Raw genomic sequence first — 57,671 nt, 5'->3', positions numbered from 1 at the left:
CCCCGCCCGGCGCCTGCCTGCAGGACATGGTCGATGCCGTGCCGTCCTACATCGTCGAAGACATCCGACGGCAGATGGAACTGGCAGCGCAGCCCGGCCCGTTCGCGCGCCTGCGAAAGCTGGCCGCGCCGGAGCGGGTCTGCGGGCCGGTCTTCGAGGGCAGTCGGCACGTGGGCGGAGCCGACGCCGACTTCGTCCTGGCCGGAGCGCTGGTGGACTGCAAGGCCACCATCCGCCCCGAGCGCCTCGGCCGGGCCGAGCTCTACCAGCTGGCGGGCTACCTCCTGCTGGACTACAGCGACAGCTACGGCATCGACCGTGTGGGCCTGTACCTTTCCCGCCAGGGCGCCCTCATCGACTGGAGCGTCGCGGACTTCCTCGGCCTGCTAGGCGCGCAGATGCAGCTGCCGGACCTGCGGGCCGCCTGCCAGCACGCCCTGACCGACGGCGCCGCCGGCACCCCTCCCCCGCCTCCGCACAAGCGCAAGCGCCTCCCCCGCCCGCGCAATGCACCTCCGTCCCAGGGCTCCCTCTTCGACGACCTGGACTGACACCGCAGCGACCTCATGCGCGCCGCCGCACCTGTCCGGGTTGCGGCAACGTGTTCGCAACCGGCCGCTGCTTCTCCGCCTTGCCACTGCGCTCCACTGCGGCAGCCTCACGGACCCCGTGCGCCCCACCTGCGCGCGTGACGTGGCCATGGCCCAACGCCCGTCGCTCGTCCACGAACCCGCGGCGCCGCACCGGCCCGCGGCCGGGCGGGCCGCGGGCAGCCGGCGGGGCGGGGCGCGCCGATCAGGATCTTGCGCGGACCGGCTCCATGCGTGGGCAGCAGCGGTTGGGGAGGCGGGCGGTGACATAGGCGGCTGTCTTCCGGACGTGAGGGTGCGTGCAGGCGTGGCGGAATATTCAGAGCGCGGGTGAGCGGTGGTCAGTTGGACGGTGCTGAAGGTGGTGGCAGGCAGCCCGAACCGCGTCCCTTTCACCACCCATGGCCAGGGGTCGGTGGCCGGCGCGGAAGAAGCATGAGCCGCGCTTCTACCCCTCCAGCAGTGCCCGTTCCAGGTCACGCCAGGACGGGGCGGGCGAGGCGGCAGGGCGGACGACGGTGAGCAGGCGGCCGTCCAGGCAGGCGTCGAAGCGGCCCTCGGCGCGGGCCAGGCGCTCGCGCACCGCGGCCTGCCGTGGCGGCTGCTCGGCGAGGACCCCCAGCAGGACGGCGTGCCGGGCAGGGCCCGCAGCATCCGCCGCCGCCCAGGTTCCTCGGACGGGAATGCCGGCCAGCACGGCCCCGTCGCCTGCGGGAGCCGTCTCATACAGCCACTCCATCACGCCCGCGGCCTGCTGTTGCGGCGAGCCGGGAGGAATCGGGGCACCGCCCTCGTGCGTCTGGTAGACCTCGGAGAAGATGTTGGGTGCCGTCCGCAACTCGTGCGGACCGTCATCCGGTGCTTCCTCGACGTAAGCGATGCGCTCCTCGGCCGGCCCCGGATCCTGTGGTGCGCGCCGTCGTGCCACCCGTTGCTCACGCGGCTCGTGCAAAGGGAACCGCGTCGCCGGTCCGTCCTGTGCGTGTTCCCTCATCCACTGGGCATCCAGCGCGCCGTTCCACGGGCCGCCTTCGGGCAGGAAGATGTCGACCGCGATGCCGGAGGGGCCGATCCACACCCAGCTCATGAAGTAGGTGTGGTCATGGTGCGCGGCAGACCACGAGGCCAGTTCGCGCAGCCGCTGCCTCTGGCCGGCAAGCAGCCGTTCGGGCAGCAGCTGCGCGGCACGGCGGTGTCTGCCGCGAGCCTCACCGGCCACGGGACCCGCGGGCAGGTGGAACAGCAGGTCGGGGCGGACTCCGGTCGGCCGGTAGTGGCCGAGCAGGTGTTTGGGCAGCGCGTCGAAGTTGTGGAGGTCGTGCGCTCCGTCCTTCCACGCGAACAGGGACTCCCCCGCCGCCGTCAGCATTCCCAGCCCCGAGCCCTCGTTGACGAAGCTGCGGATGTGCCGGGAACTGGCCTCGAACGCTGGGTGGTCAACGCGAAGCGGACTACCGCCGCCTGGCGCGTGAAGGTAGCTGGCCATCAAGCGTACCTCGGACCGTCGGGTCCAGTAGCTGAGCGTGCGGCGCGGGTCGCACGCCATGGCGTTGATGTGGAGCAGGCGGGCCAGCGAGACCGGCAGGGCGCCCTCCCCGATCGACTGGGCCTTTACCGTCTGACTCCCCACCGAGAATCGCCACACCCGGGCCCGTACGGTGTTCACTGCTCCAACTCCCTTATCTCGCACGAGGCATGCTGCGCGTCAGCCGCCTGGCTCATCATGCTCGCAGGTCGCACTGACACCCGGCGGCGGCTGCCCGGCGAGGGGCGGCACGCATCGCCGGCCCCTTGCGTCCGGGTCTGTGCACCGCCAGCACCCACGCCGTGCCGTCTTTGCCGACGCGTTGCGAGAGCCGCCTTGGCGGGCAGCGACGCCCTGCGGAACGCAGAAGCGCAGGCGAGACCTTTGCACACCAGGTGCAGGTGCAGTGGCGGGCCCGCGGGCCGGCCGCCCTGACCGACACCCGCGCAAGGCTCAGGACTGCTGATCCTCACGACGGCCGCCGGTCGTCGGCGGCATTGTCAGTGGCGTCTTCTACGGTGACCGCCACGCTCTCCTCGCCGCTGCGGAGACAATCGAAAGGTCACGAAGTGACGGAGTACGGAACGATCTACGGGCTCGTCGATCCACGGACCGACGAGGTCAAGTACGTGGGGAAGACCACCAAACCGATCACGGCGCGGCTCGCCGACCATCTGGCCGCCCCCGCACCGGCGGTGCGCGTCTGGATAGAAGAGCTTGCCATCGACGGACGCCGGCCCGAGATCGTTCCCTTACGCGAGGACGTGCCTGCCCCCCAACTGGACGCAGCGGAACGGGAAGAGATCGCCACCCGTGCGGAACGCGGCGACCTCCTCAACATCGTCGGCAACAAACAGGGGAATGCCAGACGCCGCAAGGCCAGCCGGCAAGAAGCGCAGCGCCGCAAGTCCGAAGAGGAGGCAGTGCGGCAGGCGTGGCAGCAGGCATCTTGGCGGCAGGTGGCCGATCAAATTCGGGCGGCAACGGGCGGCCCCATGCCGCCCTCCGACATCCCGGCCCGGCCTGTCCCGGCCCCCGTGTGGGACCTGTACCTCGCATTCCACGAAGCAGATCAAGTCGCACGACAACATGAGGCGCTCCTGTATCCCTTCCTCACGCGCCCCGGGGTGAAGACCGAGAAAACGACGTCGAGCACTCTGGGAATCGAGGACGCCTACGCTCAACGAAGGTGCACCGATCCTGCACTTGAGAGGTACATGCGCGCGTACTGCGCCACATTCTCCTGGGTAGATGAAGGGGACCGCTGGGGGACGAAGCAAGGAGTCTTCGGACGGGGAGACAGCGCCTACAAGCAGGATTTCCGGGACTCGCCCCATCTCGCCCGCTACCTGTCGCTGATTGCCTGGGCCGGCCGCGCACTGGACCCATGGGTCGCCCTGGCCGATAAGGCGGGGATCGGCCCAGGGAGCGGGGGGTTCACAGAGTGGGTATCTGACGACAACGCCACCCGCGAGGCCATCAGATTGTTCCAGAAGACAGCTCCCGGCTGGCTCGGCATTCGCTACCAGGAGTGGGACACCACCGTCGCCGACTTCATGCTGGCACTCGGCACAGCCCACATCCCCGGATTCGCTGTACCTGACCTTCTCAAGGGCAACCTCCAGAAGCGTCTCAACGAGGTGGCCGGAGACCGGCAAGCAACACGTGCGATGTGCCGACTCCTGCAGAGCATCAACCCGCGGGCACTCGATGCCGTGTACGGACGCGACGAGCTCGCCGAATCCGACACGACTCTGGGCCTGCCGCCAGGCACCTCCGCCGAGGTCGTCCGCCACGTCTACGGATCCGGCCGCGGCGACCCCAACGACCGAACAGCAAAGCTACTCCAGCGGCACACAGGGCAATTCGACGCCATCGATATGCCGGACTACCTGAACTGGACAGGCATTCACGTCCCCGCGATGCGTGTGGCAGCCGCTTCCTTCTGCCTCGCCGGCTTGTTCCCCGATGCCGCGGGCGCGTCCCGCGAAGAATTGCTCCGCACAGTGACGCGAACCTGGATGCCCGATGAGAGAGCACTGCGGGACCTGGACGAGCTCGAGGAAGAGATGCGCCTGCGGGACACCGAACCCTCTTGACCCTGCCGCGCCGACATCAGCCCCTTGTCGGCGCACCGGAAGGCATCAAACCCTCGACGGCCAACGGTAGGCAGAATAAACGCAGTTGAGCGGCACCTCACTCAACCCTCCCATACGCCCACGAACCACCCCAAACCGGCACACTGAAGCACATAGGAAGTCGCAGAAGTTGTCCTGCCAAGATGCCAATTGACGCCACTGAGAATTCTCACTGCCCGCCACCAGCAGAACCAGCATCGTGCCAGCTCAGAGGACGATCGCACCCCCGTCAAAGGTGGCACGTAAATGACAGTTCTCTAGTGGCATTCCAGCGGCACTTCACAGGTGTCGTGCCGGCCAGAGGGCGGGTTTGTACAGGTCCGCCCAGGGGGCTTTGTCGCTCAGGTCGAGGTGGGCGATCAGGATGTCCCATGCCTGCAGGCCGTGCTCGCGATGAGCGGCCTGCAGAGCGGGCTTGTTCCGGTAGGTGGTGAACACGGTGAGCGGGCCCCGTGTGTCGGCTACCAGGGCGGCGAGCTCACGGGCGGTACTGATCTGCCGGATTCCGGTGTGAGATTCAAGGTGGCGTTGCCGGCCGCGGGTGAGGATGGCGGTCTCTCCGGTACGCGCGCAGCGGCGCCAGGCGTGCACGGTCGGCACGAGATGGTCCTCGTCAGGGATGAGGACCAGGGCGGTGCCGTCGGGGGCGATCTGGTGGGCGGTGTCGGCGGCGAGGATCGTCTTGCCGCTGCCCCATGCGGCTCGGACGCGGGCGGTGTGGTGGGTGCGCAGTACGTCGGCGACGGCGGCTGCAGGCGGGTCTTCGGGAAGGTCGAGCACAGTACGTCTTTCGGGCTCAGGGGCTGTTGGCGGCCGCGCCGCCGCAGGCCCGGGGGACGGTGCCGGGCGACGATCAGGTCAGGCCACGGTGACCGTGGCGTGGACCTGGAGCAGGTCGCGCCTGCTCCAGGCGTCGTCGAGGTCGCCGTCAGGTTCCAGCGGTCCGACCAGCACGAGACCGTCCAGGGCGCGCACGTGATCGACCTGATTTGGTGTCAGCTGCCCTCGGGGTGTGCGCAGGGTGAGGGTGAGCGGATAGATGTGGCTCTCCCCCGAGGAACGATCCGCGTCGTGACGGTCGTGGCTGACGGAGGTGATGGTGCGCTGCTCGGAGTCGACGGTGACAAGCCATCGCTTGTCGACCGGCGGTAGCGTGGCGACACGTTGCTGCCACAGGCACCGGTACTTCAGGTCAGCGGCGCCTGCGGCGCCGCTGATCGCGTGCAGCACGGCCACCGGTTGCGCTTGGTCCGCTACGTCGCACCTGGTGAGCGTGATGTCGTAGACCGCGTCGCTGATGAAGCGGGTCATATCGATGCAGGGGCCCAGTGCGGGGTCGTAGGCCGGTGTGATGTCGAGGTCAGGCAGTTCGGCAGGCGAGGGGTGCCGACGGCGGGGTCGGCGCGCCCCCGCCGCGGGGGTGGGGGCGGTGCGGGATCCGGAGGGCTGGCTGGTTGCGCGGTGGAGGCTGAAGTCGAAGACGACCCGGGCTCGTGCCGACAGCAGTTGCCCCTGTTCGGCGCGCGCAGCGGCGTCGGCGGCGTTGGCGGCCGGACCGATCATGCGGACTTCGCTAGTCGACCGCAGCAGGCCGAGGTAGTCGCTCGGGAGGGGGGTCATGATCGAGCCGGTCGACAGGTGCAGGTCGATGAGGTCGTCGCTCCATCCGGTGCGGCGCTGCCCGCAGGCGTCGGTGGCCAGGCGCGCGACCTCGCGCAGAGCGCCCAGGTCCTCGTTCACGTGGAGGAGCCAGAGCGGGTCGCCGCCTCCCTCATCGGTCACGGGGGTGAAGCCGCAGCGCCGGACCAGGTCGTCGTGCCCGGCGGCAGGGCCGTGAGGTTCCACCCAGAGCACCGGCATGGGCGGGGCGTCGCCCTCGCCGTCGGGAAGAGCCGGGTGGAGGCGGTAGTCGGCCCTTGGTGGTGCAAGCTGGGCGGTGTCCAGGAACAGGGCGTCCGGCAGACACTCGGCGGTCTCGGATACGGCTGGTCGGGCAGGTGATCCGGACGTGTGGGCTTCGGGAATGATGTTCATGGCGTGCATGCCGACCCACATGTCCATGGTGTCTTCGACGAGTTCGGCTCTCTCCGGGCGGCTCATGGCGCGGACGGTGGCCAGCAGCGGTTGCAGGTCCCCCGACGCCTTGGCAGTTGGGGCAGCGGCGGCAAACCGGTGGGTGGCCGCGGAGGCGAGAGAACCCGCGTCCGGGAGGCCGCCGTAGATGTAGAAGGCCATCAGCATCAGGGCCGCCGGGTCGGAGGTCACCACCGTGTTGGCGAGGGAGCGTTGGCACGAGGCGCATTCCTGCCAGCCGGCGCCGATCAGGCGCCGAACGTTCTCAAGAGCAGTGCGATCGATGGGCTCAATTCCGGCGTTCGGCAGCGTAAGGTCTGGTCCCGGGTGCCGGTGGGCTGCTCCGGATTTCGCGGACACGTAGGCGGCTCCGCTGGCCCGCTGGCGTGCGCGCGTCTTCTTCTTGCGGGAGTGGCTCTTGGGCATGACGGCTCCTGGTCTCCACGCTCGGCCCCATGATCCGATGCGCGGCAGGAAGCAGCACATGGACGGTCTGACAGCCTTCGAGTAAACGTGCACGCAGTTGGTGCAGGGCACGAGGTCGCGCCTGGGCACCTTGGCCGCTGGGCGGCACGGTCATGGGCCGTGCCGCGGGACTTGGGCCGATGCGCTCGACCCTGGTGACGACCTTACCGACGGCATCACGAGAGGCCAGACGGTTGATCGGTAATGCCTTTAATCGACCTGGGTTGACCGGAACGGCGCCGTTCGCGATTCGCCTTCGACGCTCCGGCCTCCGCGATGCCGAACTGCCCCCCTCGGGGGAGTCGTTGACCTCGATCAGCTCGCGGACCGACTCCGGCAGCGGCTCGTCCCGCCGGGGCTTCTCCTGCTTGAAGGAGTGCCTGGGCAGCGTGATACCGCGCGTGGCAGGGTCGGCTTCGGACTCCTTGGAGACAAGAGCCCCTTGCCGTGCTCACGCGCACAGGCAGACCAGATCGGCTCGCGGTCGAGCATCGCGGCCAGCACTTCGCGTTCGCTGTTCTCGGGCTGGCCAGAGACACGTGATGGGCATCCGCAGCCCAGGACATGACCGTGGGGTGGAAGGCTTGCACTACGCCTGGGGCCGGGGCAGTGCTCCACTCGTGTTGAAGCGGCAGGCCGTGTCTGCGGCAAACCGACAGAAACTCTCTTGATCAGCGGCAACTCAGCGCGCAGATGCTTGTTGTACCCGACCCGCCGTGACAGGTATGAGAAGGCGGCTGCGGGCGAAGCGCAGCCACCCGGGCACAGAAATATCAACTTTCGAACAATATTTGCTTCGCTGTGTTGCGACAAAGTCTTCGTCACGCTTTGCTGGAGGCATGCCGCGACGGTCCTTCTCCCCCCAGGCGCTGGCTCACTGGCGCTCCCTGAGGGGTTTTACGGTGCGTGAACTGGCGCGTGCCGTCAGAGTCACCGAGAGGGCCGTCCAGCACTGGGAGGCGGGTACGCACGTCCCGGCCGGCCGTGCCTTCGGGAGGCTTTTGCGGGCACTGGGGTGCGACGCCCAGGACCTGTTCGTAAGGCAGCGGGGCACGGAAACCCTCGAAGAGCTCCGGCGCGACGCCGGGCTGAGCGCGGCCGAGGCGTGCCGGGCGATCGCCCGGAAGCGCGGCGGTGCCGCTTTCAGCCCGGAGCGGCGCAAGCTCAGGGAGTTGGAGCGGGGGCAGGTCGTCCGCAGCCGAGAGTGGGAGACGCCCGAAGGCGCCGGACGGCTCGTCCGCCTTCTGGCGCAGGTGTACGGCGTGCCCGAGCGGGTGATCACGGATGCCTGGCGCCGCACCCGCCCCGCCGGTGCCGTCCCCCTCCTGCCGGAACGGGCCGCCAGGGAAGCAAGCCCCGCCGCGGCACAGGCGTGGGAAGCCCTCAACAGCCGGCAGCGCACCTACCTGACGTGCATCTTCCAGCAGGACCAGGAGGCTGAGGAAGATCAGCGGCACCGCCGGCTCCTCGGCGGCACAGGGCGCAAGGCCGTCGAGTGGCGCCGTATGGATCTGGCTCTCTATGCCCCGCCGGAGTTCGTCGGGCACACGCGGATACAGAGCAGACTACGCCAGGAAGGTGTTCACGATCCGGGAGCCGGTTCCTCGGTCGCCGCCCTGGAGCGGCGGGGCCTGGTGGTGACGTACCGGGACCGCGTCTATGTCCAGGGGCTGGGGGAGGTGAGGCGGACCCGGGTGGAACTGACGCGCCGTGGACGGGCCGTGGCCCGCCGGGCGCTCGGCGTCGTCCGGGAGAAGGGGCCGCCTCCCCCGCTGATGTCGCAATGGCTGTGGCGCATCCTCGTACGCGTCGCTCTCGCGGGAAGCGCGGGGGTCGACGGCTCCCTCGCCGGGCGAGGACCCCACTTCCTGGCGGTCGGAAGGAGCCCGGACGGGAGGTCCCCGGCACGCGGTTTCATCGAACTCCGGCATCCGGACGGTGCCGAGCACGGTCCGTACCGGTGGTTCGTGACCGAGTCGGGGATGCGCCATATCCGCGATCACCTCGACGCCTATCGGGAGTTGTACCCGGACGTCGACGCCGACCGGATCGGCCTGTCTCACGAGGAGACTTCCGCCGGACCTCAACGGGCCTAGCCCACAGCGCTGATGACGTCAGGCGGCCGTTCGCCCTGCGGTGCGGATTTCCGCTTACCGCATGGTTAGTCCGGTAGTTGCCCTAGAGTGTCGAGGGTGACCGAGGAGCATGATGCCGAGGGACGCGGCGGGCGGGAACGGCTGGTGGGTCCGGGGCTGGATGCGACGCAGGCGTTCGCCGTCTGCGGTGATGCCCTGACGAACACAAAGCTGGACGGCGCCGCGCGGCTTGCGCAGATCATGGAGGCGCAGGGTCTGCTCATGGCCGCCGCCGGACCAGGGCATCCGGTCGGATTCGGGGACCTGCTGGACCGGCTCGGCGGGGAGATGGCCGGCAGCCTCGACGGGCTCATGCCCGGCTGGGCGTCGCCGCCGGGGCTCGACGCACTGCGGTTCCTCGACAAGGACGGCTTCACCACGGAGGACGTCTACGACTACCGGTACGAGGTGATCCAGGTCATCCGGGCCGCCAGGAAAGTGGGACGCCTCCGCGGCCGGGTGACGCTCACCGACCTCCAGGGCGAGTACAAGCAAGAGACCGTGTACGCCAGCCTCAAGGGCACCTACTACCACGTGCACCGCGAGAACCTGGTCCGGCATCCGGCGGTGACGGTCGAGGAGCTGCGCAAGCTCCGGCTCCCGCCCCCAGCGCTGGACTTCTTCGAGGACATCCCCAGCTACATGACCCACCAGGGGTACTGGTTTAGCTGCCCCGCCTGTGCCTGGCCGATGAAGATCACGGTGGAGGGGCGGGGCAGCACGGCCCAGGGCAGTGTGCAGTGTCTCTACCCCTGGCACGCCGAGACCGGGGCGTCCTACATCTTCGCCCCGGTCCGCGGGCAGATCCCCGTGCTCGACCAAGCCGTCGAGCTGCGCACCCCGTCTGCGCGCCACCGGGCCCTGTATACCGGCGCCGTGCCGGGGGTTCCGCAGGCGCTTCCGGTGGCAGGGTACAAGGCACTGGTGCGGGATGTGTGGCGGTACACCACCATTCCCGGACTGCCCGAGGTCCGGCTGTACGAGGTCCTGGCCGAGCGATTGGCGGGGAGCGGCGTCCAGGTGCGACTGTGGCCCGACAACGACGCCTACGACCTTCTCGTCGCACGCGGTGAAGGACGCGGGCAGCAGGTGCTGTTCACCGTGGACTTCAAGGACTACCGCTGGTCCAACCAACTGGTGAGCAAGTTGCGGGCGGACGGCGGGGACAAGGGCCGGGCCGGGCCGGCTGGATCGTCGTCCCCGACCACCGGGCGAGCCAGATTCCGCAGCTGACGGAGGAGTGCCGCCGGCACGGCATGCGCGCCGCCACAGCGACGGACTTCCTGGAGCTGGTGCTGCGGGCGGTGCAGGAGGGCAGCGGCCGGTGAGCGACCAACTGACAGCGGAGGAAGCCGGGATGCTGGGGGCGCTGGCCCTGGCCGGCTACTTCTTCCCCCGGGCCGGGGACGACGGCAGGATCACGGCCGCCTTCACCGACGCCGCGTACTTCGCACACCGCAAACCCCAGGCGTGGGACGCCTGGGCGATCCGCACCCCCTACGAGAAACGAGTCACGGCACAGGTCATGCGGCTGCTGCCGTCCGACCTCGCCGCCCCGGACAAGTTCAAGGCCGCCTCGCTGGCCTACCTCGGTGCCATGGACCTGGATGCGGAAGGCGCCGACCAGTCCGGAGGATCATTCCTCATCCCCGGAAAAGACCCGTTTGAGGCCGACGGTGTCATCCCCCGCGTCGGCGGCGACCTCCTGGAGTACGCGGCTGCCGTCACCCGGCGGTTCTTCACCTTCGGCAAGCGCCCCCGGGCCCTGCCCTTCGCCGGACCCGGCACCTACCGCACGCGCACCGCCTACCTCGGCAAGGAGCACGGCACCACCAACCGAGAGATCGAGTTCGCGCGGACGCCCTCGTTCACCAAGCCCGCCGGGCACGAGGCGCTGCCGCAGCTGGCCACCCGTCCGCACCGCGACACCCTCACCATCCCGGTGACGGAACTCAAAGAGGTCACCAAGCTCCTCAGGGGGCGAGGTAAGGAATTCCGCTACCTGCACAAGGTCCTCAAGAAGTTCCTGGCCGCCCTGAGGAGCCACGACGGGCCGGTGATCGAGCTGAAGACCGTCTCCGGGCTGATGCAGATCATCAACGCACCCACCGGCAGCGGCAAGACGGTCCTGGTGCGGGCGATGGCCTCCTGGGCCGCCATGAACGACTACAAGATCGCCCTGGGGGTGACCGACGCCAAGTCCACCCTGGCCATGGCCTGGGACATCAACGGCGACCTCGCGTACCTGCACGAGCACGAGCCCGACCGTCTCCCCGAACGCGCCACCTGCGTCCCCCTCATGTCCCCCTACAGCCGGCACCAGCGAGCCCTCGACTATGCCTCCTACGCGACCTCCGGCCTGATCACTGAGTGGACGCCCAAAGAGAAGGCCGACATCGGCCACCTCGCCTACGGCTGCGGGCAGCGCCCGCTCATGGAGCCGTCCAATCTTTACCGGCCGGGGGAAGAGAACTGCCTGGGCCTGACCCGTCCCGGAGAGGACGACACCGCCTACGCCTGCCCGTTCATCCCTGTGTGCGGAAAGTTTGCGCCCCTCTACGAGGCGGCGAGCGCCTCGGTCGTCGTCACCAATCACGCCAACCTCGTCTCCGGCTCGCTGCGGATCGGTGCGGTCCTGGACGGCGCCGAGTGGCGGGGCCAGGCCCGCGGTACGCGCGGTCTGTCGGTGCTGGAGATGATCCTGCGCACCTGCGACCTCGTCGTGATCGACGAGGTGGACGCCTTCCAGAAGTCCGCGATCAGCCGCTGCACCAGTGAGCTCAACCTCGCTTCCCGCAAACGCGAGAGCGACCTGCGGGACCTGGACCGTGACGCCAGGCGGCTGCCGGCCGGCTACGAGCAGAACCTGCTGACGCCCGTTGCCCAGGCCCGCCTGATGTCGGAATTCCTGCTCTTGTCTCTGGGCACCCGGCTGCGGATGAATCCGCGGAACGTCCGCGACAACCCGGCCGGCGGGGGCGGCAACGACGGCTGGCGCCTGGCCCGTTCACGCGACCGTGAACTCCTTCATGTCCTTTTCCCCGGCGAGATCGGCGACGAGGAGATCAGCCGGGAGATGTTCCGCCTCCTGGACACGCTCATGCCCGGTCGGTGGCGCGAGGAGCAACCGGCCGCCACGGCGACGGTCCCGCTGCCAGACGGTGCCGACTGGGAAGCCGTCCAAGAGGCCCTCACCGCACTGGCTGCGCCCCGGGGCGAGGACTACCTGCAGCTGGTCCAGCAGGAGCTGAACAACCTGCTCCGAGACGCCATCGCCGACAGCGACCAGCGGGCCGCCGCCGTCAACCTCCTGGTCACCCGCACCGTATTGAAGGAGATCGACGACGCCCTCGGCCGCACCCGCCGCACCGCGCAGGGGCTACGGCACCTGGACCTGGGATCGGTACGCCGCATCCTCGAAAGCATCAAGGACTCCCCCGTGGTCGGCCTCTACCCGCTGGCCATGCTCGGGCACACCATGAACGGCTACCAGGCCCGCGGCCTGGAGAACCGGGAGACCGAGGCGGAACTCCTGGTCCGCACCGTCGCGGGCGACCCGCACACCTTCACCGCCCAACTGGGCGGCCTCACCGCCCTGATGACAGCCGGGGTCGAACGCCCCGTGCTGGGCCTGTCGGCGACCGCGTACTTCCCGCAAGCCGTCGAGGAACACCTCCACGCCCCGGTGAAGTGGTGGATTCCCGATACCCGGCCCAAGTCGATCGTCACCGAGCCCTGCCCAGTCCGCTACACCAGCGGAGAGCGGGCCGGTGAGGCGATCAGCGTGGGTGGTATCTACAGCGATGCCAAACCGCAGACGCTGCGCATCCTCGGCAAGAACCTCTACCAGCAGATCCTCGCCGACCGGCTCGCGTTCCTGGAGGAGACAGAGCACCAGCGCGCCCGGTGCATCCTCGCCGTCAACTCCTACCAGCAGGCGGCCTACCTGGCCGCCGGGCTGGCCCAGGCCGAAGGACTGCGCCACCGCGTCTGCGTCGTGGTCCGCGGCCGCCGCGCCGAGGACTACGAGCAGCACATCCCCTCCTTCGTCCGCAAGATGGTGCGCGAGGAACTGGAGCGGTTCCCCGATCACGGAGAGATCCTGATCGTCCCCCTGGCGATCATCGCGCGCGGTCTGAACATCCTCGTCGAGAGCCGCTCCGCCGTCCGGGACATCTACCTGTGCACCCGCCCGGTCTTGAGCATCGAGGACATCGAGTGGATGCACGGCAGCGTCAACGCGGCGGGCATCAACGCCCTCCGCGAGGGCGGCAGCAGCGATCCCGTCACCGCTCTGCGGGAGGCAGAGGCGGCGTCCCGGCAGCAGATCACCCGCATCCTGCGCTCACCCAGCCGGTTCACGAACATGGCCCACGAACTCCAGGAAGAGTTGGTCGCCGGGATGCTCATCGACCTGGTCCAGCTCGCCGGCCGGGCGCGGCGCGGCGACACCGATATGAACCTGTACATCGTTGACCACGCCCTGCACCGGACCGAGTTCAGCGCAGACCTGGCGACCATCATCCGCCGCATCCACGGCAACTGGAGCCCGCAGCAGCGCGCATTCATGAACGAACTGTACGGAGAGGCTCTGTCCTCCTTCCTGTCCTACGCGGGAATCAACCCCGCCCAGACGTGACCGGCCCCGCCCGGGCTCCGGCGTGCTCGGGCAGGAAACAGAAATGAGGGAAGCGCTGCCATGGCGCCACGCACCACGTCAGGAAGGCTCACCGCCCACACCCTGGCCTACCGCTGCGTCGAGCCGATGCTCGACGGCATGCATGCCTGGGTCTGGGAGTTCCACGACGACGTCCGCGCCGAGTGGGCCGTGCTGGGGCAGGTAGCCGGGCGGACGAAGAAGAAGCTGCGTAACGCCGGCGAGGAACCCGACTACTTCCTCATCCCCTACTCGATCGTGACGACCGTTCTCAAGCAGCTCACCGGCGGGTATGTGTACATCGACCGCAAGCTGCGCTTCATGGTCACGCTGGAGAAGGTCGAGGCCGACACCCTGCGGACGGTCTTCACCTACCTGGAGGGAATCTGCCAGGGGACGCCGCTGGCCGACATCCCCTTCGCCACGCAGTCGAAGGTGGCCGACCTGGTCGCCGAGACCGAGCCGCGCCACCTCGCCGTGAAGAAGTACTTGCTGCCTGAGCAGTCGTCTCCGGCCGGGCAGGAACACCCACCCGTCCCCAACCCGCCCAACTGGGCGTACGAGGCGATCAGGTGGCTGCTGGCCATCAAGCTGGCGGGGACGGACTTCCTGGACTATGCGATGGAACCCGTCCGGGAAGTACAGCGCCACGAGGACGGCACCCCCAAGCTCGACAAGAACGGCGATCCGGTCGAGCGCACCAAAAGGTGGCAGAGAGCGGAAGAGCCTGCTTCGGTGCGCTACCGCCCTTTGAGCACCGGAGAGCTCATCGCCTGGAACAACCCCATCGGCCCCGCCTTTGTGGGGCACGGCCACCCCATCACCCCCGAGGCCCTGGGGAAGGTCGGCAAGCAGTGGCCCCAGGACGCCGGCCAGCACGACGCCGAGTACGCGCACTCCTACCTCTCGACGAAAATGGTCACCTACCCGGCGTTCGCCGAGCCGGTGTTTCTCTTCGATGCCCACATGCGGCGCATCAACGACACCCTGATCTACTCCAAGACCGCCATGGTCGAGCAGACCGGTGACAAGCCCATCCTCACCGTCGCTCTCGAAGGGCGCGGCGCCCTGCGCGGCACTAACCGGCATGCCCTGGAAATCCTGTCCGTGCTGGAGGCCGACCGCTCAGCCCTGCGCGCGGTCGGCGAGCGCGCGCAGGGCGAGAAGGACGCGGTGGCCACTGCGGCGGCCGACAAGAGGAAGGCGTCCTTCACCACGCCCGCGCCCGGCCCGGTCCGCCCCATCGTCCCCAAGAAGCGGTCGCACGCGGTGGGCGACGGAGCCGGCTCCCACCACCTGCGGATGCTCCTGGAACACGTGTACTCCGTGTTCGGCGACATCCTGGAGCCGGTGGTCCTGCACTCGGACGGCAACGTCTTCGCCCAGCGCACCTTCGAGCAATTGGACGAGGCGGCGAAGCAGGAAAAGAAGGCCCGCAAGAAGAACAAGGAGCACAAGGGCGAGATCCCGTTCGTCGACACCTTCGGCCTCCCCTCCCCCGCCGACGTCCGGGCCTGCGTGAGCCGGGCCGGCTACCAGGGACTGCGCTTCGTGTGCCTGTACTACCGGCAGCAGACCCGGATCCGCATGCTCAAGGGCCTGGCCCACATGTACGGCCAGGACCCGGACGTCTTCGACCCCAAGGACAAGAAGACCTGCCCGCTTGGCGAGGGCGTGGAGATGGTGTTCCTCGAGGCGGAGGAGTTCCTGCGGCACGGCAGTGATGTCAACCGCACCCGGGAGCTGGACAGGCTGCGCGCCTCGGCGGCCCGGGACGGATGGCTGCTGGCCGCATGGTGCGAGACCGAACTGCCCGGTGCCGATCTCGATGACGCGCGCACCTACAAGAACGCTTCCGCCCTCGCCCGGGAACTGGCCACCACCGACGCCAAGTACCAGACCCGGCGGGCCCTGTCCGATGCCAGGATCCCTTCCCAGTACGTGGTCGGTGCCCGCCGCAAGTACAAGCGCAAGGACCAGCGGACCGAGGGGGGGCCGGCCTACGAGATGAAGACCGTCACCGCCCCGCCCACCCCGTGGGACGACCATCCCGTCTTCATGGGCCTGCTGGATCTGCACCGCTCCCTCGGCGTCGTCGACCAGCGTTTCGAACAGGCTCTCTACAGTCCCGGCGACCCCTACCCGATCCCGCGCATGGCGTTCTGCGGCATCCACATCCGCAAGCAGAAGTCCGACTGGGCCCTGCGCGGCCAGCCCAAGCGCGTCATCACCGCCGCCTGCCTGGTGCCGCCGCGCACCCCCGGCGGCGTCTGGCGGCACATCGCCTGGACCAACCTGGACCCGGAGCGCCGCTGGCGGGACTACGCCGAGGCCCAGAACGTCTTCCATTCTCTCAACTACCCCCTCCACAAAGAGGACGGTGACGACGACACCGCCCGCTGGGCCCAGGCCGGCCAGGACGTCCGCGAGGCCCTGCGCAAGCTGCCGGACAAGCTCATGGGCCTGCCCTACGCCCTGATCGTCGACGGCCACGCCTGCCGCCGCGCATGGCCCGGCCTGCACAACAACAAGCAGGGCGCAGCCCAGGCACAGGTCCAGGATCCTTCCGACGACAGGCTCTGGCTTCCCGCCCAGGACCTGGGCACCCAGCCGGTCAGCATCATCCGCATGAACTGCTTCCAGGCCGAGATGCCGCGCCTGGCCTACGTCACCCAGACGCTGAAAGACGGCCGGGAGAAGGAGATCAAGACCTCCAAGGACCTCTACTACCCCAAGAACAAGCCGGAGGGCCACCCCTGGTTCCTGTTCACCGAGCCCCGCAACTACGGCAGGAAGAGGCACGGGGCGCAGAAGACCCGCTGGCGCGCCGAAGCCGCGAAGAAAGCAGGAGACGGCGACTTCGAGGAGAACGAGATGAACTCCCCCTGGTACGCCATGACCACACGGGAGATCATCCCCCTCTACCCCCAGCCCGGCTACGACCGGGAGGCACTGGCCGTCGCCGTGGCCCGCCTGTCCCATCAGGCGCTCAGCTGGTGCGACCGCACCCGCTACCCGGCGCCCCTGCACGCCGCACTCCAGATGGACCTGGACCACCCGCAGTACCGCAGGTCCGCGCCGAAGGACGACGACGAGCAGCAGCACATCATCGCCGAGGCCAGTGGAGGCAAAGAAGGCGCTATCCAGGAGAGTCTCCCGCTCGACTTCTCGGAATAGAAACCTTGGCGCCTGTCAGCCACTCTCCTGGGGCGGAACCATCCCCAAGGCATCTACTGACCGGCGGCGGCCGGGCGCGCCCCTCTTGCGGCGCGCCTTGCCCGTGCGGAGGCCGGGTGACGCCATCGTGGCCTGCGGTGCCCGGCCGGGCGGGTGCTGCCGGGCACACGCCTCTCATTAGGATGGGGCGTCCGCAGCGTGGTGTGGGGTCTTGCGGGAAGGGCCTCGCAGCCCGACGATCCCAAGGAAGTTGCGTCGCGAATGGCCCTGCAGGTGGTGTACGGCGAGAGCCGGGATCGGATCCTCGCCTCGTTGCTGGCGGAGCAGCTGCGGGAGGTGGCCGACGAGGGAACGGTTTACCTCGGCTATCCGGTACTGGCCACAGCTGACGAGACCGTCGAGGTGGACGCCCTGATGGTCAGCCGGTCCCACGGCTTGGTCGCCTTCTTGCTGGCCGACTCGGTTCCGCAGAGCCGGGAAGACTGGGAAGAGGCGCAGACCCGTCAAGACCGCCTCTACGACGTGCTGGACAGCACCCTCAGCAAGCATCGCACGCTGCGTAAGCGTCGCTCGCTCGCCGTGGACATCAACACGGTGACGGTCTTTCCCGGCCCCGTTGATCCTCCGGTGTCCGGCGCAGAGGGCATCTACTGCGACCTGCAGGAAGTGGCCGCAGAGATCGGACAGTTGCCTGGGATCGATGAATCGCTGGAGCGCGCGGTGCAGGCTGCGCTGCAGCGTGTGACGACCATCAAGCCGGTGAAGAAGCGCTCTTCGGTCCAGGACGACGCTTCACGCGGTGCCGTCCTGAAGATCATCGAGGCGGGGATAGCCAACCTGGACCAGTGGCAGAAAGCGGCGGCTATCGAGACCCCTCAGGGACCGCAGCGCATCCGCGGGCTCGCCGGGTCGGGCAAGACCGTGGTGCTGGCGCTGAAGGCCGCTTACCTGCATACCCAGCACCCGGAGTGGCGCATCGCCTTCACCTACTACTCCAGGGCGCTGCACGAGCAGATCGACAATCTCGTCACACGGTTTGCCTTCGAGTACAGCAATGACCGTCCGGATGCGGACTATCTGCAGATCATGCACTCGTGGGGCTCCGCCTCACGAGCTGGCCTCTACAGCGAAATGGCCCGCGCTGCCGGGACCACGGCCCGGGACTGGAACTACGCCCGCGCCACCTACGGGATGGACGACGCCTTCCAAGGGGTCTGCCGGGAACTGCTGACGATCGTCCGGGAAACCCGTCCTGACCCCGTCTTCGACGTCGTCCTCATCGACGAGGCCCAGGACCTGCCTCCGGAGTTCTTCCAGCTCGTCTACCACTTCACCAAGGATCCCAAGCGGATCGTGTGGGGCTATGACGAACTGCAGAAGCTGTCCGAGTCGGCGATGCCGAGCACGGACGAGCTGTTCGGCACCGGCCCGGACGGTGAACCCCTCGTGCCCCTCGTCAACCGGGACAAGGAGCCGAGGAAAGACATCGTCCTGCCGGTCTGCTACCGCAACACCCCCTGGGCGCTGGCCACCGCGCATGCTCTGGGCATCGGTGCCTACAGTGAGGGCGGGCTGCTGCAGCACTTCGACGAACCAGAACTGTGGGACGACATCGGCTACGAAACGGTGCGCGGTCAGCTTGTCCTGGGCGCCCCTGTTGCCCTCAGGCGTAAGCACGACAGCGCCCCCGCCTACTTCCGCGAACACCTGACGGTGGACGACGCCGTCGTCATGCAAGCGTTCGACAGCCAAGAGGCACAGGACATCTGGGTAGCCCGGCAGATCCAGAAGAACCTCGACGAGGACGAGCTGGAGCACGACGACATCCTCATCGTGCTGCCGGACGTCTACCGCGCCAAGTCCCGGGCCCCGCGGCTGATGCGGACCCTGCGCGAACACGGCATCCCCTCCCACCTGGTGGGTGTCAGCACCAGCGCGGATACCGTCTTCGTCCGTGACTCCATCGCCCTGGCTCATATATTCCGCGCCAAGGGCAACGAGGCTCCTATGGTCTACGTCATCGACGCTCAATACGCGGCCGGCGACTACAACGCTGTCACCCGCCGCAACACTCTCTTCACCGCCATCACCCGAAGCCGCGCCTGGGTACGCATCGTGGGGTATGGCGCCGCCATGGACGTGATCTCACGCGAGATCGACACCGTCCGGCAGAAGAACTTCCAGCTTGAATTCACCATTCCCAGCCGCGCAGCCCTGGACCGGATGCGGCACCTGAATCGTGATCAGTCAGGTCAAAGCCGTGCTTCGGTGAGACAGGCAACCGAAGGCCTTCAGATGTTCATGGAAGCCTATGAGGCGGAGGAGATCGATCTCAATGACATCCCCCCTGCGCTGCGCACACGCCTGGTCACCAAGCTGAGGGAAGAGTTGCCGGGTGACGACGCCTAGAGCCGTCCGCGACGGTATAAACAACCTCCTCGACTACCTGCACGCAGCAGAGATCGCCGTGTTCATCAACACGGTCTCCACTGACGGCACCAGGGTGTCGTGGCACTCGCTGGATCCCAGCCTCCCCTTCCTCACCCACCGCGGCGATCCAGGTCTTGAGGATTACCGCCGGTGGGTCTTGGCCGGGGCCTTTTCCGCCTACCTCTACGACGGGGCGCTCCTGCAGCTCACCTATGACGTAGAGGGAGGCGCGATCACCGGCCACCGGCTTGCCTACATACCCTGCCCCTACCGCCTGGACCCGGACCTCGTCCGCCTCGAGCCGCTCCTGGACGTCGTCGACATCTACGCGGCAGACAACCCCACCAACATGGTGCTGCACTCAGCCGTACGCTTCGACTACGACCCTGCGTCCACCGCGCCGGGACACCCCGCCTCCCACCTGACCATCAACTCGGCCCACTGCCGGATCGCCTGTGCCGCTCCCATGCACGTGGGGCGGTTCGCCGACTTCATATTCCGGCACTTCTACGCCGATCTGTGGGCGGCCCACCGCAGCTACTTCGCCGGAGGAGCCACCCGCCATATAGGACAGCGCACGCTCTCTGACGATGACCGGACAAGTCCGCACCTAATGTGGAATTAGCAAAACACCCCACCACAGAGGGGATCGGCGCGATCACACCAGTAGCTGAAGAAACCTCAGCACGCGCAAGTTCAAGGCCCCCGCATCATCGTTCAGAGCATCGGGATGTATAGGAGGCGCCACGAAGATGACACCGAAAAAACGCCACCACTTGTCACAGCACGCGCCGTCTTGTGTCACCACCACTACGACACGAGGACAGGCAGCTCAGAACGCTTCGACAGCGAACTGACGGTGACACAGAAACAGCCGTCACCAGTGACGTTTTCACGCCGCCTCACACCTGCACACAGTGGCACTCCCCCGTGCTAAGGGGCGGCACCGGCACAGCCGGTGGACCGGCGAATCGCACACCGTCACCCTGGCCGTGCTCGCCTCCAACAGGAAGATCACCAAGACGGCGATCAGTACGGCGCTGCGCCGTCTCAAGGGAGCGGGCTTGGTTGCGGAGAAGACTGCAGGCCGGTACCTGCCGGGGCCTGCTCTGGACCGGCTGACTGCGGAGCGCAGCAATCTGCTGTGGCAGGACCTGGTCCTCGTGGGTCGACCCGATGGTCATCTCGCTGCCGCGATCAGGCGACGGCGGCAGCAAGATGCTCACCCTGCTCGTGAGGCTGATGCGTCGGATGGCTCGGAGAGGGGACGTCTGTGAGCGAGCAGCCCGTCGGTGGCGCCCTGGGGAAGCTCGGGATGATCGGTACGAGGCAGTTGGTGGCCGTGCAGACGTTCTTCATTGCGCGGTTGACCTCGCATCCGGTGGCTCTCGTTCCGGGCACGTTTGTGGCCGTGACGGGCCGGGGGCCGAAGGATTCCAACGAGTCGGGTAAGACGAGCTTCCTGGCTGCGGTGGCGCTGTTGCTGGGAGATCCGGAGTGGCGGATGGCAGGGGGTGGCTCGGTGCATGCGCCGAAGCTGCTGTTCGAGCCCGTGACGGCCGGAGCGTCGCCGGAGGTCAGTGAGCCCGCTCAGGTGGGCTACGTCGTGGGGGTCTTTGCCGATCCTGAGGATCCTCAGGTCAGTGCTCACACGGTGTGGCTGCAGGTATCGGCGAAGTCACCGCATGTCGAGGTGCGGCACAGAGCAGGGGTGCATCTGCTGGTTGATGGAGACGACCGCAGTCAGCACGAGGGGGCTGCCGGCTTCTTCCGCCGGCTCGGCGGGAAGCCGCTGGGGGCGACGGAGTACGCCGAAGTTCTCTACGGGCGCGCGCCGCGGCTACTCGCCTACATCGTCAGCCGCGGCGGTATGCGGTCGCGGCCGTCGCTGCTGAAGCTTGACGCGGGTACGTTCACGCCGGTCCAGATCGGGGATGCCCTGATCAATCTCACGGGCAGGGCCGGGATGCTGGCCCGCGATGTGCAGGATCGCCAGGAGCTGGAGCAGACCGAGAAGGACCTGGCTGAGGCGCTGAAGAATGCGGAGAGTTCCTACCGCGATGAAGAGCAGATCCTCCACGCTGTAGAAACCCGGGAGCGTGCACGCCTCGAGACGGGCCGGGCGCATGATCTGTGGCGGCTTGCGTCGGCACGCGACTACGTGGACACGGTGGTCGCCGAGCGTCGCATCGAGGCCCATCTCATAGTGCTCGCAGAGTTGTTGGAGGAGTTGTCGAGGCGTGAGAGCGAGGTGGGGCAACAGTTGGCCCAGGCGCGCGACACACGCCTGCTGGAACGCACGGCCAAAGACGCCCTCCAGCTCAAGAACCAGGCTCAGCGGCTCTTGGAGGAAGCCAGCGAGAAGCGGGGAGAACTCCACGGTGCACTGAAAGGGGCGGAGAAGGAGCAACGCGCCGCACAGGCGCGGGCTGAGGGATACGACGGACCGGCGTCGGACGAGCTCGCTGAGCTTCTCGCCACGCATCAAGGTGACCTCGTGACGGCGAAGGCGGATCTGCTGCGGGCCGACGAGCGGGTCGACAAAACGGGCCAGGAGCTGGCTGACGCCCGTGAGGGGCGCACGGGCCAGGCGGCTGCTGTTTTGCAGGCGCTGCACGCTGGCCCGTGCCCCGACGCGGTGGGGCTGATGGCCAGCACGCGTCTGCATCCCGACGCCCGTTCCCAGTGGGAGGCCCGGCTGGCGCCATGGCGCGATGCGGTCTGTGTTCCCCCGAGTCTCTTGGACGCTGCGGTGGAGGCCGTTCGTGACTTGCCGGGAACGGTGCTCATCGCCGGGCCCCCGGCCGGTGCCGTACCGGCTGGCCCTGCCGCGGGCTGGCCGGCGGGCATCGCCGACGCGGCCCCCCTGGCACGCTCCTTCCTGCAGGCCCTGGCCGATGCGACCACCGTGGAGCAGCCGCCGCATGCCCTTCTTCCGAGTCTGGGCGTGCATGTCGTCGGCGGCTTCGAGCAGCCGATCGTCGGGCAGGCCGACATCTGTGCTCACCTCGAGGAACAGCTTGTCCGGGATCGCGCCGAGCGGGAGGCCGTGTCGGCCAGGATCGGACTGTACGAGCGTAGGCTCACCGCGATGAGCCGGGACATCGACCGGGCGAAGGCGAAGGAGGAGGCCGCACGGCTTGCCGATCAGGCACGCGCCCTGGCGGAGGACCTCGCCGCACACGACAAGACGCTGCCCGGGCTCAGGCGCAGCGCAGCGAATGCCGCCGAGACGGCCGTGCGCGCTGGGGACGCACTCGAGGGCGCGGCGAAGCGTGTCCAGGGCTTGCTGGAGTCTTTTCAGAAGGTCAAGAAGGAGATTGGTCAGACGACGCAGAAGCGCGACCGCATGCTCGAGCTACGGGGAAAGGGGCCGGCTCACCCCGGTCTGGTCTGGACGGATTCGTTACCGGAGGCCCTGGCAGCATTGAACTGGAGCACGGTTCCCCCGGACGAGGCGGGCGCCGAACCCGCCCAGGGAATCAGTACCCATGCAGTCGTTCCTGGCGACCGGGACCGGAGCGCCGAGCGGCGCAGCAGCGGCGAGCTCCTCAGCGAAAGCCGTGCCCGCTTGTCGTCGGCGCTCGCCCGCCTGTCGGCAGACTCCTACAGCACGGGCGTCGCCACTCCCGAACTGGCCAACGCTCTGCACCATCAGGAAGCCCATACCGAAGACCCCCTCGGCATCATCTTCCGCGAATCGCTCTCAGCGCTGGTGACCTGGCTGGCCGACAACGAGAAGCAGGACAAGGGCGCTCGCGAACAGGTGGAAGTCAAGCGTGCCGAGCGCGCCAACGAGCACCGCTACCTCCAGGACATCGTCGACGAGACGCGCGAGAGTCTTGCCCAGACCCAGCAGTCCATCAAGGAACGCGTCCTGGGCTCCCTGCGCCGCATCAGCGACAAGCTCAACGAGCTCCACAGTCGCGAGGGGTACAAGGCTGATCTGCTGTGCGAGGTCACGGAGCCACAGACCGCGCAGGACCAGTGGGTGTGCCATGTCGTTCCGCGCTGGCAGCGCAACCCCAACGGCCCGCTGCTGTCCTACGACAGGCCGACCAATACGGCCCAGGAGAAGCTGTTCTCCATTCACCTCGTCCTGGCCGCGCTGCTTGCGGCGCCGGACGCCCGCGGCCGGGTTCTCATCCTCGACGAGCTCGGCGACTCCCTGGGCGCCGAGCATCGCCGGGAAGTCATTGCCGCTCTGCGTGACGCGGCACAGGACCACGGCATCACGGTCCTGGCCACCTGCCAGGACGTGCTGATGACCGACGTGCGGCTCATCTGCGGGCAGATCCTGCAGTTTCGCTACTACTCCAAGTCCGACGCCCTCAACCGGCCCACCCTCATGTTCGGACTCGACGACAACGGCCGGCGGGTCCAGCTCACGCTGGATGCACTCGTCGACAGCCGCGCCTGACCTGTCTCATCCGGCCTCTGCGCCCACGGCTGATGTGAGAAGCGGGAGAGAAGAGCTCTGGCACCCAGGTCAGCAAGCCCGTCAGCGCCCTCCCTTGCTCGACGCCGCCTCCTACTACCCGCCCAAAGCCCTGTATGACGAGGCGTTCTGGGCCGAGCCCGAGGGCGAGGTGTCCGGCTACTGGAATCCGGACTGCGGTTTCGTGGAAGATCCCCGGCTGGCGGCGCACAACCTGATGACCGCTGCCGTCCGTCACGGTGCAGTGTTCGAGTTCCGGGCATCGGTCATCGCCATTCGCCAGGTCGGCGGCCGTGTCCGGGGGCAAGCTGGCAGACGGACGCGACATCACCACGCCCATCGTGATCAACGCCGCCGGATCGCACTCCGGTGCACTCAACGAGCTCGCCGGCGTCAAGGATGACCTCACCATCCGCACACGCCCGCTGCGGCAGGAAGTGCACGAGGTCCTGCTCCGCACGGATTCAACTCCGACAGGCGCGCTCGTCCGCCTCCAGCAAACCCCCGTCATCGGCCCGGCGCTGGTCAAACGGCGCGTCACCGGCAAGGCCGGCCGCATGCGCGAAGCCGACATCACACAGGCCGCCCGGCCCGCCCTCACCGTCTGAGCGGCGCCTCAGGCGGGGCCGGGTCCGCCCGTTGCCCCGCCGGGCGTCAGCTCCAGGCGGACCCGCCGGGCGAAGAGGTCACGCCTGCGGCCGAGCTCCTTGTGAAGGGTGTTGTACCGGCCGTTCAGCGCGTTGATCTGTGTCTGGATGCGCTCTCCTGACTGGCATGCCAGTCGTCGAGGTGGTTGGCGTGGTCCCGGACGGCACCTGTCAGCTCCTGAGCCCTCGTTTGGAGATCGTCACTGCCGGCCACGGCCGCCGCGGCGCAGGCTCCCTCCACCGTTCTCCAATTGTCCAAGTAAGCAGGCTCGGCAGCGGCGCAGCGGTCTTCGTCACGGTGGTAGAGGGCGTTGTACAGCGCCCAGGCGGCACTCTCGTATGCGGCGATGGCCGCGAGGCAGGCCACGCCGGCGTCCCTGAGCGCGTCGGTGCTGTGCTGTTCCAGCATCGCTCTCGCCTGTATCTGCGCCTGCTCCCGCGCGACTTTCCCGGCTTGCCGCTGGCCGATGACCACACCGCCCATGCCGAACGCGCCGGTGATCGCTCCCATGATCTGGTCAGATGTTCCGGAGTCATACGGAGATTGTCACGATCAACTGCGTTGGTCACGCGGCGCGTTGCCGAACCGAGACTGCTCCCTCCACTCGGAAGGACTCGCCGGTGCGGCCGGCACGCACGCCTGCCAGGGCCGCCGCGGACAGGTCCTGGCCCGGCGCCCGGCGCCCTCGTCGGCCGCCGCACGGTGCCGTGGAGGCACGCGACTTCACAGATACGGCACACGCCGTACGAAGGCCGCCCGGAGATTTCCGGGCGGCCTTCAACGTATCGAAACCCCGGGCGTGTGGCCTGCCCGATTGGGGCTACCAGGGACGCATCCGGGGTCTTCGGTCTCAGTGTACGTGCCATGCCCGGCCTCAGCAGCGGCCGCTTTGTCAAGGCAATGCCCTCCTAGGAGGGAAGTCTCGCCGTTCCTCCGGGCGTGTCCCGCCCGTCAGTGCTCCTCTGGAAACGCCGATCGAGGGAGGCCATGCCGATGGTTACGGTGCACCACCTGGACGAGTGGGGACAGTTGGTGTCTACCGCGCCCGCCGATCTGGTGGGGGTGGCACTGGAGGAGCGGCGCCGCCGACGGAGCCGGTGGCCTACCACGGGCGCCCGGGCAAGCTGTCCAACTGGTGGTGCGCGACGACCGGCGGCCATGTGGTATGCGGGTCGCTGCGGGTCCGCGGGGTCGCCCTCGAGCTGGACTTCGACCCGGACATCGCCTGGATCGGCGGGCAGCCGGTGGAGCTGCGCTGGCGGGGCGCGCGGGGCAAGCGCCGCTGGCGCCCCGACTTCATGGTGCGGACCGTCGGTGGGGCGCGGCACGCGGTGGTCGTCGCACCGGACAAGGGCGACGGGCCGCAGTGGCGGGAGAACCTGGAGGTGCTGCACGAAGTCGCCGCAGCCGCGGGCTGGCGGGTGTCGGTGCACCACGTGCCGGCAAGGATGCGCCTGGAGAATCTGGAGCTGGCAGGCGAGTACCGACAGCCGATGACGGTCCCGGCCCAGGAGCAGGAGGCGCTGGAGGCGGCGTTCTACCACGAACGCCCCCTTGCTGAGGGGGTGTTGGTCAGCGGCGTGCCGCAGGGGCTGGCAATGGATCTGGCGTACCGACTGGTGTGGCAGCGTCGTCTGACGGTGCACTGGGACCGGCCGCTGGGGCCGTGGGCGACCGCCTGGTGCGCGGAGGCTGCGGCGTGAGCGCCGCGGAGGGGTTCTCGCCGGGGCAGCTACGTCTGGGCGACCGGGTGCGGTGGCTGGACGGCGTCTACCAGGCGGTCGCCTTCCACGGTGAGACCGTGGTCCTTCTGTCCGACCAGTCACGGGTGCCGGTGGAGGTGCTGCACACGGCGCTGGTCTCGGCGCCGGGGTTCGCGGTGCTGGACGCCGACGGCCATCCGGTGGCGACGACGCCGCTGCCCACGCTGATCGACTCGCCGTCCAAGAAGCAGCGCAAGGAAGCCAGGAAGTGGCACCGGCACATGGTGGAGCTGGACACCGGGCTGCTGCCGGGCAGCAACGTGCCGCGGCCCGGCTACGACGCGCGGACGACGACGCTGGCGCAGCGCTATGCGCGCAAGTCGCAGGACTTGGCGGCCGTGGGCGATGAGATCAGCGCGAAGACTCTGGAGTCGATGCGGCTGCGCTGGAAGCGTGCAGGTGAGAACCCTCTGGTGCTCGTCGAGAAGCGGGGACGCTCCGGCGGTCATCGCACGGATCCGCGGGTCATCGAGGTCATGCGGGAAGTGGTGATGTCGCACAGCCGCGGCTCGAACGTGGACGGCAAGGCCATCCTGGACGAGGTGCGCGACGTCATCGAGGAGCGCTACCGGGCGGAGTTGGCGGACCCGGACGAGGCGAAGCGGCTGCTGCCCGCGCGGGCCTCCGACGGCTGACCGACACCGGGCTCGCCGAGCATCTGGCGGCCACGACCCAGCAGCGGGCTCGGCGGGCCAGCAAACCGACGCGCCCGTACCGGCCCTCGCACGTGTTCCGGCCGGGTCAGGTGGTGCAGATCGACACCTCGCCGCTGAAGGTCAAGGCGCTCGGGGACAACGGGTCGGTGATCTCGGCCGAGTTGACCTCGGCGATCGATGTGGCGTCCCGCTCCAACTGCGCGGTCATGGTCGTCCCGGTGGTCACCGGGGAGGGGCCGCCTGGCAAGCGGATCGGCGGCCGGGCCACGCGCGCCTACGACCTGACGCTGCTGCTGGCGCAGTGTTTCGCCCCGCTGGCCTGGCGTTCCCACTGGGACCCGATGGCGCTGGCCGCCAACTCGGCGCTGCCGCTTGAGGAGTTGCGAGCTTCGGACGAGCGGTTCGCCCGGGCGGTCGCCGCGCGCCCGGTCATCCATCCGCGCACCGTCATCATCGACCAGGGCAGCCCTTATCTGAGTCAGCACTTCGAGGACGTGTGCGCCATACTCGGCATCACCATCGAGTACGCGCGCAAGAAGACCCCGACGGACAAGCCGCTCAAGGAGCGATTCTTCCGTTCGATCGGCAACCGCTTCAGCCAGCACGTGGCCGGCTGGACCGGCACCGGGTTCGCCCACCGCGGACTGGGGGTCGAGAGGGGCCCGCTGTATCCCATCAACACGCTGCAGGACCTGGCCGAGCAGTGGGTGGCGCTCGACTACCAGCAGACCCCGCACAAGGGGCTGCGCAGCCCGTTCACCCCGGGCGTGACGCTGTCGCCCAACGAGATGTACGCACAGCTGCTGCCGATGGCCGGCTACCGGCCTCGGCCCATCACCGCCGAGGAGGCCCACAAGCTGCTCATTCCGGCGTACGTCACGGTCACCGACCAGGGCATCACCATCGAAAACCGCACCTACCAGAGCCACGACTGGCAGATGCGGCTGCTCATGGACCAGCACTCCGGGCTGTCCGGGCACAACGGCCGCTTCGAGGCCCGCTACAACCCCTACCGCCCGGAAGCCGCCCACCTTTACGACCACGTGTACACGAAGGAATGGATCGAGGTGGAGTTCATCCACCGGCAGCTGCTCACCCACCGCTGGACCCAGGACTGCTGGGAGCGCGGCACCACGACGGTCGTGGACAACGGCGGCCGCAGCGATGACCAGCTGGCCATCGTGAAAGCGGTCCGCAGCTTCCACCGGGGCCTTCGCAAGGGCCCCAGCAAGACGCAGAAGGCGGCCGCCACCGGCCCGTTCCAGGGGTTGCAGGTGGATGCGCAGCCGGCCGCCGCGGTGGACCCCTATGCGGGCGTGTCCGTCGATGTCGACGCCGTCAGCGCCTATCGGTCCCTGCCACTCGCCGGCCGGGAAAACCTCCAGCCACCGTCACATGGCGGCGCAGAAGACCCCCTCCGCCCGGAGGCCGAGTAAGCACAGGGCGCGGTGCGCGGCGCCCTGTGGGCCGGCGCAGCGCCAGGCAGGACCTGGTTCCTGACCGTCTCGTCGAAAAGGACGTCACACCATGCTCAGCTCAAAGAACTCCACCCGCGCGGACCGCGATCGTCAAATCCTGGACCGGGCGCGCGCCGCACCGATGGCTCCCCGCTGGGTGTTCACCCTGCAGGGCTGGAACAACTACGTCCACGAGATGGTCGAGCTGCCCGACCTGGCCGCATCACATCCGCCCGGCACCCCGGTCCTGTCCGACGACGTGCGCCTGCGCTATCACGGTCACCTGCGGATGGTCTCCCATCCGCTCTTCGACAAGGCCCTGTTGAAGACCAGTCGGCTGCTGCTGGCCAACGGCAACCGGCGCGAGGGGTTGCTGGACCGGGTCATCGACGGGCCGCCAGGCACCGGCAAGACGTTCTTGTTGCGGGTCATCGGCCGGGAATTCCAGCGGTCCGTCGAAGACCGGCAGGGAGGCCACGAGAACCAGATCCCGGTGGTGCACGTCGCCGCTCCGCAGGATCCGGAGAATGTGGCGAACTGGGTATGGGAGATCGCCGACTTCCTCGGACTGACACCAGCGCCCAGGGACGTGGAGGAGCTCCTCCAGGTCAGGCGCATTCCTGATCTGTCCCAGCCCGTCTGGCGGGTGATGGAGCGCAGCTCGACGCGGCTGCTCCTGGTCGACGGCCTGCAGCGGGTCCACCCGGACCACCTCGTGCCTTTCCTTGCCTACATGGAGAAACTGCGCGAGGAACTCGGCATCAGCACGATCTTCTGCGGCACCGGCTCCCGCAAGATCCTTCAGGCGGCCCAGGACAGGGCCGTTCACACCAGTGAGGCCCTGCAGGGCCTGGCGGAACGTGCGTCCGTCATCACCGGCGACGACGGCACGAAGCATCCTCTTCTGCCCCAGGTCTCCCCCAGTCGGCTGCCGGTGACCTGGCTCGACCCCGTCCCTCTCTACAGCGGCGACCAGGAGACCTGGCCAAGCATCCTGCGCGGCTTCGAGGAGAACCTCTGCCTGCACCGCCTGTCCGAGCACGCTCTGGTCAAGGAGGCGAAGTACCTGCACGCGCGCACCGGCGGCTACTTCAAGCTGTTGTCCCAACTCATCTGCCAGGCCGCCATGGCCGCCATCGAAATCGGCAGCGAAGACATCACCCGCGAACTGCTGGAGGACATCGACATTGGCGGCTGATGACAAAGAGACGTAGGACTGCTCCACGGTCAGGCCCCCAGGGGCCTGTCGGACTCCTGCGTCTCGGTCGGCCGCGCCTTCAGATTCCGCGTGCCGGCGGCAGCTCAAACAGTCTCGGTCGTGTCGTCGACATGGCGGGCGTCGCAGGTGTCGAGCAGGCGGGCGAGGTAACTGTAGGCAGCGAGTCGTTCCATGGCTTCTTGCTCGCTGAGTTCGTCACGGGTATGTGTGGTGACGTTCCTGACCGTGAGGTTGAGTCCGGTCGCCAGATTGGTGAGGGCTTTTGCCAGCGGTTCCAGCCCGCCCCGCATGCTTTTGGTGGTCTTACTGGCGGGGTCGCCGGGCCACACGAGCTTGGGCCTGCCTTTCTGAGGATCGCCCGCGGAGAGCGTCTGCTGCCAGAACACGGTGTCGTCCGCGTCGTGGCGGCCAAGGCGGGTCTTCCAGTGAACGGTGAGTGCCTCCGCGGCCTCGCGCACCGCGACCCGGTACTGATGTGTCGTCCAGTGAGCCGCCGCTGCCGACCAGACCACAGGGTGCAGTTGGGCTGGCGCAAAGGCAGGTAGCGCTGACTCGGCTGCGGCCTCCGACTCGACGATCATCGCGTTCAAGCGGCCGCGGACCGTCGCCGCCGTGGTCCGGACATCCTTCGGGGAGACGAGTGCCTTCGGCTCAGACATGAGCGCCCAGTTCGCAATGGGGTCGACAGCTCCGACACCGGCGACGCCTATCTGCGCGCCTGTGATGTGGACGGCTCTGGCAGCCCCGCCTGCCGCCTCCGCGACGTCAAGCTCAAGCCGCTGTACGGCTGCTTGATCCTGCCCTTCCTTGGTCTTGACAGTGGGGAACAAGCCGCGCGACTCGGCATGATTGAACTCGATTTGCGTCTGCATCCACCGCTCAAAGGCCAGTTTGAACTTCTCGACGGCCACAAGCAGTCGCTTCAGGTAGTCGGGGCTGTACGTTGCCACGCGGCATGTCCTCCTGCGGTCGATCCTGTCTCGTGGACAGCGGACACAAGAACGCTTCGAGCTCACTCAAGCACGCCGCACTGACAACGCCGCCAACACCGACGCCCAGGAACGGTCCGGGCCGGCTGCGCCCTCTGAGGCAAAGCTTCGGCCCCGCCGCAGCGAATGCCGGACGTCGGGGCGGGGCTTACGTCCACACGCAGTCACCGAGTCGCCGCGACGCGGCCATCGGCAGCTGCACCCGCCGTGACGGGCGTCAGCCGCCGGCCGGCGCGGTTCCATGGCGTTGGAGATCCTCCATGGTCATGCAGAACTCCTCCCCCTGCCTCACCCAGTCCTCGTCGCTGACGCGATGGTGCGATGTCGCCGCCGTGCGGGCCAAGTCGGCCAAGAGGTCCGGCAAGTCGCGCAGGCCACGCAGCACGTGAGTGCCGTTGCGCGGGCCGGCCTTCGACCGCCCCAGCAGATCAGCGATCTCCCGGTCGGGCACGACGACGTGGCAGTAGGGCACGGCCAGGCTCACCGCATCGATGTCGTGGACCGTGTTGAGGTCCCATTCCTTTGCCGCGTTGCGGAACCGATGAGTCTTCACGTCCACCGCGACGCGTACGGACGGGACCAAGTCGACGAACGCTGTCATGCGCCTGCGGGAGGCCTTGCGGCGCTCCGGGCCCGCACCGGTAGCCTGGAGCAGGTCCATGCGGTATTCGGCACACAGATCATTCAGCAGCTTGAGGTGCTCGTGGATGATCTCGCGTGCCTGGACCCGCACGCGCAACTCGGCGGCGCTGATCGGGTCGTCGGCCAGCAAGTCGGCATAGAACGTCTCCCAGCCCAGCCTGCCTTGGCGGGCTTCCTCGAGCTTCTCGGGCTGGTAGCCCAGTTGACGCAGGTGGGGGAGGTCGGAGTCCTGGGGCCCGGCCAGGAGCTGGTACTCCGCGTATTGGGTGGCACGGCGGAAGCCTTCGGCCATTCCTTCCGGCAGGGTGGCGGGGTCGACGACCTCGGTGGATCGCCGCAGTTGAAGCTGCAGACGCTTCCCGGTGAAGGCCCACCCCGCTCCGATGCCCAGAGACTGGGGCGGTGTGCGCCGGAAAGTCGGCTTGCCGAAGCTCATGTGCATGGCCTCAAGGAATTGATCGCGCAGCAGGATCCGCTCGGAACAGAGCGTGCGGCAGTGCGAGATCGAGACCATCGTGCGCGCAAGGTCTGCGCGTTGGCGGGGGTGCGTGATCCGGGTCGTCTCGTGGTAGTGGGTAGCGGACAGAGGGAAGACGACACCGGCTTCGGCGGCCTGGCGCACGGCGTCGAGCACCTGCGTGTCCGCCGGATCGCGAGGGGTACCGCCTGCCGCGAGCGTCAGGCGCACCCACACCCACTGGTCCAGGTAGACCGAGGGCACGGCCGTCTTCAACCGGGCTGATTCCGCGGCGATGTCCATCCCGTCTCCTGAGATGCTCGTGGGGGCCGACCGCGATGTCGTATGCGACTCGGTGCCCCAGCTTTCTGTACGGCCACGATGGTGTCACCCGGCACCGACATCGGCTCCTTGTTTTCTTCCCAGTACTCTCAGCCGTTTCAACCGGGGCGGTAGGGCCCTCTTCAGCGCCCGCACGAAAATAGTAGGCATGGACGGCGAGGCCCGGGTAGCCGACCAATCCCTGACGTACCGCGAAAAGAGTCTCTACGGTGCGCGTATGACACGTTCATGGACAAGAATCCACGCACACCTTGGGGCCGAGCCCGGACCTCTCACCTTCGACATGGTTCGCCGCGCGACAGAGAACCAACTGCAGGAGTTCGACGACCTGGACTGGAAGGAGCAGTTGCCCCAGCCCCCGCGGGACGGCCGCTGGAACGAGTTGGCCAAGGACGTCGCCGCCATGGCCAACACGCGCGGCGGCCTTCTGGTCTTCGGTGTGCAGGACAAGACCATCGAGCTCGTCGGCGTGCCCGTCGGGGCGAACACGGAGCAGTACCACCAATGGGTACGCAACCACGTTCACCCCTACCTTCCCGATCTCGACATGTTCGAGCTGTCGGACGGCGACAAGACCGTGCTGGTCGTCGATGTGCCGGCAAGCGAGTCGGCACCACACCTCGTCTATGGCACGGCTGCCCGCGACAGGGAGCAGCAGGCCGCAGTGGTCCCGTACCGGGACAACGACCACACGGCCTGGATGGCCGAGCACCAGATCGAGCGCGCCTACCGCGAGCGCTTCTCCCGAATCGGCCTGGCCGAGCAGGAGATTCAACGGAACCTCAACTTCACCGTCCAGACGATCACCGCGCAGAGCACCACGCCTGCCGCCTGGTTCGTGGCCGTCTCCAGACCGCAACGCCCACTCCCCCGAGGTGCATTCGAGCTTGACCGAGACCAGGCACGAAGGGTGCTGACCAGAGCCAAGGAACGCACTACCAGATTGCTCACGCAGTCACGCGTGCCAGCGGCCCTGCACGGCATGGGAGACACCCTGCTCAACCCACGCCCCGGACTGCGCCGCTGGGTGTGCAGCACGCTGGAGCTGCCCCACAACCGGGAGATCCTGGTCGAGCTTCATTACGACGGCACGGTCGTCGCTGCGATCAGCCAGTGGCTCCGCGGGAAAGACGACGAACCGGCCGAGGCCACGCCACTCGCCGTCTCGGATCAACTCTTGCGATCCTGCTGCTACGACGTCATCGCTCTCATACAAGAACATCAGCGCGAGCTACGTCTCGATTGCACGCAACAACTCACCGTCAACCTCATGTCCTTGCACGGGCTCCGCCCCTTGGAAGCAAGCACGTCCTTCTGGGGTCACGTCGGCATGGATAGCGTGCCCGACTACTCAAGGCGCCCCCACCACACCCAGCCCGTGCATGCCGTGCTCTCCCCTGCTGGATCAGATGCTGAAGCAAGCAGCGTCGCTGACCTGGTTCACCGAGACCTCCTGGCTCAGTTCGGCATCTGAATCGGGTGCTCGCTCGTTCGGTGCACGCCTCCGCCTCCTCGCCAACTACGACCAGGAACGCACCGAACGAGGCCCCGACAACAGCACCAGCCAGCGTCTGAACTCCGACGACGCCCCAGGTGAACATCCATAGGGGTTCTCAAGAGGTTCGGGGAATCTCAAACTTCCAAGGGATCGCAGGTCAGTGCAACACAAAGCTATGGCCACGAATTTGGATGCTGTAGCCATCCCAGGTCAGCTTGACTCTCACAAAATGCAAGATCAATCTCAAACAAGCGCGGAATTACAGGCAGTCAGGTCGAGCTGCCGACGCTAGGGCCCGCCACAAATTTAGAACCCACAGTGGGTGGCACGCAAAGAGGAGCAGATCGCCGACCCACGGGTCGTCGACTTCTATCTCGTCCTGGGCCAGGCACTCGACCACACCGGCGACGATCCACGGCTGGTCGAGCTGGCCGACGAACTGGCCGCCTACCTCATGCAGGCAGCCGGCGAGCAGGGCGAGGACTACGTCGACGACGCGGACATCGAGCCCTCGTTCGTCAAGCTGATGGACACCCTGGCATTCGACACCGCGCCACCGGCCCGTCGACTGATCGGGCTGCTGAAGCAGCGAGGGTGGACCGGCTGGACGAAGCTTGAGCGCGTGGAGCCGGCACGGGGCGCGGCCGGATCACGGCAGAACGATGCTGCGGGGCGAGGTCACGTGCAGTGCGGCAGCCGTGGGCGGTGGCAGCCTCCCGGCCAGTGGGCAGACCACTTGGCCGTCGTCCGGACGTTTCTGGTGTGCGTTCTTCATGGCCGTTGCTGTTTCTGGAGGTGTCGAAGCCCGATCGGGAGCCCCGCCCCCTGACGCCCGGGAGCAACGGACGCTACGGACGCCACGCACACGACTGGCACGGCGAGCCCGACGGTCGACCAACGTGAACGGCTGAGCTCTCCGAGTGGTTGTGCGACACACCGGAGCGGCCTTCAGCTGTCGGGAGGTGGCAGGTGCGCATGGTGGTCGGGAGCCGCTTCTGTGGAGGTACGAGGTGCGTCGAAGTGTTCTGGTCACGGGTGCGACGAGTGGTGTGGGTCTGGGGGTGGCGCTGCGTCTGGCGGGGGCCGGGTACGACGTTTTTGCTACGGCGCGTGACGAGCCGAAGGCCGAGAAGCTCCGGGCTGTGGCGGCTGAGTGCGCTGTGCGGCTGCGGACGGTGCTGCTGGACGTGGCGGACGCCGGTTCCTGCCGTAGCGCGTGTGCGGAGGTCGCGCAGGCCACCGGCGGCGGACCGTGGGCCCTGGTGAACAACGCCGGTGTCCCGCTGGTGGGGGCGGTGGAGGACGTTGAGGACGCGGCGGTGCGGCAGTTGCTGGAAGTCAATGTGGTGGGAGCTGCGCGCATGGCCCGGCTGGTGCTGCCGGGGATGCGTGAGCGCGGGGAGGGGCGCATCGTCAACGTGTCGTCCCTCGCGGGCCGTATCGCGGCTCCGGGTATGGGCTGGTACTGCGCGGGCAAGGCGGCGTTGGGTGCCTTGAACGATGCGCTGAGGATGGAGGCCGGTCCTGGCGGAGTGCAGGTTGCCGTGGTCGAGGCGGGCGCGTACGCGAGTGCCATTCAGGGCCGGGCTGCCGATGATCTGGCCGCACTGGCGGGGCGGCCGACGTTGTTCGGTGCCATGTACCGGGAGGCGGAGGCGGCGCTGCGGGAGGCCGGTACGCGGCTGCCGAGCGCGGATCCGGTCGTGTCGGCTGTGTGCCAGGCGGTCGTCGCCCGCCGGCCGCGCCATCGGTATGTGGTCGGCCGGCAGGCGAAGGCGGGGCTGCTCGCCGACGCGCTGGTTCCGGTGCGGGTGCGGGACCACTTCAAGCGGGTGGCGATGGGGGCTTCCGGCGCCCATCCGGCGGTCGAGTACGCGGCGCGGCGCTGGTGCACGCCGTGGTGACGGTCAGGCCAGCAGGCCGGAACGGCGCCACAGGTGGTGCTGGGGGCGTCTGATCAGGTCCGCTTCGGTGAGGAAGGCGATCAGTTTTTCCCCGCACCAGAGCATCGTGGCGCGGTGGTGGGGGTTGTGGCGTGCCTGGCGGCGGGCCTCGCCGGGGGCGAGCCCGAGGTCGCCGTACCGGTCGGGGCGCAGGAGCGGGGGGACGGTGTGGGAGGCGACCAGGGCGGTCAGGTGGCGGTGGAAGGCCAGGCGGCCCCGGGGAGCGTGGGTGACGGCTTCGCGTAGTTCGGCGCGGGCGAAGCTGACGTGGCGTGCCTCTTCGGCCACGTGCAGACGGCACACCGACCGCACCAGGGGCTGGACGCGTTCGTCCTGGGCGGCCTCCCGCTGGAGCCGGTCGAGGACTTCTTCGACGATCAGGGCGCTGGTGAAGGTGGTGATGTCCTGGAAGGCGGCCGCGGCCGGCGGGAAGGGGAGCCGGACGTGGGCCGGGACGCGGTGGGCCGGGCAGCCGAGGGTGGCCAGCAGCCGTCCGAACATGGTGATGTGCCGGGTCTCGTCGCCCATTTCCGTCAGTGCGTAGAAGGCGCGTGCGTCCAGGATGTGACGGTTCATCAGGTGGCGGGCGAGCATGCGGATGATGGCCAGTTCGAACCAGTGGCCCATCTGCGCGATGTGAGCGGCTTCGTGGCGGGAGAGTTCCAGGCGTTGGCGGTGGTCCATGCGTTCCCACAGGGGGGTGCCGTAGAGCGCGAGCCGCTCGGGCGGCCAGAACCAGGCGTCGTCCAGCAACGGGGTGTCCCAGTCGATGTCTGTCGCGGGGTCGTAGGAGCGGGCCGCGGAGGCGTTCAGCAGTCGCTGGGCGGTGGTGTGGGGGCTTCGGGAGAGCCGCAGGTCCTGGTCGGTCATCAGGGGTCACTCCTGGGGTGTTTCGTACCGGCCGGCCCGACGAGGGGCCGCCGTTTGCGGCAGGGGCGCGGGGCGGGGGCCGACGGGCGGGGCCACGGACTCCACCAGGCGGCGCGTCCGGCCAGGGCCAGGACGGCGGGGGCGAGCAGCCCGCGGACGACGGTGGCGTCGAGCAGGACCGCGAGGGCGAGGCCGACGCCGATGATCTTCAGCATCACCAGGTCCGACGTGGCCAGCGCGGCCATGACGACGGCCAGGGTGAGCGCGGCCCAGGTGAACAGGCGCGCGGTGCGGTCCAGGCCCCGGACCACGGCGGTCGCGGCGTCGGGGGCCCGTGCGTACTCCTCGCAGACACGGGAGAGGAGAAGGATCTCGTAATCCATGGAGAGGCCGAAGGCGATGCCGAAGATGAGCGCGGGCATGAGCACGTCCGTGGTGCCGGTGACGGGGAAGCCGCCCAGCAGGCCCGCCCCGTGGCCGTCCTGGAAGACGAAGACCAGGGCGCCGAAGCTGGCCGCCAGACTCAGCGCGTTGAGCAGCAGTGCCGTAAGGGCCATGACCGGTCGCCGCGTCAGGGCCAGGGTCAGGGCCAGGAGCGTGGCCCCTGCCAGTGCCAGGCACCAGGGCAGGCGGGCGAAGAGCGTTCGCTGGACGTCGTCGAGGACCGCGCCGGGGCCGCCGACGAGTACGGGTGCGGGGGCGGGCAGGTCACGCAGGGTCCGGGCGAGGTCGCGGTTGGCGGTGGAGTAGGGCTCGCCGGGGGTGGCGACCGCCAGCCAGGCGCCGTGGGGCGAGGTGTAGGCGGATGCCGCGGTGCCTGCCGGAGGTGTGCGGGTGCCGCGGGCGTAGGAGCCGGTGGCCGTTTCCACCCGTGCCACGCTCTTCTGGAGGGAGACGCGCCGGGCGTAGGCGTCGAGGTCGGCGGCGTGCCGCCGGGGGTCGAAGTGCGGCAGGACCACGGTGGTCGGGGTGATCACTGTGCCGGGCCGGTAGTCGTGGCGCAGCGCCGTACCGGCTTTGGCGACGGTGGAGGAGGCGGGCTGGACCCGGTCGTCGAAGAGACCGATCTGCACGCGGCTGAAGGGAGCGGCGAGCACCAGCAGTACGGCGGTGACGCCGACGGCCACGAGCCCCGGCCGCCGTTGGGCGGCCAGGGCCAGGCGCCCCCACCTTCCCAGTTCGGCGGCCCCGCTCCCGGAGTGCGGGCCGCGACGGCGGCGCCATCGGCGGATGAGGACGCCCGGCCGGTGGACGCGAGGCCCCAGCACCGTGAGGAGTGCCGGAAGGACGAGCAGGCCGGCCAGGGCCGCGAAGGCGGTGACCGCGATGCCGCCGTAGGCGATGGAACGCAGGATGGTGTGCGGGAAGACGAGCAGCGAGGCCAGGGACAGGATGACCGTGCCCGCGGAGAACAGCACGGCACGGCCCGCGGTCCGCAGTGCCGTGCGCAGGGCGGTGCCGGGTTCGGCGCCGGCCGCGGTCTCTTCCCGGTGGCGGGCGAGCAGGAAGAGGCTGTAGTCGACGGCGAGGGCGAAACCGAGCGCGGAGGAGATGTTGGTCGCGCTCACCGTCACCTCGGTGCAGAAGGTGAGCAGCCGCAGGACGGCCTGGGCTCCCAGTACGGCCAGCACGCCGACGGCGAGGGGCAGGAGGGCGGCCACCGCCGAGCCGAACACCACGAGCAGCAGCAGCGCGGTCAGCGGCAAGGCCAGCACTTCGGCGCGGAACTGGTCCCGCCCGGCCAGCCGCAGGGCCTCGGCGCGAGAGGCGGCCTCCCCGGTGACCTCGACCTGCAGCGGGCCATGGCGCCCGGCCATCTGCGGTACGAGTCGTCCGGCCGCCGCTGTCGCCTCTTGCTCACGTCCACGCAGCCGCACCAGCACCAAGGCGCTGCGCCGGTCCGCCGAGCGCAGCGACGGTGCCCGGGTCTGCCAGTAGGAGGCCACCTGGGCGACGGACCGGTCGGTGCTCAGTCGCCGTACCAGCTCGTTGCCCTGGGCGGCCGCGGCGCTCTCCTCGACCGACCGGGTGGCGCCCGACACGCGGGTGACGAGTACGAGGTGGGGCGGGGCGGAGGCGAAACCTTCTTGCAGCAGGCGGTCGGCACGGGCGGCCTCGGTCGCCGCGGGCACGACCCCGCCCGGCGACAGCCTCCCGTCCACCGCCGCCCCGAACCAGGCACAGGCCGCCGCCAGCGCAGCGGCCAGCGCCAGAACGGTCCATGCGACCCGGCACCGGGGACCGCGCATCGTCGTGACTCACCCCTTCGCCGGGCGGGCTGTCTCCCTCGCTCCCCTGTCGCCTCCATGTGTAGACAGGGGGCGGGCCCGGCAACACATCGCCACCTCTTCGGACGAACGCCCGGCAGCGCCAAACGCGGGCACTTAAACACATCAGCGGCGTGGGACGTCGTGGCGCCCGGTCGCGCCGCCCTAGCGTGAGGCCATGAGCGACCTTCGGGCCTGCCTGGCGGGGGCCACCACGTATCTGCCCGAGCGCTGGACCAGCATGAGCGAACGGGAGGCCCAGATCGCGGCCGCCGGCGGCGGCTTCACCCCGCCTCCCGGGCTGATCACCCAGCTGACCGGGGTGACGGGCGTGCATCTGATCGACGACGACCAGCAGGCGTCCGATCTGGCGGCGGGCGCCGCCCGCAAGCTCCTGGCCGACCACGGGGTCCGGCCCGCCGACATCGACCTGATGATCTTCGCGGCGGCCAGCCAGGACATGATCGAACCGGCGACGTCCCACGTCGTGGCCGCCAAGCTCGGCCTGACCTGCCCGGTCTTCGACGTGAAGAACGCCTGCAACAGCGTGCTCAACGCCATGGAGATCACGCAGGCCCTCATCGCGTCCGGGCGGTACCGCACCGTCCTGATCACCTGCGGTGAGGCGCCCTCCGTCTCGGCCCAGCTGCGGATCTCCGACGCGGCGGCGTTCGCGCGCGCTCTGCCGGCCTACGGATTCTCCGACGCCGGCGCCGCGCTCCTGCTGACGGCCGAGGCGACGCCCCGCGCGCTGCCGCCCCGGGGCATCCTCGGCTGCCGCTTCGCCGCCGACTCCGCGGCCTGGCCCTCGGCGACCGTGCTGCACGGCGGCATCGCCTCCCTGCGCCACCGTTCGGGCCCGGAAGCTGCCGCCTGTTTCCGCATGGACAGCGTCCGGATGCGCGACAGCCTGCGCACGCTCGGCCGTACCCATCTGCACCGCGCGCTGGACGAGCTCGGCCTGGCCTTCGACGACTTCGCCTTCATCGGCGTCCACCAGGTCGCCCTGTCCGACCTCGACGAACTGTGCGGGCCGGCGATCGGCGTCCCCCGCGACAAGCTCGTCGTCACCCTCCCCGACCACGGCAACGTCGCCTCCGCCTCCCTCCCCCTCCAGCTCACCCGCGCCCTCGAAACCGGCCGGGCCGGCCCCGGCGACCTCGTCGCCCTCATCGGCCTGGCCGCGGGCAGCAGCGCCGGCCTGATGACGCTGCGCCTGTGAAGCCGCCTTTTGCCCCGTCCCGACGACCGAGGAATTCCTGATGACGCCTGTCTACGAAGCAGTAAAGTCCGTACTGATCAGCCACTTCAACATCCCGGGCGACGCCATCCGGCCCGAGGCCACCCTGGAGGACATCGGCCTGGACTCCCTCGCCGTCGTCGAACTGCTCTGCGTCCTCCAGGACGAACTGGGCCTGCGCGTTCCCACGGGCGACGACGCGCTCAAGTCCCTCCAGGTCACCCTCGCCCAGGCGGCGGCCGCGGTCGAACAGGCCCAGCCGGCCCCGGTGCCGGAGACACTCGGATGAAGGGCAGCGACATCGCCGTGACCGGCATCGGTCTGGTCACCCCGGCCGGGGTCGGCACCGACGCCACCTGGAGCACGGTCTGCTCCGGGACCCCCACCGCCGCTGTCGACCCGTCGCTGGGCGATGTGCCGGTGCCCATCAGCTGCCGGGTTCCGCCGTTCGACGTCCAAGCCGTGCTCGGGCCGCAGGTATGGCGCATGGACCGCTTCACGCACCTCGCCCTGACCGCCGCCCGGCAGGCCGTCGACAGCGCCGGCCTGGACCCGGCCACCTGGGACGGGGCCCGGGTCGCCGTGGTCGTCGGGGTCGGTTACGACAGCAAGGACCTCGTGATCCCCGCCGTACGCAAACTCATCGACGGCGCCTACGAGAAGCTCTCCCCGCTCCTGATCCCCCGCACCACCGCCAACGCCGCGGCGGCCGAGATCTGCATCGCCCTCGGCGCCCACGGCCCCAGCATGGCCGTCACCACCGCCTGCGCCTCCGGCGCGACCGCCCTCGGCACCGCACGCGACCTGCTCCTGGCCGGCCGCTGCGACATCGCCCTCGCCGGCGGTGCCGAGGCCCCCTGCCACCCGCTGCCCTCCGCGTGCTTCGCGCAGATGGGAGCCCTGTCCACCCGCCTGCACGACCCCGAGGGTGCCAGCCGCCCCTTCGACGTGGACCGCGACGGCTTCGTCCTCGCCGAGGGCGCCGGCCTGCTGGTCCTGGAACGCGCGGCCGACGCCCGGGCCCGCGGCGCCCGGCCCCGTGCCCACTTCAGCGGCTACGGCACCTCCACCGACGGCTACCACTACGCGGCCCCCCACCCCGAAGGCGTGGGCATCGAGCAGGCCTTCACGGCCGCCCTCGCCGACGCCGGGCTCACCACCTCCGACATCGGACACGTCAACGCCCACGGCACCGGAACGCCGCTGAACGACCGCATCGAAGGCGCCGCCCTCAACCGCGTCTTCGACGGCCACCCGCCCCCCGTCACCTCCACCAAAGGCGTCACCGGCCACCCCCTCGGCGCGGCGGGCGCCATCGAAGCGGCACTGGCCGCCCTGACCCTCGACCACCAGACCGTCCCGCCCACCGCCAACCTCCAGCACCTCGACCCCGACATCTCCCTGGACGTCGTCGCCAAAGCTCCGCGTCCGCATCGCATGGACGCGGTCGCCAGCAACTCCTGCGGGTTCGGGGGACACAACACGGTGCTGGTTCTGCAGCGGGCCTGAATACTCGGGCTGGTACGCGGGCTGAATTCTCGGGCTCGTACATGGTGCGCGTCGCGGTCGGGGGTTGGCTGTCACCACTCGCTTCGGCGAATGCTGTCCTGCGCCCTGGGAAGCGGGCGTCTGCCGCCCCTGAACGAGTACGTGCTACGGCTGGGCGACCGTGGGGCACGCCAGCGGTACGGGCGGCGCCGGGCAGGCGGTAGGGCCAGAGCGCGTCAGGACCTCGGGGGCCGTGGGCCGTTCGGTGAGCTGGAGGGGTGCCCCGCTCTCCCCTCGCCCGTCACCCGGGTCGGTCGAGGGCGGTCTGCCCCACGCCGAGGCGCGGATGGAGACCGCCCTTCAGTGGTTGTGCCAGGGATTTCGTTTCGGACGTGGCGAGGGTTCGCGTTCCGCCGGCCGGGGCGTACCGGCCGCCTTGCGAGGGCGGCGCTGAACAGCCGCCGCGACGGGCCAGCTGCCCGTGATCAAACGGCCGGCCCGCGGGTCGGCAGCCGGTCCGGGGGCCAGGTCCCGGCGTTCGTCCACCGGGCCGGGGAGGGCCCGGAGGCGGTGGCCATGTGCGCGCCCCGAACCGGGCCCGAACCGGGGACGGGTCAGAAGCGCACGTCGGAGCAGGCGTAGAAGGCGTTGCCGGTGTCGGCGATGGTCCAGACGCCGAGAATGAGGTGCCGTCCGGTCTTCTGGGGCAGGACGCCGGCGTGGGTGACCGTGGAGCCGGGCAGACGGCCGCCGAACGGAACCGTGAGGAACGGCTGCGGGTCCAGGTCAGCCCTGGTCAGAGGCTTGGTGGGGTCCCAGCCGTCCTTGGTGATGTAGTAGCGGAAGTCGGTGGTGGCGTGGCGGGCGGTGATCCGCCAGGTGAAGTTGTGGCTCTGGCCCGCGGTCAGCTTGGTGGCCGGCCAGTTCCCGCCTCGCGGGTCGTCCAGTTCGGAGAAACGCCCGATGCCGCCCGCGCAGATGCGCCCGTCGGCGGGCCCGCGCGCGGGGAAACCCTTGGGCCCCTCCACGCTCGGCGGCTCCCACTGGATCTGCCCGCAGTTTCGGACGGTGCCGTTGCCGCACAGCTGCTGGCGGCTGACGGGCGAGTCGGTGTAGCCGTGGCCCTGAGCGACGCCACTGGTGGCGAACAGGGCCGTTCCGGCGAGGCCGAGGCCGAGGAGTAACGAGGTGAGCTTTCTGCGCATGGCGTGCTCCCGTGGTCCGGAGGTGCGGAGGGACGGACGCGTACCTCGGGTCTCCTGCCAGGGCGAACGGTGAGGACGAGGGGGCAGTACGGAAACAACCGGAAGGCACACGTCCAATGCGGTCTAGACCAAGTTTGAGACTAGCCCTGCGGCTTGAACATGTCCATATCAATGGCGGCTGTCGCGGCACCGTCCGCAGCACCCGCTCGTGACCTGCCGTTCCGGGCTGCGCGCAGGTGGACGGAAACAGCCCGCAGCGCGTAGCCCGGCGCCCAGTTCCAAGCTCCCGCACCCATGAGCGCCCTGGCGGAGACGGAGCGCCGTCTCGGAGGCAGCCTGCCCGCCGAGCTGACCGGTCTGCTCCGTGAGAGCGAAGGCGTCTCAGGACCGTACGGGGTCGATGTCGTGTGGCCCCTGCGGCAGATCGTCGACCGGAACCTGCTTCCGGTCGGACCGGACGTTCGCCGAGCTGTACATGCCCTTCGACGCCCTGCTGTTCTTCGGAGACAACGGTGGAGGCGATCAGTTCGCCTTCGCCCGTACACCCCGGCAGCCCGACATCTTCGTATGGGAGCAGGAAGACGCGGGCCGGTGACCACCTGCGCCAGGTGCGGATGCGGACGACCGCTGGTAGCCGCCCGGCGCAGCCGGACTCCGATATTCCCTGCGAGGTCGATCCGCGGCTTGACCGACTGCCCTGGAAAAACCCGGCCAAGCCGGACCGGTACGCTTTCACCCGAACTATTCGCCATGTAAGGGGACGCGTGAGCGCGGAACAGCAGACCGGGACGCGAGTCGAGATGGCGTACCGGGCGATGATCGAGGACTTCCGCGAGGCGCTGCGGGCCCGCATGCGGGTCGCACCGGCCGGGCGCCGGATGCGGTGGCTGATGATCGTGACCGCTGTGTCGCTGCTGGCCTTCGCGGTTGCGTCCTGGCTGGTGAAGGGAACGGCCGAGGTGCCGATCCTGGTCACGCCGACGGCCATCCTGCTGGTGATGCTCTTCGTCCCGCGCATGCAGGCCCGCCAGTTCTACCGGCTTGCGGACGCCGGCGGCGCGTGCCGCACGGTGGTGGACGACAGCGGCATCACCGTCACCAACCAGCAGCAGACCAGCGCCCTCACCTGGCAGGCCATGGCCCGGTACACCGAAACGCCGCGCGTTTTCGTCCTGTTCAGCAGCGACAAGAACGCCTCGTGCCTGACGATCCTGCCCAAGCGCGGGGCATCCGGTCCCGAAGACGTCGACCGGTTGCGCGCCCTGTTCGACCAGTACCTGAAGCGTGTCTGAACTGGCGCGCCCGGTGGTCAGGCTTGGGGTTGTCGCCGAAGCCGTCGTACTTCGGCCAGTCGGTGGCCTGCAACGTCCCGTCCGCCTTCAGTTCCAGTTCGCCGAAGGGCGAGCCGGTGTACCGACCGACCAGGCCCTGCTCGGTCAGCCCCTTCGGCCAGGCTCCCTCGGGACCGCAAACGAACGCCCACGCACAGCACAAAGTCCGGTACTGCGAAGGCCAGAGGGCTGCGTCCGCCGCTCTGTCGACGGGTCACCACCCCGGGGCCGGCAGACACGGCAGCCGAGGCGGTACGGGCACCGGGCAGCACGGCCATGCCCTCATTCGCGACCGAGTGGATCCCGACCCGGCGCTGCCTGCCGGGCCCCACGCGGTCACGGCCACGGCCCGCGACCGGACCGACCGGATCCGGCCGGATACAGCGCACCCCGGGACGCCTGCGCCCCCGGCGAGTAGGGTGCCCGGCATGTACCTGCTGAGGCCTCCGCCACCCGCCGCTTGAGGCGGGCAGTCACGTAGCCGCTCCGGGTGGCCGGGGTGGCTGCGCGGGTTGCCCACGAAGACTTCGTGCCGGCAATCTACCGAGGAGACCTCTTTTGCAGTCCTCTTCCGCCCTGCCCGTGTGGCGGGGCATCCTCTACGTCGCGATCGCGGCCACGGCCTGGGGCACCGGCGGTGCCGTGGCGGTCGCCATGTACGACGCCGGCGGGATCGGACCCGTCGCCGTTTCCTTCTGGCGGTTCCTGGCCGGGCTGGGACTGCTCCTGGCGGTCCATTGCGTCTGGCGGGTCTGGCGGCCCGGGAGTGTGGTCTCGCTGCGCAAGATGTACGCGGCGGACCCCCGGCGAGCCCTGATCACGGGCTTCGGGATGGCGGTGGCCCAGGCCGCCTACTTCGCCTCCGTGCAGCAGGCCGGTCTGGCCGTGGGCACCGTGGCGACCCTGGGCTCGGGCCCGGTGCTGGTGGCCGTCGGTGCCCGGCTGATCCTGGGTGAGCGCACCGGTGTCGCCGGAACCGCCGCGGTGGTGAGCGGTGTCGGGGGGCTCGCCCTGCTGATGGGGGGAGCCGACGGGAGCACCGGTCCCGATCCGCTCCTGGGCATCGGGTACGCCCTGCTCTCGGCCGCCGGCTACGCGGGCGTGACCCTGCTGGGCCGCTTCTTCGGACGGAACAGTGCCGGTGGCGCGTTCGAGTCCACGGTGCCCGGCGTCACCGTGGGGATGATCTGCCTCCTGCCGATGGCCGCGTGGGAGGGCCTGGTGCCCGACATGGGCCGTCCGGCGTGGACCATCGGTCTGATCCTCTACCTGGGGGCGGTGCCGACGGCGCTGGCGTACATCCTGCTCTTCATCGGTCTGCGGGTGGTCCGGGCGACCACGGCCTCCGTGATCGCCCTGGTCGATCCGCTCACCGCGGCGGCCATCGGCGTCCTGGTCTTCGGCGAACGGCTGAATGCGATCGTCCTGACCGGTACGGCCCTGCTGCTCTTCGCCGTGCTCTTCCTCGCCGCCCGCGAGGGGGCCGGGCAGCCGCGCGCCGGCAGGAGTGCCGAGCCGGCACGGGGCCAGGAAAGGCAGGCTTCCCGTCCGTCCGCACGCACCGAAGAATGATCTCTCGGGCGCGGTGATACGCGCGGGCAGTGGGCCGCTGCGGCCCATTGCCCGCTGTTTTTTCGCCAGGCGCACGGACCGGTATTGCGTCACGCCAATTCGGCGTGTTCACATCTCCCTACAAGGCCCGTCAAGCCCTGTCTTCACGCCAACCTGCCGATGAGATATAGCTCCTGAGGCAGGAGAGCATTAGTGTTCAACAGGTGGCCATGCCATCTGCATGGGACGCCGCCATATGGCAGGAGACGGGTATGAACACCCAACCCCACTTACTGGATCAGAAGTCAGCCGTAGACGCATATCCGGTGGTAGAGGAAGTATCCTCGCTGCTGAAACGTCCGGCGGAAGACCTTGACGCCTCGGTGCCCATCGCTGAACGGGCGGCGTTACGGGCCGCCGTCAGTGATCTCAACGCACGGTCGGCAGCCGGTGACCCGGCGGCTTTTTACGGCCAGCAACTGCTGCTCTCCCGTATCTACGGGCTCTCCACCCAGCTCCCCGAGGGGCCCACCGCCGAGGGCTCCACGCTCGTCCACGAGATCCTGCGCCTGCTGGAGCTGGCCACCGCGGCCGCCGAGGACGCCTCGGTGGAGCCGGGCGTGCTCGACGCGGCACCCACCGAACCGACCGCGTACCTGTCCTGGCTGAAGAAACTCGCCCGTGAACACCGGGTGTACAAGCACCCGTACTACCGGGATTTCATCCGCAATCAGGCCACGGTCGAAGATCTGCAGCATTACGTGATCCAGGAATCGGTCGTCGACGGCCGATTCGACGATCTTCTCGCCATGATGCAGGTCGGCACCAGCGACGGCGCGAAGATGGAGATCGCCGAAAACTTCTGGGACGAGATGGGGAACGGCGACCCTTCGCAGGTGCACACCCATCTCTTCAATCAGATCTTCCAGGTCTTCGACATCTCGGCCCAGGACCTGGAACGGTCGCTCACCGCCAATGCCCTGCTGTCGGGAAACCTCGCGGTGCTCCTGTGCAGGTACCGGTACCTGTACCCGGAAGCCGTCGGATTCCTCGGAATGACCGAATGGCTGGCACCCGAACGCTTCGTCCACGTCGTGCACGCCTGGGAACGGCTCGGGCTGCCCGATGTCGGCATCGTGTACCACAAGCTGCACATCACCATCGACTCCCGGCACGCCGCCGGCTGGTTCCACAACGTGGTCGTCCCCGCAGCCACCTCCGAGCGCATGCGGCGGGCGATCGCCCGGGGAACCCTGTGGCGGCTCAACTCCTCCGCCCGCTACCTCGACGAGCGCATGCCCGATCTCGCCACCCTCCGACCGGTCTGACAGGAAGGGCACAGAGCCATGGCAATCGGCCCTCAGGCATTCTCGATCATCGACTTGCCTCCGGTGGCACCGGAGACGCTGGACAGCTACGACAACCTCCCGGTCGACCCGTTCATGGGCAACGGCACGCGCTACAAACGGTTCACGCAGTACAAGCTGTCGCCGGAGACCGGCAGCGACCAGGGCTGGGTCTACGAGAAGCTGCCCCAGCGCGACTACATCATCTCCAAGAGGTACAACAACGTGGCCGGCGGCATCCGTCGCCCCTACGAGCCGATCGAGGTCGACTTCACCCCGCTGGTCACCGTCGGCGCGGACGCGATCGGCCTGGACCGCAGCCATGACTGGCAGATCAACATCCACCAGAACCGCAGCAGGGCCGAGAGCGAGAACGCCGCGCCGATCACCCCGGAGGGCGTGCACAGCGACGGACACGAGTACATCATGATCGCCGTGCTGCGGCGGCACAACGTCGCCGGCGGCGAGACCCGCCTGTGGCTGCCGGACACCGACAAGCCGGCCTGGACGGGCACCCTGGCGGCGGGACAGGCCGTCCTGCTGGACGACAAGGCGATCAAGCACGAAGCCACCGACGTCACCTCCGCCGACGGCGGCTCCGGCCACCGGGACATCATCATCGTCGCCTACTCCACCTGGGAAAAGGGCTGGTACGGCGAGGAGTACGAAGCGGCGGCCCTCTCCAACCGCCCGCTGAACTGACCGGCTGCGGCGGCCGGCTCATGGGCGACTTCGTGAAGTACCAGGCGCTCGGCAACGACTACCTGATCGTCGACCCCCGAGGCGGAAGTACGGCCTTGGGCACGGAGCCCGCCCCCGGGGCCGTCCGGCTGCTCTGCGACCGGCACCTCGGAGCCGGCGCCGACGGCCTGCTCTTCGGGCCGCTGGACGCGCCCCGGCCCGGCGTCGCCGCAGCTCTGCGCATCTTCAACGCGGACGGCAGCGAGTGCGGGATGAGCGGCAACGGGCTGCGCATGTTCGCGCTGTACCTCGGCGAGCACTACGTGCGGGAGTGGCGTACGGGGACGCCGTTCACCGTACGCACGCCCGGCGGCGAAGCGGAGGTCCGGATCACGGACATCACCGACGGGCGGGTGTGCGTGGACATGGGCCTGGCGCGCTTCGCCGCCGGTGGGGGCACGGACGGCGGTGGCGCGGCGACCACCGTCGTCCCGCTGGCAGGAGCCGGACCGGACGCCGAGGTCACCGTCACCGACCTGCATCTCGGTGTCCCCCACACCGTCGTCCTCAGCGACACGATCGACGGTGAGCTGGTGCGGCGCCTGGGCCCCGCCCTGGCCTGGCATCCCCGCCACCCCGAGGGCACCAACGTGGAGTTCGTACGGGTCCACGACGACCGCACGCTGGACGTCGCGGTCTGGGAGCGGGCCGCCGGCGCCGTACCCGCGTCGGGCAGCGGTGCGTGCGCCGCGGCGGCCGTGGCCCGCGCTCGTGGCCTCGTCGGCTCCGATGTGACGGTCCGTATGCCCGGTGGCGAGGTGGAGGTGAGTGTGGCCGGGGACGGCCGGATCAGCTCCGCCGGCACGGCACGGGAGGTGATGACCGGAGTGCTCTCGCGGTCGCTGCTCAAGGAGCTGGCCCAGTGGGGACCGACGTCCGACGAGCCGTCAGGAAGGAGGGGCACATGAACGACACGCAGGTCGTCGGAGCATGCCCGCTGGACTGCGCGGACGCCTGCAGCTGGCAGGTGACGGTCCGCGACGGCGAAGCCGTCGCGCTGCGCGGCACTCCGGACCACCCCTACACCCGGGGCACCCTGTGTGTGAAGGTCAACCAGTTCCTGGAGCACACCCGCGCCCCTGACCGGCTGCTCCACCCCCTGCGGCGCGTCGGCCGCAAGGGAGAGGGCCGGTTCGAGCGCATCGACTGGGACAGCGCCCTCGACGAGATCGCCCGGCGGCTGACGCAGACGATCGACCGCCACGGCGGCGAGGCGATCTGGCCGTACCAGGGCACCGGCACGCTCGGTTTCCTCCAGGGGCTCCAGGGGCGCGCCGGCAGCCGGCTGTGGAACGTCCTGGGCGCCTCGCGCCACGACATGACGATCTGTTCCATCGCCGGGCTGGTCGGACTCCGGTACACCCTCGGCGTCAGTACGGGGATCGACCCGGAGAGCCTGGAGTACTCCCGGCTGATCCTGCTGTGGGGGAGCAATCCCCTCACCAGCCGCCACCATCTGTGGAAGGTGATCCAACGCGCCCGCAAGAACGGCGCACACGTCGTCGTCATCGATCCGGTCCGCAGCCGTTCGGCGGCCCAGGCCGACGAACACATCGCGCCCCTCCCGGGCTCGGACGCCGCGCTCGTCCTGGGCCTGCTGCACGTCGTGCTCCAAGAGGGCGCCGAGGACCGGGAGTTCCTGGCCGCCCGAACCGTGGGGTGGGAGGAGTTCCGGCAGCGGGTACTGGCGTTCGATCCCGTACGCACGGCGCGGGAGACGGGGGTGACCGAGGAGGAGATCGTCCGGCTCGGCCGGCGCATCGCCCGCAGCAGGCCCACCGCCGTGGGGGTGTCGCAGGGTATCCAGCGCCATGCCGGCGGCGGCGCCGCGCTGCGGACCCTCGCCTGCCTGCCCGCCGTCACCGGGGACTGGCAGCGTCCCGGTGGCGGACTGCTCTATTCGACCGACGGCTACTTCGGTGCGAACCGCGAAGCGCTCTACCGGGACGACCTGCTGCGCGCTCCAGTGCGCACCTTGTCCATGACGCGGCTGGCCGAAGGGCTGCTGGAGGTGGACGATCCGCCCGTCGAAGCACTGGTCGTCTACGGCGCCAACCCGCTGGCCAGTTCCCCCGACCAGAACCGGATCCGCCGCGGCCTCGCCCGCGACGACCTCTTCACCGTGGTCATGGACCACTTCCAGACCGACACCGCCGACTACGCCGACATCCTGCTGCCCGCCACCATGCAGACCGAGCACCTGGACGTGCACGACGGTTACGGCCATCTGTACGTCAACTGGAACGAGCCGGCGGTCGCTCCGCCAGGCGAGTGCCTGTCCACCACCGAGACCTTCCGGCGCCTGGCCCGGGCCATGGGACTGACGGAACCGGCGCTCTACGCCGGCGACGAAGAGCTGGCGAGCGAACTCCTCGACTCCTCGCACCCGTCGTTGGCCGGTGTCACCGTGGACACGCTGCGCGCCAAGGGGTGGGCCCGGCTCGCGTACCCGGACGGGTTCGTGCCCTTCGCGAACGGTTTCCCCACCCCTTCGGGGAAGCTGGAGTTCGTCTCGGAGACCGCCCGGGCGGACGGCCACGACGCCGTGGCCGGATACGTTCCGGCGAGCGAGGCCGACGACGCCGAACGGGCGCGGTCCTTGCCGTTGGTTCTCCTCTCCGTCGCCAACCACTTCTTCCTGAACACCGTCTTCGGGAACAAACCCGAACTGCGCCGCCGGGCCGGACCCCCACGCGTGGTACTGCACCCGAAGGACGCCGCGGCGCACGGCATCGCCGACGGCGACCGCGTCCGGATCAGCAACGAACGGGGCGCTTTCGAAGCCCTGGCCAGGATCGACGACGTGGTGCGCCCGGGCGTCGCGATGACGACGAAGGGCCACTGGCTCAAGTTCACCGGCGGCTCCGGCCCCAACGCGACCGTCGACGAGCGGGACGCGGACATGGGGGGCGGGGCGGTCTTCCACGACAACCGCGTACGGATCACGCCCCTTGCCCGGTGCGAGGACGACAGCAGTGAGGACGGCGGATGAAGTTCCGACGACTGGGCCGCAGCGGGCTCCAGGTCAGTGAGATCGCCTACGGCAACTGGGTCACCCACGGTGCCCAGATCGACGACGGCCGGGCCGCGGAGTGCGTGCACGCGGCCCTGGACGCCGGCATCACCACCTTCGACACGGCCGACATGTACGCGGGCACGGCCGCCGAGGCCGTGCTCGGCAAGGCGCTGCGGGGTCAGCGCCGCGAATCCCTGGTGATCTCGACCAAGGTGTTCTTCCCGACCGGCCCCGGACCGAACGACGGCGGCCTGTCCCGCAAGCATCTCACCGAGGCCGTCCATGGCTCGCTGACCAGGCTCGGGACCGACTACATCGACCTGTACCAGGCACACCGCTTCGACGAGCGCACTCCGCTGGAGGAGACGCTCAAGACGTTCGACGACCTCGTGCGGCAGGGCAAGGTCCTCTACATCGGCGTCTCGGAGTGGACCGCCGACCAGATCGCCCGGGCCGTGAAGCTCGCCCGCGACCTCGGCCTGGAACGGTTCGTCTCCAACCAGCCCCAGTACTCGATGCTCTGGCGTGTCATCGAACCGGAGATCGTGCCCCTGTGCGAACGGGAAGAGCTCAGCCAGATCGTCTGGTCGCCGCTCGCCCAGGGGGTGCTCACCGGCAAGTACCTGCCCGGGCAACCGCCGCCCGCCGGATCACGCGCCACGGACGAGGCGGGTGCCCGCTGGGTGCAGACCTTCCTGCGCGACGAGGTGCTGGAGCGGGTGCAGCAGCTGGTCCCCATCGCCCGGGAGCTGGACCTGACCCTGGCCCAGCTCGCCGTCGCCTGGACGCTCCAGAACCCGAACGTCGCCGCCGCCATCGTCGGCGCTTCCCGGCCGGAGCAGGTCCGGGACAGCGCCAAGGCGGCGGGCGTCCGCATCGACCCGGCGGTGCTGCGGCGCATCGACACCGTCCTCGGCCCGGTCGTCGAACGCGATCCCGCCAAGGTGGACAGCGCCGCATAGCACCGGTCCTGTCCGCCCCGCCCGCCTCCATGCCGCCGAGTACCTGGGGAGATCCATGACGTTCATCCCGTTCGAACTGCTTGAGTGGTTGCACAAGCGGGGAGCCACCGCCACCTACAGCCTCGCCGACAGCGGCTGCCGGCCGATCCGGATGCGCGAACTGGTCGACAGCGAAGAGGCGTTGAGCCGGCTCCTCGACAGCGAGCTGAGCTACCCGCCGACGTGTGGGACGGACCGCCTGCGCGCGCAGATCGCCCATTGGCACGCCGGAAGCACCGATCACGCGTCGGAGGTCGTCGTCACCGCCGGGGCGGCCGAGGCCAACACGGTCGCTGTCGACACCCTCGTCCGTCCCGGGGATCACGTGGTGACGATGTCCCCCGGTTACCGTCAGATCTGGGGTGCGGCCCAGAACCGGGGCGCCGACGTCGACGACGTTCCCCTGGACCCCGAGCGCGGCTGGCGGCCCGACACCGACGCCCTGGCCCGCGCCGTCCGCCCGGACACCCGGGCCATCGTGCTGACGACCCCCAACAACCCGGCGGGCACCGTCCTGACCGAAGAGGAGATACAGGCGATCGTCTCCGTCGCCGAGCGGGTCGGTGCCTGGATCCTCTCCGACGAGGTCCACCGCGGCACCGAACTCCACACCGACGAGCTCAGCCCCACCTTCTGGGGCCGCTACGACCGCGTCGTGTGCGTCGGCAGCCTCTCCAAGGCGTTCGGCATGCAGGGACTGCGCCTCGGCTGGCTGATCGCACCACCCGCGCTGGTCCCGGAACTGCGCCAACGGCACGAGTACGCCACCCTCTCCGCGGCCGGGACGGCAATGGCGCTGGCGGAACTGGCACTTGAGCCGGCCACCTGCGCCCGGCTGCTGGACCGCTACCGCGGCTTCCTGCGCGAGAGCTGGACCCAGATGCAGCAGTGGATCGCCTCCCACGACCACCTGCTCTCGGTCGTGCCGCCCCAGGCCACCTCCCTGGCGTTCGTCCGCTACCACCTGGACCTGCCCAGCACCGACGTCGCCGAGGCCCTGTACACCCGCGGCAAGGTGCTGGTCGGCGCCGGCGCCCACTTCGGAACCGAGCACCACCTGCGGTTCACCCACGGGCAGGAGCCGGCCCAGCTGGCGGCGGCGCTGGAGAAGACCTCGCACGTTCTGAAGGAACTTAGCTCGTGAACCCCGCGAAACTCTCCCTGATCGACGCCGAGGAACTGGCGCGCCGGCTGCCCATGGCACGGGCGATCGCCGCACTGGACGAGGCTCTGCGCGCCGGACTGGATCCCGAGGCGGACGTGCCGCGCAGCGTGCTCGACGTCCGGGCGGGCCAGCTCCTGCTGATGCCCGCCACGTCGTCCTCGTACGCCGGGGTGAAGATCGCCGCGGTCGCGCCCGACAACCCCGCCCGCGGTCTGCCGCGCATCGTCGCCTCCTACCTCCTCATGGACGCGGCCACGCTCTGCCCCGTCGCCATGATCGACGGCTCCGCCCTGACCCTGTTGCGGACGCCCGCGGTGTCCGCCGTGGCCGTGGACCACCTGGCGGCCGCGGACGCCGAGCGGCTCGTCGTCTTCGGAGCCGGACCGCAGGCCTGGGGCCATGTGGAGGCGGTCAGGGCCGTACGCCCCATCTCCTCGGTCGGAATCGTCGCGCGCCGTCCGGGGCAGGCCGCCGAACTGGTCGAGCGCTGCCGGTCGACCGGGCTGCCCGCGGAGGCCGTCCCGTCGCAGGCCGTGTCGACCGCCGACGTCATCGCCTGCTGTACGACGGCGCGGACGCCGCTGTTCCCCGCCGAGGCGGTCGCGGACCACGCGGTCGTCGTGGCGATGGGAGCACACGAACCGACGGCCCGCGAGGTGGACACCTCCCTCGTCGCCCGCGCCACCGTCGTCGTCGAGGCGCGCACCGCGGCACTGCGTGAGGCGGGCGACATCCTGATCCCCCTACGCGCGGGCGACGTCGACACCGGGGTGATCGCGGGCAACCTGTCCGAACTCGTACGCGGAGCCGTGGACGTCGCGCCAGGGCGGCCGAAGCTGTTCAAGGGCACGGGCATGGCGTGGCAGGACCTGGTGGTGGCCGCTGCCGCGGTCGACGGGGCTCCGTGAGCGCGCGGAGATGGCCGGGGCCCGACGGAGTGCGCGGGCGTGGGGCGGTGCGGTGTCGCCGCCGAGCGTGCGGGGCTGCGACGCGTCACCGCCCGGCGTGCGGACCTGGTACTGCTGTCCGCGCGGCCGCCCGGACACGTACGTCCTCGCCGTCGGCGTCGGCTGCCGCGTCCAGATCCTCAGCAGACCGACCGCACCGGCACACAAGCCGCACAGCTCATCGCCCGCGCACCACCTTCCGGCCGACGCCTCACCGGCCGCAGCCTCCCCCGACATCTCTCCTGAACATCTGCCGGCATCTCTGCTGACAAGGACCTTCCGTGACTGACGCACTTTCCCTTGTCGACGACTGGGGCCCCGAGAAGATCGTCGTCGTCTCCCACCGGCGCACCGGTATGAAAGGTGTCCTGGTCATCGACAACACCGCCCGGGGCATGGGCAAGGGCGGTACCCGGATGAGCCCCACCGTGACCGTCGGCGAAGTGGCCCGCCTGGCCCGCGTCATGACGTGGAAGTGGGCCGGCGTCGACCTCTTCTACGGCGGTGCCAAGGCCGGCATCGTCGCCGACCCCGCCTCCCGCGACAAGGAAGCGATCCTGCGCGCGTTCGCCCGTGCGCTGTCCAACGAGGTTCCCCGCGAGTACGTGATGGGCCTGGACATGGGCCTGACCGAGAGCGATGCCGCCTTCATCCAGGACGAACTCGGTGACCGCGGCGCCGCGGTCGGCACCCCCGGACATCTCGGCGGCGTCGCCTACGACAAACTCGGCGTCACCGGCTACGGCCTCGCCGAAGCCGCCGACGCCGCGGCCCAGCACCTGGGACAGCCCCTGGCCGGTTCCCGCGTCGCCGTCCAGGGCTTCGGCGCCGTCGGCAGCGCGGCCGCCCGGCGTCTCGCGGAACTCGGCGCCACCGTCGTAGCGGTCTCCACGGCGCACGGCGCCCTGCACGACCCGGCCGGCCTCGACGTCACGGAACTCCTGGCAGCCCGCGACGAGCACGGCGACCACTTCGTCACCCGCCACCACCGGGGCACCCGGCTGCCCTGCGGCAGCGAACTCACCGTGGACTGCGACATCCTCGTGCCCGCAGCGCTGCAGGACGTCATCCAGCGCCCCACCGCGCAGCACATCAAGGCACGGCTCGTCGTCGAAGGCGCGAACCTGCCCACCTCCCCCGAGGCCCAGGGCCTGCTCGCCGAACGCGGCATCACCGTGGTCCCCGACTTCGTCGCCAACGCCGGAGGCGTCGTCGCCGCCGCCTTCGCCATGGACTCCCGCTACTCCGGTTTCCGCCCCGACACCGCCACCATCTTCGAAACGATCTCGACCAGACTGCGGGCCAACACGGTCACCGTCCTCGACGAGGCCCGGCGACAGGGGACCACCCCGCACACGGCGGGCCGCAGCCTGGCGGAAGAACGCGTCCGTACCGCGATGCGGAGCAAGGGACGGATTCCTCCCGCTTGAGGAGCGCTGTCCTGCCGATGCCGATGTCTGGTCACCACGTGGTCCGGAATCGCCGGGGGCGGACGGCCGTCAGATGGTGACGACGAGCTTTCCCCGGGGGTGGCCCTGCCTCAGGTGGTGGAGGGCTGCGGGTGCCTCGGCGAGCGGGTAGGTGCGGTCGATGACCGGGGTGAGCTGGCCCTTCTCGGCGAGGTCCTTCAGGGTCAGGAGGTCCTCGCGGCGGGTGAGGGAGACGAGGTTGCGGAGGTTCTGGGTGGTGACGGGAGAGAGGAGGACGGCCCGGAGGCCACGGCTCATACCGCCGAGGAAGCCGCTGCCGCCTTCGCCGCCGACGATGACGAGAGCGCCGCGCGGGGTGAGAGCCCGGCGGAGCAAGGCGAGCGGCCGAAGACCCGCATTGTCGACGATGACGTCATAGCGGTGCGGGCTGTCGGTGATGTCCTCGCGCGTGTAGTCGATGACGTGGGCGGCGCCCAGGGACCGGACGAGGTCCGCGCCGGCGGGACCGCAGACGCCAGTGACCTCGGCGCCGTACATCGTGGCGAGCTGGACGGCGTACGTCCCCACGCCGCCGGACGCGCCGATGACGAGGACCCGCTGCCCGGGCCGGGGGCGGGACTTGCCGCTGAGAGCCTGAAGGGCGGTCATGCCGGAGACGGGGAGAGCGGCGGCCTGCTCGAACGTGAGGTTGGCGGGCTTGAGCACCACCCTGTCGGCCCTGGCACGCGCATACTCGGCGAAGGACCCCGCACAGTTGCCGAACACCTCGTCCCCCGGCTTCAACCCGGTCACCTTCGCCCCCACCGCTTCGACCCGCCCGGCCCCGTCCCAGCCACGGACGGGGTTCTTGGGCCTGCGAAGTCCCAGGGCGGCCCGGGCCACGTACGGCTTGCCCGTCATCAGGTGCCAGACTTCGGGCCCCACGCCGGCCGCGCGAACTCCGACGAGCACCTCGTCGTCGCGCGGTACAGGGCGGTCGATGTCCCGCAGGTCCAGGAGATCCTCCGACCCGTACGCGTCCTGAATGATCGCCTTCATAGCCATGGCCCCCTGCGGTTTGCCACACCGAACAGCCCGGGTTGTGCCGAGCTTCCCGTTTCCTCCGAGCATCCCGGCGGATCAGACATCTGACCAGATTCCTGAGTACGGTCTCGGGCCCGGGCGCGATGAGCTTTCCTACGGCGGATGTCCTGGCGGGCAACGCACTGGTGGCCCGGCGGGGCGCCCGCTCGCCGGCCCTCCAGGCGAAGCTGTTCGGCGGGGCCGACTAGCCGGTGTCGTGGGTGGCGGGCAGGTGGAGGGTGAAGGTGGTGCCGGGGTGGGGGTGGTGGGTGCGGGCGGTGAGGGTGCCGTGGTGGCGGTGGGCGATGTCGCGGGCGATGGCCAGGCCCAGGCCGCTGCCGCCGGTGTCACGGTCGCGGGCCTCGTCGAGGCGGGTGAAGCGTTCGAAGACCCGTTCCAGGTCTTCGGGGGCGAGTGGGGCGCCGTCGTTGTGTACGGAGATGTCCCATCCGTGTCCGCGCGGGGTGACGGTGAGCGTGACGCGGTCGGTGGCGTGCCGGTGGGCGTTGTCGAGGAGGTTGCGCAGGAGTCGGTGGAGTTGGAGGGCGTCTCCCTTTGCCGGGGCTTCCTCGGGGAAGGGGCCGAGGACGACCGGGTGGCCGCGGTGACTGTATTCGTGGGCGAGTTCGTGAGCGATTTCGACCAGGTCGACGATGTCTCCGGGCCCAGGGGTGTCGGGGCGGGCCAGGTAGAGGAGGTCGTCGGTGATGCGGCGGAGCCGGACGGTGGCTCGGAGAGCGTCCTGGACGGCGTCGGTGAGGTGTTCGGGGTGGGCGAGGGCGATTTCGAGTTGGGTGTGCAGGGCCGTAAGAGGTGAGCGGAGTTCGTGGGAGGCGTCGGCGACGAATCGGCGCTGCCGTTCGGCGGCCTCTTCGAGGTGGTTCAAGGTCGTGTTGGTGGTCTTCGCCAGAGCGCGGATCCGGTCACGGGCGACGGGGACGGGGACCCGCCGGTCCAGATCGGTGGTGTCGGTGATGTCCGCCACCTGCGCGCGAATGGCCTCGACGGGTCCGAGGGAGCGGCGTGTGGTGATCCAGGCGGTGGCCGCCACGATCAGGGCCGCGGCCGGGACGCCGGCCTTCAGGGGGCCGTCGAGGGTGGCGACAGCCGCGTCGGCGTCGTCGGGCGGGACCAGGTGGTAGACGGTGCGCCGGCATCTGCCGGGTGCGTCGGCCGGGTCGGTGCAGCGGTGGTCGGGGAGGGTGTAACGAGCGGCGACGGCGGTGAGGTCCCGGTGGAGCAGACGATCGATGCGCTGGCGGACCTGCTTCCGCACGGTCTCGGCAGCGGGGTCGTTCCCCTGGGGAAGGGCGGGCTCGATCTGGGCGGGCCACCTCCGCGCGAGGCGGCGGGTCCGCTCGGCGCTGAGGGTGACGGTACGGGACCAGGCGGAGCCGGCGTCGGGCGGAGCGGGCGGCAGCAGTTCGGCAAGGCCGTCCAGGGTCACGGCGATGCCGGCAGCAGGGTGCAGACGACCGCTGTCGTCGATCTCGATCTTGGGCCAGAAGCCCTGCTCGTAGATGTGGGTCCGGTCCGTGGTCGCCTCGGTCTCCGCGGTGGTGCGGGCCTGCACCGCGGCGAGCTGGGCGGTTTGCCTGAGGGTCTCGTCGTGGACGTGCCCGCGCAGCCACCACGCTCCGGCCGTGAAGACGATGCCGGCGGCGAGTCCCGCGAGGATCGCCGCCCGCGCTTCGGTCGGTACCCGGCGCAGCACCCCGATTCGGGGGCGGCGTGCATGTGCGGGAGGCTGGGGTGTCTCGTCGTTCGTC

Annotated in this window: 43 protein-coding genes (2 of these 43 cut by a window edge); 32 read left to right on the top strand and 11 right to left on the bottom strand. The window is 69.4% G+C overall.

Annotation, left to right across the window (positions count from 1 at the left end; all coding sequences use genetic code 11):
- On the top strand, positions 1 to 551 hold the 3' portion of the coding sequence (locus OEIGOIKO_RS41155; protein ID WP_125050613.1) for a hypothetical protein. It extends 481 nt beyond the left edge of the window; only the last 551 of its 1,032 coding nucleotides appear in the window; its start codon lies off the left edge, out of view; its stop codon occupies positions 549 to 551.
- 487 nt (positions 552 to 1,038) lie between these two features.
- Here OEIGOIKO_RS41155 and OEIGOIKO_RS41150 read toward each other — a convergent pair whose 3' ends face one another.
- Positions 1,039 to 2,256 carry a hypothetical protein gene (locus OEIGOIKO_RS41150; protein WP_125050615.1) on the bottom strand — a complete coding sequence of 406 codons (1,218 nt, stop codon included), beginning with the start codon at positions 2,254 to 2,256 and terminating at the stop codon, positions 1,039 to 1,041.
- Positions 2,257 to 2,633: 377 nt separating this feature from the next.
- Between OEIGOIKO_RS41150 and OEIGOIKO_RS41145 the strand changes: the two genes are divergently transcribed.
- The gene (locus OEIGOIKO_RS41145) at positions 2,634 to 4,214 is read left to right on the top strand and encodes a GIY-YIG nuclease family protein (RefSeq protein WP_125050617.1); all 1,581 of its coding nucleotides are present in this window, start codon (positions 2,634 to 2,636) and stop codon (positions 4,212 to 4,214) included.
- 318 nt (positions 4,215 to 4,532) lie between these two features.
- On the opposite strand, the gene OEIGOIKO_RS41140 is transcribed toward OEIGOIKO_RS41145, so the two are convergent.
- Together OEIGOIKO_RS41140 and OEIGOIKO_RS41135 are read right to left on the bottom strand one after the other, a co-directional pair.
- Positions 4,533 to 5,033 (bottom strand): hypothetical protein, encoded by a 501-nt coding sequence (locus OEIGOIKO_RS41140; RefSeq protein WP_125058356.1) that lies wholly within the window; start codon positions 5,031 to 5,033, stop codon positions 4,533 to 4,535.
- A 78-nt stretch (positions 5,034 to 5,111) separates the two neighbouring features.
- A complete protein-coding gene (locus tag OEIGOIKO_RS41135; RefSeq protein ID WP_125058355.1) occupies positions 5,112 to 6,752 on the bottom strand; it encodes a hypothetical protein in 1,641 nt (546 codons plus the stop codon).
- Positions 6,753 to 7,630: 878 nt separating this feature from the next.
- On the opposite strand from OEIGOIKO_RS41135, the gene OEIGOIKO_RS41130 reads away from it, so the two are divergent.
- The 10 genes from OEIGOIKO_RS41130 to OEIGOIKO_RS41095 all read left to right on the top strand — a co-directional run bounded on the left by OEIGOIKO_RS41130 (position 7,631) and on the right by OEIGOIKO_RS41095 (position 24,236).
- Positions 7,631 to 8,887: a helix-turn-helix transcriptional regulator gene (locus tag OEIGOIKO_RS41130; protein WP_125058354.1), complete on the top strand. Its 1,257-nt coding sequence runs from the start codon at positions 7,631 to 7,633 to the stop codon at positions 8,885 to 8,887.
- Positions 8,888 to 8,983: 96 nt separating this feature from the next.
- A complete protein-coding gene (locus OEIGOIKO_RS41125; RefSeq protein ID WP_125058353.1) occupies positions 8,984 to 10,159 on the top strand; it encodes a restriction endonuclease-related protein in 1,176 nt (391 codons plus the stop codon).
- A complete protein-coding gene (locus OEIGOIKO_RS44065; RefSeq protein ID WP_371859043.1) occupies positions 10,117 to 10,254 on the top strand; it encodes a restriction endonuclease-related protein in 138 nt (45 codons plus the stop codon). Before OEIGOIKO_RS41125 ends, OEIGOIKO_RS44065 begins: the two co-directional genes overlap by 43 nt.
- Positions 10,251 to 13,565 carry a P-loop NTPase family protein gene (locus tag OEIGOIKO_RS41120; protein WP_125058352.1) on the top strand — a complete coding sequence of 1,105 codons (3,315 nt, stop codon included), beginning with the start codon at positions 10,251 to 10,253 and terminating at the stop codon, positions 13,563 to 13,565. The genes OEIGOIKO_RS44065 and OEIGOIKO_RS41120 overlap by 4 nt, the downstream gene beginning before the upstream one ends.
- A 60-nt stretch (positions 13,566 to 13,625) precedes the next feature.
- A complete protein-coding gene (locus OEIGOIKO_RS41115) occupies positions 13,626 to 16,760 on the top strand; it encodes an RNaseH domain-containing protein (RefSeq protein ID WP_125058351.1) in 3,135 nt (1,044 codons plus the stop codon).
- A 261-nt stretch (positions 16,761 to 17,021) separates the two neighbouring features.
- Complete coding sequence (locus OEIGOIKO_RS41110; RefSeq protein WP_125058350.1) at positions 17,022 to 19,169, top strand: DEAD/DEAH box helicase; 2,148 nt, start codon at positions 17,022 to 17,024, stop codon at positions 19,167 to 19,169.
- A complete protein-coding gene (locus OEIGOIKO_RS41105) occupies positions 19,156 to 19,815 on the top strand; it encodes a DUF2290 domain-containing protein (RefSeq protein WP_125058349.1) in 660 nt (219 codons plus the stop codon). Before OEIGOIKO_RS41110 ends, OEIGOIKO_RS41105 begins: the two co-directional genes overlap by 14 nt.
- A 648-nt stretch (positions 19,816 to 20,463) precedes the next feature.
- Complete coding sequence (locus tag OEIGOIKO_RS41100; RefSeq protein WP_125058348.1) at positions 20,464 to 23,610, top strand: coiled-coil domain-containing protein; 3,147 nt, start codon at positions 20,464 to 20,466, stop codon at positions 23,608 to 23,610.
- Positions 23,585 to 24,031 (top strand): FAD-dependent oxidoreductase, encoded by a 447-nt coding sequence (locus OEIGOIKO_RS44060; protein ID WP_359875363.1) that lies wholly within the window; start codon positions 23,585 to 23,587, stop codon positions 24,029 to 24,031. Before OEIGOIKO_RS41100 ends, OEIGOIKO_RS44060 begins: the two co-directional genes overlap by 26 nt.
- Complete coding sequence (locus OEIGOIKO_RS41095; RefSeq protein WP_125058347.1) at positions 23,922 to 24,236, top strand: hypothetical protein; 315 nt, start codon at positions 23,922 to 23,924, stop codon at positions 24,234 to 24,236. The genes OEIGOIKO_RS44060 and OEIGOIKO_RS41095 overlap by 110 nt, the downstream gene beginning before the upstream one ends.
- A gap of 124 nt (positions 24,237 to 24,360) precedes the next feature.
- Here the strand turns inward: OEIGOIKO_RS41095 and OEIGOIKO_RS41090 are convergent, their stop codons facing one another.
- Positions 24,361 to 24,786, bottom strand: a complete 426-nt coding sequence (locus OEIGOIKO_RS41090) for a hypothetical protein (RefSeq protein WP_125058346.1) — start codon at positions 24,784 to 24,786, stop codon at positions 24,361 to 24,363.
- Positions 24,787 to 25,373: 587 nt separating this feature from the next.
- Between OEIGOIKO_RS41090 and OEIGOIKO_RS42010 the strand changes: the two genes are divergently transcribed.
- From OEIGOIKO_RS42010 to OEIGOIKO_RS41070, 4 genes are all read left to right on the top strand, one after another.
- The gene (locus OEIGOIKO_RS42010) at positions 25,374 to 25,979 is read left to right on the top strand and encodes a TnsA-like heteromeric transposase endonuclease subunit (protein WP_170252001.1); all 606 of its coding nucleotides are present in this window, start codon (positions 25,374 to 25,376) and stop codon (positions 25,977 to 25,979) included.
- Entirely contained in the window at positions 25,976 to 26,674 is a 699-nt protein-coding gene (locus OEIGOIKO_RS41080; protein WP_125058344.1) for a hypothetical protein, read from the top strand. Before OEIGOIKO_RS42010 ends, OEIGOIKO_RS41080 begins: the two co-directional genes overlap by 4 nt.
- A gap of 113 nt (positions 26,675 to 26,787) precedes the next feature.
- On the top strand, positions 26,788 to 28,131 hold the full coding sequence (locus OEIGOIKO_RS41075; RefSeq protein ID WP_125058343.1) for a DDE-type integrase/transposase/recombinase: 1,344 nt from the start codon (positions 26,788 to 26,790) through the stop codon (positions 28,129 to 28,131).
- Positions 28,132 to 28,222: 91 nt separating this feature from the next.
- A complete protein-coding gene (locus OEIGOIKO_RS41070) occupies positions 28,223 to 29,350 on the top strand; it encodes an AAA family ATPase (protein ID WP_125058342.1) in 1,128 nt (375 codons plus the stop codon).
- Positions 29,351 to 29,454: 104 nt separating this feature from the next.
- On the opposite strand, the gene OEIGOIKO_RS41065 is transcribed toward OEIGOIKO_RS41070, so the two are convergent.
- Entirely contained in the window at positions 29,455 to 30,321 is an 867-nt protein-coding gene (locus OEIGOIKO_RS41065; protein WP_125058341.1) for a TIGR02391 family protein, read from the bottom strand.
- A gap of 256 nt (positions 30,322 to 30,577) precedes the next feature.
- A complete protein-coding gene (locus tag OEIGOIKO_RS41060; RefSeq protein ID WP_125058340.1) occupies positions 30,578 to 31,762 on the bottom strand; it encodes a hypothetical protein in 1,185 nt (394 codons plus the stop codon).
- A 187-nt stretch (positions 31,763 to 31,949) separates the two neighbouring features.
- Here OEIGOIKO_RS41060 and OEIGOIKO_RS41055 point away from each other — a divergent pair, with 187 nt between their 5' ends.
- The 3 genes from OEIGOIKO_RS41055 (at position 31,950) to OEIGOIKO_RS41045 (ending at position 35,203) form a co-directional block, all read left to right on the top strand.
- Positions 31,950 to 33,275 carry an AlbA family DNA-binding domain-containing protein gene (locus OEIGOIKO_RS41055; RefSeq protein WP_170252000.1) on the top strand — a complete coding sequence of 442 codons (1,326 nt, stop codon included), beginning with the start codon at positions 31,950 to 31,952 and terminating at the stop codon, positions 33,273 to 33,275.
- Positions 33,276 to 33,621: 346 nt separating this feature from the next.
- Positions 33,622 to 34,128, top strand: coding sequence for a hypothetical protein (locus OEIGOIKO_RS42405; protein ID WP_218040044.1), 507 nt, complete (start codon positions 33,622 to 33,624; stop codon positions 34,126 to 34,128).
- Between the two features lie 181 nt (positions 34,129 to 34,309).
- Complete coding sequence (locus OEIGOIKO_RS41045) at positions 34,310 to 35,203, top strand: SDR family NAD(P)-dependent oxidoreductase (protein WP_170251999.1); 894 nt, start codon at positions 34,310 to 34,312, stop codon at positions 35,201 to 35,203.
- Between the two features lie 3 nt (positions 35,204 to 35,206).
- On the opposite strand, the gene OEIGOIKO_RS41040 is transcribed toward OEIGOIKO_RS41045, so the two are convergent.
- Together OEIGOIKO_RS41040 and OEIGOIKO_RS41035 are read right to left on the bottom strand one after the other, a co-directional pair.
- Complete coding sequence (locus OEIGOIKO_RS41040; RefSeq protein WP_125058337.1) at positions 35,207 to 36,112, bottom strand: AurF N-oxygenase family protein; 906 nt, start codon at positions 36,110 to 36,112, stop codon at positions 35,207 to 35,209.
- The gene (locus OEIGOIKO_RS41035; RefSeq protein ID WP_125058336.1) at positions 36,112 to 38,361 is read right to left on the bottom strand and encodes an MMPL family transporter; all 2,250 of its coding nucleotides are present in this window, start codon (positions 38,359 to 38,361) and stop codon (positions 36,112 to 36,114) included. Before OEIGOIKO_RS41035 ends, OEIGOIKO_RS41040 begins: the two co-directional genes overlap by 1 nt.
- Before the next feature lie 196 nt (positions 38,362 to 38,557).
- Here OEIGOIKO_RS41035 and OEIGOIKO_RS41030 point away from each other — a divergent pair, with 196 nt between their 5' ends.
- From OEIGOIKO_RS41030 to OEIGOIKO_RS41020, 3 genes are read left to right on the top strand one after another with little or no spacing between them, the layout of a single operon-like run.
- Positions 38,558 to 39,601, top strand: coding sequence for a 3-oxoacyl-ACP synthase III family protein (locus tag OEIGOIKO_RS41030; protein WP_125058335.1), 1,044 nt, complete (start codon positions 38,558 to 38,560; stop codon positions 39,599 to 39,601).
- A 40-nt stretch (positions 39,602 to 39,641) separates the two neighbouring features.
- The gene (locus OEIGOIKO_RS41025) at positions 39,642 to 39,908 is read left to right on the top strand and encodes an acyl carrier protein (RefSeq protein WP_125058334.1); all 267 of its coding nucleotides are present in this window, start codon (positions 39,642 to 39,644) and stop codon (positions 39,906 to 39,908) included.
- On the top strand, positions 39,905 to 41,128 hold the full coding sequence (locus OEIGOIKO_RS41020) for a beta-ketoacyl-[acyl-carrier-protein] synthase family protein (RefSeq protein WP_125058333.1): 1,224 nt from the start codon (positions 39,905 to 39,907) through the stop codon (positions 41,126 to 41,128). Before OEIGOIKO_RS41025 ends, OEIGOIKO_RS41020 begins: the two co-directional genes overlap by 4 nt.
- 593 nt (positions 41,129 to 41,721) lie before the next feature.
- Here the strand turns inward: OEIGOIKO_RS41020 and OEIGOIKO_RS41015 are convergent.
- Positions 41,722 to 42,312, bottom strand: coding sequence for a lytic polysaccharide monooxygenase auxiliary activity family 9 protein (locus OEIGOIKO_RS41015; protein ID WP_125058332.1), 591 nt, complete (start codon positions 42,310 to 42,312; stop codon positions 41,722 to 41,724).
- Between the two features lie 764 nt (positions 42,313 to 43,076).
- Here OEIGOIKO_RS41015 and OEIGOIKO_RS41010 point away from each other — a divergent pair.
- The 10 genes from OEIGOIKO_RS41010 (at position 43,077) to OEIGOIKO_RS40965 (ending at position 54,840) form a co-directional block, all read left to right on the top strand.
- A complete protein-coding gene (locus OEIGOIKO_RS41010) occupies positions 43,077 to 43,604 on the top strand; it encodes a YcxB family protein (protein WP_170251998.1) in 528 nt (175 codons plus the stop codon).
- Positions 43,605 to 44,201: 597 nt separating this feature from the next.
- Entirely contained in the window at positions 44,202 to 45,215 is a 1,014-nt protein-coding gene (locus tag OEIGOIKO_RS41005; protein ID WP_125058330.1) for a DMT family transporter, read from the top strand.
- A gap of 362 nt (positions 45,216 to 45,577) precedes the next feature.
- Positions 45,578 to 46,522 carry an iron-containing redox enzyme family protein gene (locus OEIGOIKO_RS41000; RefSeq protein WP_125058329.1) on the top strand — a complete coding sequence of 315 codons (945 nt, stop codon included), beginning with the start codon at positions 45,578 to 45,580 and terminating at the stop codon, positions 46,520 to 46,522.
- A gap of 18 nt (positions 46,523 to 46,540) precedes the next feature.
- A complete protein-coding gene (locus tag OEIGOIKO_RS40995; protein WP_125058328.1) occupies positions 46,541 to 47,242 on the top strand; it encodes a 2OG-Fe dioxygenase family protein in 702 nt (233 codons plus the stop codon).
- A 20-nt stretch (positions 47,243 to 47,262) separates the two neighbouring features.
- The gene (gene dapF / locus OEIGOIKO_RS40990) at positions 47,263 to 48,189 is read left to right on the top strand and encodes a diaminopimelate epimerase (RefSeq protein ID WP_125058327.1); all 927 of its coding nucleotides are present in this window, start codon (positions 47,263 to 47,265) and stop codon (positions 48,187 to 48,189) included.
- Positions 48,186 to 50,273, top strand: a complete 2,088-nt coding sequence (locus tag OEIGOIKO_RS40985; protein ID WP_125058326.1) for a molybdopterin-containing oxidoreductase family protein — start codon at positions 48,186 to 48,188, stop codon at positions 50,271 to 50,273. Before dapF ends, OEIGOIKO_RS40985 begins: the two co-directional genes overlap by 4 nt.
- Positions 50,270 to 51,259, top strand: a complete 990-nt coding sequence (locus tag OEIGOIKO_RS40980) for an aldo/keto reductase family protein (protein ID WP_125058325.1) — start codon at positions 50,270 to 50,272, stop codon at positions 51,257 to 51,259. Before OEIGOIKO_RS40985 ends, OEIGOIKO_RS40980 begins: the two co-directional genes overlap by 4 nt.
- 55 nt (positions 51,260 to 51,314) lie before the next feature.
- Positions 51,315 to 52,442 carry an aminotransferase class I/II-fold pyridoxal phosphate-dependent enzyme gene (locus OEIGOIKO_RS40975; RefSeq protein WP_125058324.1) on the top strand — a complete coding sequence of 376 codons (1,128 nt, stop codon included), beginning with the start codon at positions 51,315 to 51,317 and terminating at the stop codon, positions 52,440 to 52,442.
- The gene (locus OEIGOIKO_RS40970; protein WP_125058323.1) at positions 52,439 to 53,371 is read left to right on the top strand and encodes an ornithine cyclodeaminase family protein; all 933 of its coding nucleotides are present in this window, start codon (positions 52,439 to 52,441) and stop codon (positions 53,369 to 53,371) included. The genes OEIGOIKO_RS40975 and OEIGOIKO_RS40970 overlap by 4 nt, the downstream gene beginning before the upstream one ends.
- A gap of 320 nt (positions 53,372 to 53,691) precedes the next feature.
- The gene (locus OEIGOIKO_RS40965) at positions 53,692 to 54,840 is read left to right on the top strand and encodes a Glu/Leu/Phe/Val family dehydrogenase (RefSeq protein ID WP_125058322.1); all 1,149 of its coding nucleotides are present in this window, start codon (positions 53,692 to 53,694) and stop codon (positions 54,838 to 54,840) included.
- A gap of 69 nt (positions 54,841 to 54,909) precedes the next feature.
- Here OEIGOIKO_RS40965 and OEIGOIKO_RS40960 read toward each other — a convergent pair whose 3' ends face one another.
- Both OEIGOIKO_RS40960 and OEIGOIKO_RS40955 read right to left on the bottom strand, forming a co-directional pair.
- Positions 54,910 to 55,878, bottom strand: coding sequence for an NAD(P)-dependent alcohol dehydrogenase (locus tag OEIGOIKO_RS40960; RefSeq protein WP_125058321.1), 969 nt, complete (start codon positions 55,876 to 55,878; stop codon positions 54,910 to 54,912).
- 229 nt (positions 55,879 to 56,107) lie between these two features.
- Positions 56,108 to 57,671, bottom strand: partial view of a sensor histidine kinase gene (locus OEIGOIKO_RS40955; RefSeq protein WP_125058320.1) — the 3' portion only. Its footprint extends 56 nt past the window's final position; the window shows 1,564 of its 1,620 coding nt (coding positions 57-1,620); its start codon lies off the right edge, out of view; the stop codon is at positions 56,108 to 56,110.

The organism is Streptomyces paromomycinus, assembly GCF_003865155.1.
GTDB classification, from domain to species: domain Bacteria; phylum Actinomycetota; class Actinomycetes; order Streptomycetales; family Streptomycetaceae; genus Streptomyces; species Streptomyces chrestomyceticus.
This window is presented reverse-complemented; position numbering and strand designations above follow the sequence as displayed.

Coding starts and splice junctions, on each gene's coding strand:
- OEIGOIKO_RS41135 (WP_125058355.1), bottom strand. CDS start 6,752: ATGCCCAAGAGCCACTCCCGCAAGAAGAAGACGCGCGCACGCCAGCGG.
- OEIGOIKO_RS41110 (WP_125058350.1), top strand. CDS start 17,022: ATGGCCCTGCAGGTGGTGTACGGCGAGAGCCGGGATCGGATCCTCGCC.
- OEIGOIKO_RS41130 (WP_125058354.1), top strand. CDS start 7,631: ATGCCGCGACGGTCCTTCTCCCCCCAGGCGCTGGCTCACTGGCGCTCC.
- OEIGOIKO_RS41090 (WP_125058346.1), bottom strand. CDS start 24,786: ATGGGAGCGATCACCGGCGCGTTCGGCATGGGCGGTGTGGTCATCGGC.
- OEIGOIKO_RS40975 (WP_125058324.1), top strand. CDS start 51,315: ATGACGTTCATCCCGTTCGAACTGCTTGAGTGGTTGCACAAGCGGGGA.
- OEIGOIKO_RS41025 (WP_125058334.1), top strand. CDS start 39,642: ATGACGCCTGTCTACGAAGCAGTAAAGTCCGTACTGATCAGCCACTTC.
- OEIGOIKO_RS41035 (WP_125058336.1), bottom strand. CDS start 38,361: ATGCGCGGTCCCCGGTGCCGGGTCGCATGGACCGTTCTGGCGCTGGCC.
- OEIGOIKO_RS40960 (WP_125058321.1), bottom strand. CDS start 55,878: ATGAAGGCGATCATTCAGGACGCGTACGGGTCGGAGGATCTCCTGGAC.
- OEIGOIKO_RS41070 (WP_125058342.1), top strand. CDS start 28,223: ATGCTCAGCTCAAAGAACTCCACCCGCGCGGACCGCGATCGTCAAATC.
- OEIGOIKO_RS41060 (WP_125058340.1), bottom strand. CDS start 31,762: ATGGACATCGCCGCGGAATCAGCCCGGTTGAAGACGGCCGTGCCCTCG.
- OEIGOIKO_RS44060 (WP_359875363.1), top strand. CDS start 23,585: ATGCACTCGTCGACAGCCGCGCCTGACCTGTCTCATCCGGCCTCTGCG.
- OEIGOIKO_RS41015 (WP_125058332.1), bottom strand. CDS start 42,312: ATGCGCAGAAAGCTCACCTCGTTACTCCTCGGCCTCGGCCTCGCCGGA.
- OEIGOIKO_RS41020 (WP_125058333.1), top strand. CDS start 39,905: ATGAAGGGCAGCGACATCGCCGTGACCGGCATCGGTCTGGTCACCCCG.
- OEIGOIKO_RS40985 (WP_125058326.1), top strand. CDS start 48,186: ATGAACGACACGCAGGTCGTCGGAGCATGCCCGCTGGACTGCGCGGAC.
- OEIGOIKO_RS41115 (WP_125058351.1), top strand. CDS start 13,626: ATGGCGCCACGCACCACGTCAGGAAGGCTCACCGCCCACACCCTGGCC.
- OEIGOIKO_RS41040 (WP_125058337.1), bottom strand. CDS start 36,112: ATGACCGACCAGGACCTGCGGCTCTCCCGAAGCCCCCACACCACCGCC.
- OEIGOIKO_RS40995 (WP_125058328.1), top strand. CDS start 46,541: ATGGCAATCGGCCCTCAGGCATTCTCGATCATCGACTTGCCTCCGGTG.
- OEIGOIKO_RS41030 (WP_125058335.1), top strand. CDS start 38,558: ATGAGCGACCTTCGGGCCTGCCTGGCGGGGGCCACCACGTATCTGCCC.
- OEIGOIKO_RS40980 (WP_125058325.1), top strand. CDS start 50,270: ATGAAGTTCCGACGACTGGGCCGCAGCGGGCTCCAGGTCAGTGAGATC.
- OEIGOIKO_RS41055 (WP_170252000.1), top strand. CDS start 31,950: ATGGACGGCGAGGCCCGGGTAGCCGACCAATCCCTGACGTACCGCGAA.
- dapF (WP_125058327.1), top strand. CDS start 47,263: ATGGGCGACTTCGTGAAGTACCAGGCGCTCGGCAACGACTACCTGATC.